The sequence below is a fragment of the Benzoatithermus flavus genome (genome assembly GCF_037908215.1).
Lineage (GTDB): Bacteria > Pseudomonadota > Alphaproteobacteria > Geminicoccales > Geminicoccaceae > Benzoatithermus > Benzoatithermus flavus.
Genome location: NZ_JBBLZC010000010.1, coordinates 1 through 56,264, shown reverse-complemented (window position 1 = coordinate 56,264; position 56,264 = coordinate 1). Strand labels below are relative to the sequence as shown.

50 protein-coding genes, 1 tRNA gene and 1 pseudogene (1 of these 52 running past the window's edge) are annotated in these 56,264 nt (G+C 69.8%); 35 read left to right on the top strand and 17 right to left on the bottom strand.

Features of this window, described 5'->3' with window-relative positions:
- From U1T56_RS11585 to rnd, 3 genes are all read right to left on the bottom strand, one after another.
- On the bottom strand, positions 1–1,602 hold the 5' portion of the coding sequence (locus U1T56_RS11585) for a VTT domain-containing protein (RefSeq protein ID WP_418159633.1). 525 nt of this gene lie to the left of the window's left edge; 1,602 of the gene's 2,127 nt are visible here — the first part of the coding sequence; the start codon lies at positions 1,600–1,602; its stop codon lies beyond the left edge, outside the window.
- 93 nt (positions 1,603–1,695) lie between these two features.
- On the bottom strand, positions 1,696–2,505 hold the full coding sequence (locus tag U1T56_RS11580; protein WP_418159632.1) for an NAD-dependent epimerase/dehydratase family protein: 810 nt from the start codon (positions 2,503–2,505) through the stop codon (positions 1,696–1,698).
- Entirely contained in the window at positions 2,502–3,659 is a 1,158-nt protein-coding gene (rnd, locus tag U1T56_RS11575) for a ribonuclease D (protein ID WP_418159631.1), read from the bottom strand. Before rnd ends, U1T56_RS11580 begins: the two co-directional genes overlap by 4 nt.
- A 115-nt stretch (positions 3,660–3,774) precedes the next feature.
- On the opposite strand from rnd, the gene aspS reads away from it, so the two are divergent.
- Positions 3,775–5,610: an aspartate--tRNA ligase gene (gene aspS / locus U1T56_RS11570; RefSeq protein ID WP_418159630.1), complete on the top strand. Its 1,836-nt coding sequence runs from the start codon at positions 3,775–3,777 to the stop codon at positions 5,608–5,610.
- A 39-nt stretch (positions 5,611–5,649) separates the two neighbouring features.
- Here the strand turns inward: aspS and U1T56_RS11565 are convergent, their stop codons facing one another.
- The gene (locus tag U1T56_RS11565; RefSeq protein WP_418159629.1) at positions 5,650–6,117 is read right to left on the bottom strand and encodes a hypothetical protein; all 468 of its coding nucleotides are present in this window, start codon (positions 6,115–6,117) and stop codon (positions 5,650–5,652) included.
- Positions 6,118–6,461: 344 nt separating this feature from the next.
- On the opposite strand from U1T56_RS11565, the gene U1T56_RS11560 reads away from it, so the two are divergent.
- On the top strand, positions 6,462–7,244 hold the full coding sequence (locus U1T56_RS11560; RefSeq protein ID WP_418159628.1) for a DUF502 domain-containing protein: 783 nt from the start codon (positions 6,462–6,464) through the stop codon (positions 7,242–7,244).
- Here the strand turns inward: U1T56_RS11560 and recG are convergent.
- Positions 7,191–9,284, bottom strand: a complete 2,094-nt coding sequence (gene recG / locus U1T56_RS11555) for an ATP-dependent DNA helicase RecG (protein WP_418159627.1) — start codon at positions 9,282–9,284, stop codon at positions 7,191–7,193. The two genes, U1T56_RS11560 and recG, sit on opposite strands and share 54 nt — an antisense overlap.
- Positions 9,285–9,378: 94 nt before the next feature.
- Between recG and U1T56_RS11550 the strand changes: the two genes are divergently transcribed.
- From U1T56_RS11550 to U1T56_RS11515, 8 genes are all read left to right on the top strand, one after another.
- On the top strand, positions 9,379–9,645 hold the full coding sequence (locus tag U1T56_RS11550; RefSeq protein ID WP_418159626.1) for a succinate dehydrogenase assembly factor 2: 267 nt from the start codon (positions 9,379–9,381) through the stop codon (positions 9,643–9,645).
- Positions 9,642–13,190 carry a transcription-repair coupling factor gene (mfd, locus tag U1T56_RS11545; protein ID WP_418159625.1) on the top strand — a complete coding sequence of 1,183 codons (3,549 nt, stop codon included), beginning with the start codon at positions 9,642–9,644 and terminating at the stop codon, positions 13,188–13,190. Before U1T56_RS11550 ends, mfd begins: the two co-directional genes overlap by 4 nt.
- Before the next feature lie 354 nt (positions 13,191–13,544).
- Positions 13,545–14,474, top strand: a complete 930-nt coding sequence (locus U1T56_RS11540; protein WP_418159624.1) for a histone deacetylase family protein — start codon at positions 13,545–13,547, stop codon at positions 14,472–14,474.
- Positions 14,475–14,480: 6 nt separating this feature from the next.
- Positions 14,481–14,756 carry an exodeoxyribonuclease VII small subunit gene (locus U1T56_RS11535; RefSeq protein WP_418159623.1) on the top strand — a complete coding sequence of 92 codons (276 nt, stop codon included), beginning with the start codon at positions 14,481–14,483 and terminating at the stop codon, positions 14,754–14,756.
- Positions 14,753–15,646: a polyprenyl synthetase family protein gene (locus tag U1T56_RS11530; RefSeq protein ID WP_418159622.1), complete on the top strand. Its 894-nt coding sequence runs from the start codon at positions 14,753–14,755 to the stop codon at positions 15,644–15,646. Before U1T56_RS11535 ends, U1T56_RS11530 begins: the two co-directional genes overlap by 4 nt.
- A 25-nt stretch (positions 15,647–15,671) precedes the next feature.
- Complete coding sequence (dxs, locus tag U1T56_RS11525; protein WP_418159621.1) at positions 15,672–17,600, top strand: 1-deoxy-D-xylulose-5-phosphate synthase; 1,929 nt, start codon at positions 15,672–15,674, stop codon at positions 17,598–17,600.
- A 1-nt stretch (position 17,601) separates the two neighbouring features.
- Positions 17,602–18,045, top strand: coding sequence for a DUF488 domain-containing protein (locus U1T56_RS11520; RefSeq protein ID WP_418159620.1), 444 nt, complete (start codon positions 17,602–17,604; stop codon positions 18,043–18,045).
- A 17-nt stretch (positions 18,046–18,062) separates the two neighbouring features.
- Complete coding sequence (locus U1T56_RS11515) at positions 18,063–18,827, top strand: TlyA family RNA methyltransferase (RefSeq protein WP_418159619.1); 765 nt, start codon at positions 18,063–18,065, stop codon at positions 18,825–18,827.
- Here U1T56_RS11515 and metC read toward each other — a convergent pair.
- On the bottom strand, positions 18,808–19,971 hold the full coding sequence (metC, locus tag U1T56_RS11510) for a cystathionine beta-lyase (RefSeq protein ID WP_418159618.1): 1,164 nt from the start codon (positions 19,969–19,971) through the stop codon (positions 18,808–18,810). The genes U1T56_RS11515 and metC overlap by 20 nt on opposite strands.
- A gap of 233 nt (positions 19,972–20,204) precedes the next feature.
- On the opposite strand from metC, the gene U1T56_RS11505 reads away from it, so the two are divergent.
- The 4 genes from U1T56_RS11505 to U1T56_RS11490 all read left to right on the top strand — a co-directional run bounded on the left by U1T56_RS11505 (position 20,205) and on the right by U1T56_RS11490 (position 24,374).
- On the top strand, positions 20,205–21,233 hold the full coding sequence (locus tag U1T56_RS11505) for an amino acid ABC transporter substrate-binding protein (protein ID WP_418159617.1): 1,029 nt from the start codon (positions 20,205–20,207) through the stop codon (positions 21,231–21,233).
- An 83-nt stretch (positions 21,234–21,316) separates the two neighbouring features.
- A complete protein-coding gene (locus U1T56_RS11500) occupies positions 21,317–22,498 on the top strand; it encodes an amino acid ABC transporter permease (RefSeq protein ID WP_418159616.1) in 1,182 nt (393 codons plus the stop codon).
- 3 nt (positions 22,499–22,501) lie between these two features.
- A complete protein-coding gene (locus U1T56_RS11495) occupies positions 22,502–23,596 on the top strand; it encodes an amino acid ABC transporter permease (RefSeq protein ID WP_418159615.1) in 1,095 nt (364 codons plus the stop codon).
- Between the two features lie 19 nt (positions 23,597–23,615).
- Positions 23,616–24,374 carry an amino acid ABC transporter ATP-binding protein gene (locus U1T56_RS11490; protein ID WP_418159614.1) on the top strand — a complete coding sequence of 253 codons (759 nt, stop codon included), beginning with the start codon at positions 23,616–23,618 and terminating at the stop codon, positions 24,372–24,374.
- 14 nt (positions 24,375–24,388) lie between these two features.
- Here the strand turns inward: U1T56_RS11490 and U1T56_RS11485 are convergent, their stop codons facing one another.
- The 4 genes from U1T56_RS11485 to otsB form a co-directional block, all read right to left on the bottom strand.
- Entirely contained in the window at positions 24,389–25,606 is a 1,218-nt protein-coding gene (locus tag U1T56_RS11485; protein WP_418159613.1) for a polysaccharide biosynthesis protein, read from the bottom strand.
- Between the two features lie 164 nt (positions 25,607–25,770).
- Positions 25,771–26,181 carry a hypothetical protein gene (locus tag U1T56_RS11480; protein WP_418159612.1) on the bottom strand — a complete coding sequence of 137 codons (411 nt, stop codon included), beginning with the start codon at positions 26,179–26,181 and terminating at the stop codon, positions 25,771–25,773.
- 218 nt (positions 26,182–26,399) lie between these two features.
- Positions 26,400–27,872 (bottom strand): alpha,alpha-trehalose-phosphate synthase (UDP-forming), encoded by a 1,473-nt coding sequence (locus U1T56_RS11475; RefSeq protein ID WP_418159611.1) that lies wholly within the window; start codon positions 27,870–27,872, stop codon positions 26,400–26,402.
- Positions 27,853–28,608, bottom strand: coding sequence for a trehalose-phosphatase (gene otsB / locus U1T56_RS11470; RefSeq protein WP_418159610.1), 756 nt, complete (start codon positions 28,606–28,608; stop codon positions 27,853–27,855). Before otsB ends, U1T56_RS11475 begins: the two co-directional genes overlap by 20 nt.
- Positions 28,609–28,668: 60 nt before the next feature.
- Here otsB and ygfZ point away from each other — a divergent pair, with 60 nt between their 5' ends.
- Positions 28,669–29,604, top strand: a complete 936-nt coding sequence (ygfZ, locus tag U1T56_RS11465; RefSeq protein WP_418159609.1) for a CAF17-like 4Fe-4S cluster assembly/insertion protein YgfZ — start codon at positions 28,669–28,671, stop codon at positions 29,602–29,604.
- A 266-nt stretch (positions 29,605–29,870) separates the two neighbouring features.
- Here ygfZ and U1T56_RS11460 read toward each other — a convergent pair.
- Together U1T56_RS11460 and U1T56_RS11455 are read right to left on the bottom strand one after the other, a co-directional pair.
- Positions 29,871–29,945: transfer RNA gene (locus U1T56_RS11460), tRNA-Met, on the bottom strand.
- 106 nt (positions 29,946–30,051) lie between these two features.
- Positions 30,052–30,876, bottom strand: coding sequence for an SDR family oxidoreductase (locus tag U1T56_RS11455; protein ID WP_418159608.1), 825 nt, complete (start codon positions 30,874–30,876; stop codon positions 30,052–30,054).
- A gap of 154 nt (positions 30,877–31,030) precedes the next feature.
- On the opposite strand from U1T56_RS11455, the gene U1T56_RS11450 reads away from it, so the two are divergent.
- Both U1T56_RS11450 and U1T56_RS11445 read left to right on the top strand, forming a co-directional pair.
- Positions 31,031–31,987, top strand: a complete 957-nt coding sequence (locus U1T56_RS11450) for a hypothetical protein (RefSeq protein WP_418159607.1) — start codon at positions 31,031–31,033, stop codon at positions 31,985–31,987.
- Between the two features lie 136 nt (positions 31,988–32,123).
- The gene (locus tag U1T56_RS11445) at positions 32,124–33,011 is read left to right on the top strand and encodes a DMT family transporter (RefSeq protein ID WP_418159606.1); all 888 of its coding nucleotides are present in this window, start codon (positions 32,124–32,126) and stop codon (positions 33,009–33,011) included.
- Positions 33,012–33,084: 73 nt separating this feature from the next.
- On the opposite strand, the gene U1T56_RS11440 is transcribed toward U1T56_RS11445, so the two are convergent.
- Positions 33,085–33,813: a UdgX family uracil-DNA binding protein gene (locus tag U1T56_RS11440; RefSeq protein ID WP_418159605.1), complete on the bottom strand. Its 729-nt coding sequence runs from the start codon at positions 33,811–33,813 to the stop codon at positions 33,085–33,087.
- A 123-nt stretch (positions 33,814–33,936) separates the two neighbouring features.
- Complete coding sequence (locus U1T56_RS11435) at positions 33,937–34,491, bottom strand: DUF1269 domain-containing protein (protein WP_418159604.1); 555 nt, start codon at positions 34,489–34,491, stop codon at positions 33,937–33,939.
- Positions 34,492–34,729: 238 nt separating this feature from the next.
- Between U1T56_RS11435 and U1T56_RS11430 the strand changes: the two genes are divergently transcribed.
- Positions 34,730–35,512, top strand: coding sequence for a 3-hydroxybutyrate dehydrogenase (locus U1T56_RS11430; RefSeq protein WP_418159603.1), 783 nt, complete (start codon positions 34,730–34,732; stop codon positions 35,510–35,512).
- A gap of 7 nt (positions 35,513–35,519) precedes the next feature.
- Positions 35,520–36,557, top strand: a complete 1,038-nt coding sequence (locus U1T56_RS11425) for a patatin-like phospholipase family protein (protein WP_418159602.1) — start codon at positions 35,520–35,522, stop codon at positions 36,555–36,557.
- A gap of 9 nt (positions 36,558–36,566) precedes the next feature.
- Here the strand turns inward: U1T56_RS11425 and U1T56_RS11420 are convergent, their stop codons facing one another.
- Positions 36,567–37,118, bottom strand: a complete 552-nt coding sequence (locus tag U1T56_RS11420; RefSeq protein WP_418159601.1) for a hypothetical protein — start codon at positions 37,116–37,118, stop codon at positions 36,567–36,569.
- 204 nt (positions 37,119–37,322) lie between these two features.
- Here U1T56_RS11420 and U1T56_RS11415 point away from each other — a divergent pair, with 204 nt between their 5' ends.
- The gene (locus U1T56_RS11415; RefSeq protein ID WP_418159600.1) at positions 37,323–37,832 is read left to right on the top strand and encodes a ferritin-like domain-containing protein; all 510 of its coding nucleotides are present in this window, start codon (positions 37,323–37,325) and stop codon (positions 37,830–37,832) included.
- Here U1T56_RS11415 and U1T56_RS11410 read toward each other — a convergent pair.
- Positions 37,790–38,248: a ribose-phosphate pyrophosphokinase gene (locus U1T56_RS11410; protein WP_418159599.1), complete on the bottom strand. Its 459-nt coding sequence runs from the start codon at positions 38,246–38,248 to the stop codon at positions 37,790–37,792. The genes U1T56_RS11415 and U1T56_RS11410 overlap by 43 nt on opposite strands.
- Entirely contained in the window at positions 38,215–38,883 is a 669-nt protein-coding gene (locus U1T56_RS11405) for a glutathione S-transferase family protein (RefSeq protein ID WP_418159598.1), read from the bottom strand. The genes U1T56_RS11410 and U1T56_RS11405 overlap by 34 nt, the downstream gene beginning before the upstream one ends.
- Positions 38,884–39,136: 253 nt before the next feature.
- Here U1T56_RS11405 and U1T56_RS11400 point away from each other — a divergent pair, with 253 nt between their 5' ends.
- The 15 genes and pseudogenes from U1T56_RS11400 to U1T56_RS11330 all read left to right on the top strand — a co-directional run.
- A complete protein-coding gene (locus U1T56_RS11400; RefSeq protein WP_418159597.1) occupies positions 39,137–39,397 on the top strand; it encodes a twin-arginine translocation signal domain-containing protein in 261 nt (86 codons plus the stop codon).
- 98 nt (positions 39,398–39,495) lie between these two features.
- Positions 39,496–40,773, top strand: coding sequence for a nucleotidyltransferase family protein (locus U1T56_RS11395; RefSeq protein ID WP_418159596.1), 1,278 nt, complete (start codon positions 39,496–39,498; stop codon positions 40,771–40,773).
- Positions 40,671–41,834 (top strand): PqqD family peptide modification chaperone, encoded by a 1,164-nt coding sequence (locus U1T56_RS11390; RefSeq protein ID WP_418159740.1) that lies wholly within the window; start codon positions 40,671–40,673, stop codon positions 41,832–41,834. Before U1T56_RS11395 ends, U1T56_RS11390 begins: the two co-directional genes overlap by 103 nt.
- Before the next feature lie 306 nt (positions 41,835–42,140).
- A complete protein-coding gene (locus U1T56_RS11385) occupies positions 42,141–43,772 on the top strand; it encodes an FAD-dependent oxidoreductase (protein WP_418159595.1) in 1,632 nt (543 codons plus the stop codon).
- A complete protein-coding gene (locus tag U1T56_RS11380) occupies positions 43,769–44,944 on the top strand; it encodes an NAD(P)/FAD-dependent oxidoreductase (protein WP_418159594.1) in 1,176 nt (391 codons plus the stop codon). The genes U1T56_RS11385 and U1T56_RS11380 overlap by 4 nt, the downstream gene beginning before the upstream one ends.
- Before the next feature lie 28 nt (positions 44,945–44,972).
- The gene (locus U1T56_RS11375) at positions 44,973–45,977 is read left to right on the top strand and encodes an ABC transporter ATP-binding protein (RefSeq protein WP_418159739.1); all 1,005 of its coding nucleotides are present in this window, start codon (positions 44,973–44,975) and stop codon (positions 45,975–45,977) included.
- The gene (locus tag U1T56_RS11370; protein ID WP_418159593.1) at positions 45,970–46,926 is read left to right on the top strand and encodes an ABC transporter ATP-binding protein; all 957 of its coding nucleotides are present in this window, start codon (positions 45,970–45,972) and stop codon (positions 46,924–46,926) included. The genes U1T56_RS11375 and U1T56_RS11370 overlap by 8 nt, the downstream gene beginning before the upstream one ends.
- Before the next feature lie 19 nt (positions 46,927–46,945).
- Positions 46,946–47,899 (top strand): ABC transporter permease, encoded by a 954-nt coding sequence (locus U1T56_RS11365; RefSeq protein ID WP_418159592.1) that lies wholly within the window; start codon positions 46,946–46,948, stop codon positions 47,897–47,899.
- Positions 47,900–47,909: 10 nt separating this feature from the next.
- A complete protein-coding gene (locus tag U1T56_RS11360) occupies positions 47,910–48,812 on the top strand; it encodes an ABC transporter permease (RefSeq protein ID WP_418159591.1) in 903 nt (300 codons plus the stop codon).
- Positions 48,813–48,852: 40 nt separating this feature from the next.
- Positions 48,853–50,499, top strand: coding sequence for a peptide ABC transporter substrate-binding protein (locus U1T56_RS11355; protein ID WP_418159590.1), 1,647 nt, complete (start codon positions 48,853–48,855; stop codon positions 50,497–50,499).
- Positions 50,496–51,176 (top strand): TetR/AcrR family transcriptional regulator, encoded by a 681-nt coding sequence (locus U1T56_RS11350; protein ID WP_418159589.1) that lies wholly within the window; start codon positions 50,496–50,498, stop codon positions 51,174–51,176. Before U1T56_RS11355 ends, U1T56_RS11350 begins: the two co-directional genes overlap by 4 nt.
- A gap of 624 nt (positions 51,177–51,800) precedes the next feature.
- A complete protein-coding gene (locus U1T56_RS11345) occupies positions 51,801–52,139 on the top strand; it encodes a P-II family nitrogen regulator (protein WP_418159588.1) in 339 nt (112 codons plus the stop codon).
- A gap of 114 nt (positions 52,140–52,253) precedes the next feature.
- Entirely contained in the window at positions 52,254–53,684 is a 1,431-nt protein-coding gene (gene glnA / locus U1T56_RS11340) for a type I glutamate--ammonia ligase (protein WP_418159587.1), read from the top strand.
- A 615-nt stretch (positions 53,685–54,299) separates the two neighbouring features.
- The gene (locus tag U1T56_RS11335) at positions 54,300–54,686 is read left to right on the top strand and encodes a hypothetical protein (protein WP_418159586.1); all 387 of its coding nucleotides are present in this window, start codon (positions 54,300–54,302) and stop codon (positions 54,684–54,686) included.
- Between the two features lie 992 nt (positions 54,687–55,678).
- Positions 55,679–56,264, top strand: a pseudogene (locus U1T56_RS11330) (transposase); the annotation flags it as partial.

Below are 56,264 nucleotides of genomic sequence, written 5' to 3'. Positions count from 1 at the left end.
CAAGGGGCTCGCCCGATAATGCTCGGCCAGCGCGAACACGGCATGGAGCCGGTCCTCGAACCCCAGCACGTCGCTGCGCGCGAGGAGCGCCAGGATCACGAGCAGCACCAGAACGGCGCCGAGGCGCAAGAGACGCTGCCGCCAGTGATGCTGCCGGCGGGGTGTGACCAGGTGCTCTGTGACCTTGGCGGCGGTGAGCGGCTCGTCGAGATCCGCGAGTCGGGCCGGCGAGGCTACGAGCCGCAGCCAGGTCGGCAGGCTGAGGCGCAGCTCGCTCAGCCGCCCGCTCCGTTGGTCGACCACCGGCACGATCCGGTCGCCCGCCGCCGCGATCGCGGCCGCGACGGCCTCGGGTGTGGTCTCGAGATGCTCGGCCAGGAGCGTGTCGCGCAGGCGCCGGATGGCGCCGCGCACCGCAGCGTCCTCGGGCTCCGCCTCGATCGCGACGTCGATCTCGGTGTCGAGCCCCATCGAGCGATTGGCGAGGTTGGCCGAGCCCAGGCACAAGAAGCGGTCGTCGACGATCAGGAGCTTCGTGTGCACGTTGACGGCTATCCGCTCGCCGTCCTCGCTCCCCACCTCGGGGTAGAGCACGCGCAGCCGCTCGCTGCCGAAGCCGCTGCGCAGGCGGCGGATGAAGCGCGCCCGGCCCACGTCCATGACCGCGGTCTCGAGCAAGCCCTCGCAGCGCGTCGGTGTGATGATCACGGCCTCGAGCCCCGGTACCTGCCGGGCACGCTCGGCCAGCGCCGCCGCGATCCGGTCCGCCGTGAGGTACTGGTTCTCGATATAGACCGTGCGCTCGGCCGCGGCGACCGCGCGCGCGTAGAGCCGCTCGATCTCGCGCACGGGCGTCCAGCCGCGGCCCGAGGGACGGGTACGGGCGATCCCCACCGCCACGTCCCGGAACCAGGGTGCGACGTGATCGGGCCAGGGCGAGGGCGCATCGGCCGGTGCTCGTGTCGGCGGCAGGTCCTCGCCGCTCGCCACCCGCCAGCGCTCACGGGCGAGCTCTTCGAGGTCGGCCGCGACCGGGCCCTCCAGCATCAGCATGAGATCGTGGAACGGGGGGCGCTCGTCGTTCGGACCGATGCCGCGCCGCGGCTCGCGCGGCCGGTGCGCCGGGGTGTCCCAGCGGCCGGCGGTGAGGTCGATGCCGCCCACGAACGCGAGCCTGCCGTCGATCACCACGAGCTTCTCGTGGTGGCAGCCACCCGCGGGATGGCAGGCATCGAGCCGGAACCGCACCCGATCGCCCGTGCGCAGATCGAAGCGCCATTGCGGCAGAAACTGGCGGTCGAGGCTGTAGAACAGGATCCAGTCCCAGATCAGAAGCCGGACCTCGAGCTCCGGCCGCTCGGCCGTGAGCCGGTCGAGCAGCCGGTCGAGCGGCTCGCCCTGGGGCGGATCGAGCACGAGGTCGGCGTTGATGTCCCAGCCCAGGACGAAGACGCTGTGCTTGGCCGCTTCCAGCGCCCGCGCGAGTGCCGCGAAATAGGCGGCACCGTCCACGAGCGGTGCCACGCGCGTGGCGAGGCTCCGCCGCCAGCAGGCAGCGGGGTCGGCGAGGATGGGCGAAGGTCGGGTTTCGGCCTCGGGCAAGGTCGGCTCGCGCGGCAGGTCGGCAGGGAGGCGCAGACGATGAGCCTAACGGAAGAGGCGCTGCCGGGGTTCCGAGGTCCGGGAGCGCTCGGGTCAGCGCCGGTAGATCTCCTGCCGCAGCCGCTGGCCGATGGCGAGCGTGTGGCGGCGCAGATCCTCGAGGCTGCAGCCTTCGCCGCCGAGCAAGGCTTTCAGGTTGCGCGTGTCGAGGACGAAGGAATCGCGCTCCTCCGGACTCTCGACGACGAGTCGGCCACGGCCGTAGCCCTCGATCAGCCATAAGGCCAGTTTGCCTGTGGGGAGCGCCACGCCCGAGCCGACGTTGAGCACACCGCCCGGCGGGCGCCGCGCGATCTCGGCGAGCCAGCGGGCGCAGAGCTCCACGGGCAGGAAGTCGCGCTGGACGAACGGGCTCATGTCGAAGCGGATCTCGTCGCGCCGCGACAGGCCGATCAGGGCCTGGGCGAGAAAGCTGTTCCGGCCCGAGATCCGCTCGTAGCCGAAGATGTTGGCGAGCCTGAGGCGCGTGAGCCGCCGGCCCAGCACCTGCGAGAGCGCGTGCTCGAGGGCGAGCTTCTGCCGGCCGTAGAGATCGACGGGACCCACCCGGTCGATCTCGTTCAAGGGATTGACGGAAGGTGCGTAGACCTTGCGCGTGCCGAGGCTCACGAAGCTCACCCGCGCTGCGGCGGCTCGGTGCGCCAGCGCCAGCTCGGCATCGTCGTCGGGCGACCAGGCTTCGGTGCCGAGCGCCGGATGACGCCCTGCGAACAGGACCGTCCGGACCCCGCGCAGCAGCGAAGGATCGTGCACGGCCTCGTGCCCGACGAGCCGGACCTCGTCGGGTCGCATCGCCTGGGCGACGGCCCGGCCGATGAACCCGCGGCCGACGATCAGGATCACGATGCAGCCGTCCCCTGCTCGAGCCGGATGACCGCCGGCCGCCGGCCGCGCACGGCGAGGGCGAGGCGGCCTGCCTTGAGCGCCAGCGCATCCTCGCCGAAGATCTCGCGCCGCCAGCCGTGCATGGCGGGCACGTCGGCCCGATCGTCCACGGCGATGGCCTCGAGGTCGGCCGTGCTCGCGACCAGGCGCTGCGCCACCTCGGCCTCCTCGCAGCGATACTTCAGGAGAACGCGCAAGAGATCGACGATGGGGCCGATGCCGCGCGGCAGCACCACGGGTTCCGGGAGCTGCGGCAGCGCCGCACGCGGCAGCGCCATGACCTCGCGGATCGCGGCCACGATGGCCGCGGCCCCCTCCTTGTCGACGCTCACCCGCTCGAGCGAGCGCAGCTCCTCGACGGTCTGCGGCCGGTTCGCCGCCACCTCGAGCAGGAGGTCGTCGCGGATGATGCGCGCGCGCGGCAGGTCGCGCCGCTGCGCCTCGCGCTCGCGCCAGGCGGCCAGCGCCTGCACGATGGCGACGAAGCGGCCGTCGCGCGAGCGGAGCTTCAGGCGCTTCCACGCCTCCTCGGGCGGGTTCTCGTAGAGCCTGGGATCGAGCAGCGCTTCGAGCTCCTCCTGGACCCAGCCCATCCGCCCGGCCTTCTCGATCCGGGCATGGAGGCTCTCGTAGATCACCCTGAGATGGGTCACGTCGCCGAGCGCGTAGCGGATCTGCGCCTCGGTCAAGGGCCGCCGTGCCCAGTCCGTGAAGCGCGAGCTCTTGTCGAGCTGGGCCTTCGCTACCTTGTTGACCAGGGTCTCGTAGGCGACCTCCTCGCCGAAGCCGCACACCATGGCCGCGACCTGGGTGTCGAAGAAGGGGTGTGGCAACTGGCCCAGACGATGGAAGATCTCGAGATCCTGGCGTGCCGCGTGCATCACCTTGAGCACGGCCGGATCGGCCATCAGCGCCAGGAGCGGGGCGAGATCGATGCCGGGGGCGAGCGCATCGATCGCCACGGCCTCCTTCTCGCCCGCGACCTGCACGAGGCAGAGCCGCGGCCAGTAGGTGCGGTCGCGCATGAACTCGGTGTCGACCGCAACGAAGCGCTCCTGGCGCATGCGGTCGCAAAATGCGGCAAGAGCTCGGGTATCCGTGATCAGCGGCATGGGGCAGATATCATCTCGGGTCTGTCACCTCGCTTGACACCACATCCGCTCTCGTGACCTTTACCCGCCGTCTCGGCCTCGGGCCGGACCACGTGGTTCAGCGACGGAAACGAGCATGCATCCTTATCGTACGCACCGCTGCGGCGATCTCAGAAAGAGCGACGTCGGGATCGAGGCGCGCCTCAGCGGCTGGGTACACCGAAAGCGCGACCACGGCCAGCTTCTCTTCATCGATCTGCGCGACCACAGCGGCCTCACGCAGCTCGTCTTCCATCCAGGGACACCCTCCTTCGCCGCGGCCGAGGGGGTGCGGCTGGAGAGCGTCGTCACCGTCACCGGCAAGGTGGTGGCGCGCACGCCCGAGACCGTCAATCCGTCGCTGCCCACGGGAGAGATCGAGCTCGTCGCGGGCGAGATGATCCTCGAGTCCGAGGCCGAGCCGCTGCCGCTCCAGGTCAACAGCGACCGCGACTACCCCGAGGAGACCCGGCTCAAGTACCGCTTCCTCGACCTCCGGCGCGAGAAGATGCACCGGAACATCATGCTGCGCTCGGCGGTCATCGCGAGCATCCGCCGGCGGATGACGGAGCAGGGCTTCACCGAGTTCCAGACGCCGATCCTCACGGCGAGCTCGCCCGAGGGGGCGCGCGACTTCCTCGTGCCCTCGCGCCTGCATCCAGGCAAGTTCTATGCCCTGCCACAAGCGCCGCAGCAGTACAAGCAGCTCTACATGATCTCCGGGTTCGATCGGTACTTCCAGATCGCCCCCTGCTTCCGGGACGAGGACGCCCGCGCCGACCGCAGCCCCGGCGAGTTCTACCAGCTCGACATCGAGATGAGCTTCGTCACGCAGGACGACGTGTTCGCCGCAGTCGAGCCCGTGATGCACGGCGTGTTCACCGAGTTCACGGACTGGCACGTCACCCCGCCGCCGTTCCCGCGGATCGCGTTCCGCGAGGCGATGCTGAAGTACGGCACCGACAAGCCCGACCTGCGCAACCCCGTCGAGATCGCCGACGTGACGGAGGTGTTCCGCGGTTCCGGCTTCAAGGTGTTCGCCGGTGCGATCGAGAACGGGGCGGTGGTGCGCGCCGTGCCGGCCCCCGATGCGGTCGGCAGGCCCAGGAGCTTCTTCGATCAGATGGTGGCCTACGCGCAGAGCCTGGGCGCGCCGGGCCTGGGCTGGGTCACGCTGGTCGAGGACGAGGCGAAGGGCCCGATCGCGAAGTTCCTCGAGCCCGCGCGGCTCCAGGCCTTGCGCGCGGCCGCCGGCCTCACGACCGGCGATGCCGTGTTCTTCGTCTGCGACAAGGCCGATGCGGCGGCCAAGCTCGCGGGCCAGATCCGCACGCGCGTCGGCGAGGAGCTCGGGATCGTCGAGAAGAACTGTTTCCGGTTCTGCTGGATCGTCGATTTCCCGATGTACGAGTGGGACGAAGAGAACAAGCAGATCGCCTTCTCCCACAACCCGTTCTCGATGCCGCAGGGCGGGATGCACGCGCTTCAGAACCAGGACCCGCTCGACATCCTGGCCTACCAGTACGACATCGTCTGCAACGGCATCGAGCTGAGCTCGGGTGCCATCCGCAACCATCGCCCCGACATCATGGCGAAGGCGTTCGAGATCGCGGGCTACGGCCGGGACGTGCTGGAAGAGAAGTTCGGCGGCATGTTCCGGGCCCTGCATTACGGCGCTCCCCCTCACGGCGGCATAGCACCCGGTGTCGACCGGATCGTCATGCTCCTCGCCGATACGCCGAACCTGCGCGAGGTCACGGCCTTCCCGCTCTCGCAGCGCGCCGAAGAGCTCCTCCTGGGTGCTCCCAGCCGCGTGAGCGAGAAGCAGCTCAAGGAGCTGCACCTCCAGCTTTCGCTGAGCGCCCGGGAGAAGCTGCGCGAGGAGGACGAGCGTGCCAAGGCTACCCTGATCGACGTCAAGCCCCACTACTAGGAAAGGGCGGTCGAGGCGCTGCCCCGGGCCTGGCCGGGCTCAGCTCGCCGCGCGCTGCTCGGCCTGCAGGAAGGCCCGAAGGTCGTCGGCGGCGCGCTCGAGGAAGGTGAGGACGCGCGCCTCGCCGTAATCGTAGAAGACGTCCGTCGGATCGGTGGCGACCTGGGCACGGAAGCGGGCGATCGCCAGGTCGAGCATGGCCTGGACTCCGTCGAGCGTGCAGGCCGGGGTGGTGAGCAGGACGTTCTCCAGCTCCTCGATCTGCCGGTCGAGCTGCTCGAGCTCGCGCTCGAGCTCGTCGAGGCCGGCCTTGCGCTCGGCTTCGGAAAGGTCGCTCATGAACTGCCGGATCTCGGCGGCGCTCATGCCGGCGAGCTGCAGCGGTGCCAAGGCCCAGTCCGGCAGGCTGCCGCGCAGCTGCTCCTGGCGCTCGGCCAGGGCGGCGCGCTTTCGCTGCAGCTCGCCGATGCGGCGGATCAGCAGTGTCGCGTTGGTGATGACCGTCATGTTCCCCTCCATCCGCTCCCGGAAGCCTCCAGCACCCTTTTCGCCCCTTGGAGATCCGAAGCGGGTTCTCGCCGGTCGGAGCGGTGATCTTGCGTGCCGTCTCGATTAATGCGTTCGGGAACATCGGTGTCAACAATTCTCATTTTCATTTACTTATTAGGGAACTTGCCTAAAAGATCGCAGGCATTTTAGATAATTTTGCCGGCTTCGGATTCGGCTCGGATGCCATCAAATGACCGTGGGCGACAGTCGGGCGCGGCCCTTCCGCTGGAGCGGGCGGTTGCCTAGCGGTTTCGCGGCGCTATGCTGCGAGCCGTCGGGATGGGCAGGTCGGAACGTTTGCGATGGCGGGAAACGGCGAGGAGACGGCAGCCAGCGGGCACGGGCGGGGGGAGGCGCACGCGGCGAGCGAGCGCAAGTCCTTTCCGCATCGCCTGAGAAATTATCTCTTCGCCGGCATCATCGTCGCGGCACCCATCGGCATCACCCTGTTCATCGTCTGGCACGTGCTGCGCTACTTCGACCAGACGGTGAGTCAGTTCATCCCGACCGCCTACAACCCCGAGACCTACCTGCCGTTCGCCGTGCCCGGCATCGGCCTCGTCGTGATCCTGGGCCTCCTCGTCCTGATCGGCTGGTTCGCGGCCGGGATCGCCGGGCGGACCATCATGCAGACCGGAGAATGGCTGCTCGACCGCACGCCGATTGTGCGCGGCATCTACGGCACGCTGAAGCAGCTCTTCGAGACCATGCTCTCGCAATCCTCGCGCAGTTTCCGCGAGGTGGTGATGATCGAATATCCACGCCCCGGCATCTGGTCCCTGGGCTTCGTCACCGGCGAGGCCACGGGCGAGATCGGGCGGCGGCACGGCGGCGACCTCCTCTCCGTGTTCGTGCCCACGACGCCGATTCCGGCCTATGGCTTCCTTCTGTTCCTGCCGCGGGACGAGGTGGTGCATCTCGACATGAGCGTCGAGGACGGCATGAAGCTGGTCATCTCCGGCGGCATCGTGATGCCGCCGGAGCGTCCCCAGCGCGAACCGGCGCGTCCGCCGCGTGACGACGAGCGTCCCTCAGCCGGCGGCGAGCAGCCGCACGGCGTCCTGACGCTCGAACAGGTGCAGTAGGAGCCGGAGCGCCCGCCCGCGCTCGCCCGAGAGCGTGGGGTCCTCCTGCAGCGCCCGGTCGGCTTCGGCCCGCGCCAGCGGCAGGAGGCCGGCATGGCGCTCGAGATCGGCGAAGCGGAACGCCGGCAACCCGCTCTGGCGTAGGCCCAGCACCTCGCCGGGGCCGCGGAGCCGCAGATCCTCCTCCGCGATGCGGAACCCGTCCTCGGTCTCCCGCAGGATCGCGAGCCGGGCGCGCGCGGCCTGGCTCAAGGGCGGATCATAGAGCAGGAGGCAGGCCGAAGGCCGCTCGCCGCGGCCGACGCGTCCGCGGAGCTGATGAAGCTGGGCGAGGCCGAAGCGCTCGGCATGCTCGATCACGATGATGCTGGCGTCCGGCACGTCCACGCCGACCTCGATCACCGTCGTGGCGACGAGGAGCCGCGCGTCGCCGCGCGCGAAGGCCTGGATTGCAGCCTCCTTGTCGCGGCTCGACAGTCGGCCGTGGACCAGACCCACGATGCCGCCGAACCGCTCGCTCAAGAGCCGGTGCCGCTCGATGGCCGCCATGGCGGCGGCGGTCTCGCTCTCCTCGACGAGCGGGCAGATCCAGTAGATCCGCTCGCCACGGGCGAGCGCGCGGGCGGTGGCCTCGATCACCTCCTCGACCCGCTCGTTCGGCACCGCCGCGGTCACGATCGGCTTGCGGCCCGGCGGCTTGGTCACGAGCTTCGCGGTGGCGAGATCGCCATAGGCCGCAAGGACGAGGCTGCGCGGAATCGGGGTCGCCGTCGTGAGCAGCACGTCGACGGCATGGCCCTTGCTCACGAGATCGAGCCTTTGGCCCACGCCGAAGCGGTGCTGCTCGTCGATCACGGCAAGGCCCAGATCGTGGAAGGTCACGGCCTCCTGGAACAGGGCGTGGGTGCCCACCACGAGCGGCAGCGAGCCGTCGGCGAGGCGCTCCAGCGTCCGGCGGCGGCGGGCCGTCGGCTCCTTGCCGGTGAGCAGCGCCACCTCGAGCCCGAGCGGGTCGGCGAGTGCCGCCAGCGTAGCGGCGTGCTGCTGCGCCAGCACCTCGGTCGGCGCCATCAGCGCCGCCTGCGCGCCGGCCTCGACCGCGCGCAGCATGGCGAACAGCGCCACCACCGTCTTACCGCTGCCGACATCGCCCTGAAGCAGGCGCAGCATCGGGCTCGGCGCGGCCATGTCCGCACCGATCTCGGCGATCGCTCGCTCCTGGCAGGACGTCAGCGGAAAGGGCAGGGAGGCCTCGAGCCGCCGCCACAGCTCGCCGCTGCCGGCGAGCGCCCGTCCCGGCAGCCGCGAGCGCGCGGTGCGGACGAGGGTAAGCGCGAGCTGGTTCGCGAGCAGCTCGTCGAAGGCGAGCCGCAGCCGCGCCGGCGAGGCCGGATCGAGATCCTCCGGCGTCGCCGGCCGCTGCGCGATGTGGAGCGCTTCGGCCCAACCGGGCCAGCCCTGCCGCCGCAGCTCGGGCGAGAGCCATTCCGGCAGCTCGGGCACGCGCGCCAGCGCCGCCCGCACGACGTTGCGCAGCCGCCCCTGCGTCAGGCCCTGGACCAGGGGATAGACCGGCAGCAATCCTTCGCCGATGCGGCGCGGGTCGAGGAGGTCGGGATGGACCATCTGCCAGCGGTCGCCGAAACGGCCGAGCTGGCCGTGGATCAGCACCTCGCTGCCGATCGCGAAGCGATTGCCGAGGAAATCGCCCTTGGTCCGGAAGAAGACGAGCTCGATCCGCTCGCCGGCGGCGCGCGCCTGGATGCGGTAAGGGGCCCGCTTGTCCGGCGGTGCGGCGCGATGTCCCTCGATCCGGGCGCGGAGAGACACCATTTTGCCGTCATCGGCCGGACCCAGCCGCTCCCGTGGCGTCGGATCGACGGCATCCGTGGGCAGATGGCCGAGGAGATCGAGGCAGCGCGGCTGACGCCGGCCCAGGAGACGTGCCAGCGCGTCCCCGACCGCCGGGCCGACGCCCGCAAGGCCGCTCACGGGCGCGAACAGGGGATCGAGCACGTGCGGGCGCAGCCCGTCGGCCATCGCGGGCTGCGGCTTGGCCGACGCCCGGCTTTGAGCTAGATCGCGGGTCTCGTCGGCAACCGGCATGGTCGAGTCAGCGGGCTGGAGTGACGACATGAGCGAGACGGCACGAGACATCCGGCGCAAACGGCTCTTGCATCGTAGCCGGTATCGGGGGGTGAAGGAGAGCGACCTCCTGTTCGGGCAGTTCGCGACGACCTGGCTGCCGCTCCTGGACGACGCCCAGCTCGATCGCTACGAGGCGCTCCTAGGCGAGCCCGACCAGGACATTCTCGCCTGGATATATGGGCGCGAGCCGGTCCCGCCCCAACACGACAACGACGTCTTTCGGATGTTGCGCAGCTTCGAGCCTTCGGTGTGAACGAGCTTTCCCCCGTGATCGCGGCCGGCGCCGAGCCGGCCGTCAGCTCCGACGAGAATCGTCCTGCCGGGCGGGTGGATGCTGTCCTCCTCGCCAACGCGCCCGAAGGCCTGGAGGCGGTCTATCTCGCCTCCCGTCTCCGGCGCGGGCGGGCGAGCACCATCCTGCACATCGCCCGCGACCGGCCGCGCATGAGCTTCATCGCGAATCTCGTGCGCTTCTTCGCGCCCGAGATCGAGATCGTCAGCTTTCCGGCTTGGGACTGCCTGCCCTACGATCGCATCTCGCCCAACACCGCCATCATGGCGGAGCGGCTGCGCGCGCTCGCCCGGCTCGCCGCGGGGCCCGGCGAGAAGCCGCGCCTCGTCCTGACCTCGGCCAACGCGATCCTGCAGAAAGTGCCCCCACCCGAGCGCGTGCGCGCCGCCCACTTCCGCCTCGAGGCGGGGGCGCGCGTGGATCGCGACGCCCTCGTCGCCTATCTCGAGCGCAACGGCTATCACCGCACGAGTGCGGTGGTGGAAGCCGGCGACTACGCCGTGCGCGGCGGCCTCGTCGACATCTACCCGAGCGGGCTCGACCAGCCCGTCCGCCTCGACTTCTTCGGGGCGGTGCTCGAATCCTTGCGTACCTTCGATCCGCTCACCCAGCGCTCGACCGGCAAGATCGCGGCCCTCGAGCTCATGCCGGTGAGCGAGGTGCTCATGGATACGGCCGCGGCCGAGCGCTTCAAGGCCGGATATTTGCGCCAGTTCGGTGCCGTCACCGGCGACCCCCTGCTCGAAGCCGTCGAGGCCGGCCGCAGCTTCCCCGGTATGGAGCACTGGCTGCCGCTGTTCCATCCCGATCTCGTCCCGCTCACCGCCTATCTCGAGGACGACTGCGAGATCGGCCTCGACCATCTCGCCATGGACGCGATCCGATCGCGGGCGGCGCTGATCGGCGAGCATTACGAGGCGCGCCTGCAGCCGCCCGCCGCCGGCACCAGCTTCGGCACCACGCCCTACCGCCCGCTGCCGCCCGAACTGCTCTATCTCGACGAGGGCGGCATCGAGCGCACGCTGGAGCCGCATACGCGCCTGCAGTTCTCGATCTTCGGCCCCCCACCGCGTCCGCCCGCCGGGATCACGGCGGTGAAGGACCTGGGCGGCCATCCCGCGCGCGACTTCGCCCGCGAGCGCGCCGACCGCTCGATCAACCTGTTCGACGCCATCGTGGCGCACCTCGAGGAGCTGATCGCGGCCGGCGAGAAGCCCTTGATCGCCGCCTACAGCGAGGGGGCGGCCGAGCGGCTGAAGCAGGTCCTCGCCGATCATGGCTTCGACCGCCTCACCCGTGTGCAGCGCTGGACCGAGGTGCCGAAGGTGGCGGGGGCGGCGATCGCGGTCCTGCCGCTCGAGCGCGGCTTCAGGACCAGGACCATCCACATCCTGGGCGAGCACGATCTTTTCGGCGACCGGCTCGCGAACGTGCCCAAGCGCAGCCGCCGCGCCGCCGACAAGTTCATCCAGGACGTGACCGCCTTGAGCGAGGGCGACATCGTCGTCCACGCCGAGCACGGCATCGGCCGCTTCGAGGGGCTGGTGACGCTCGAGATCGGCGGCGCGCCCCACGACTGCCTGAAGCTCGTCTACCAGGGCGGCGACAAGCTGTTCGTGCCGGTCGAGAACCTCGACGTGCTCTCGCGCTACGGCCACGCCGACCAGGAGGTCGTCCTCGACAAGCTGGGCGGCGTCGGCTGGCAGGCGCGGAAGGCCAAGGTCAAGGAGCGCATCAAGGAGCTGGCCGAGGAGCTGATCAAGATCGCGGCCGAGCGGGCGACGCGCAAAGGGACGGTGCTCGACCTGCCGCCCGGCATCTACGAGGAGTTCGCGGCCCGTTTTCCTTACGAAGAGACGGAGGACCAGCTCGCGGCGATCGAGGCCGTACTCACCGACATGGCCTCGGGCCGGCCGATGGACCGGCTCATCTGCGGCGATGTCGGCTTCGGCAAGACGGAAGTGGCGCTGCGCGCCGCGTTCGTGGCCGCCATGTCCGGGAAGCAGGTGGCGCTGCTGGCGCCGACGACGCTCCTCGTCCGCCAGCACTACCGGCTGTTCGCGACCCGCTTCGAGGGCCTGCCGGTCCGGGTGGCGCAGCTCTCGCGCTTCGTGAGCGCCAGGGAGGCGGCCGAGGTCAAGAAGGCCCTGGCCGAGGGTCAGGTCGACATCGTCATCGGCACGCACGCCCTTCTCGGCAAGGGGGTGAGCTTCAAGAACCTGGGCCTCGTCGTCATCGACGAGGAGCAGCATTTCGGCGTGACCCACAAGGAGAGGCTGAAGCAGCTCCGCGCCGAGGTCCACGTGCTCACCATGACGGCGACCCCGATCCCGCGCACGCTGCACATGGCCTTGGGCGGGATGAAGGATCTCTCGATCATCGCCACACCGCCCGTCGACCGGCTCGCCGTGCGCACCTTCGTCATGCCGGCCGATCCGGTCGTCCTGCGCGAGGCGATCCTGCGCGAGCATTATCGCGGCGGGCAGACCTTCTACGTCTGCCCGCGCGTGGCCGACCAGCCGAAGCTCCGGCAGGACCTCGAGAAGCTGGTACCCGAGGTCAAGATCGGCATGGCCAACGGCCAGATGGCGGCCAAGGACCTCGAGCAGGTCATGGGCGACTTCTACGACCGCAAGCTCGACCTTCTGATCGCCACCAACATCATCGAGAGCGGCCTCGACATCCCGACGGCGAACACGCTGATCGTGCACCGCGCCGATCTCTTCGGCCTCGCCCAGCTCTACCAGCTCCGCGGCCGTGTGGGCCGCTCGAAGGTACGCGGCTACGCCTACTTCACCGTGCCGGCGCAAAAAGCCCTGGCCGAGACCGCGGAGAAGCGCCTGAGCGTCATCCAGTCGCTCGACGGGCTGGGAGCGGGCTTCCAGCTCGCGAGCCACGATCTCGACATCCGGGGTGCAGGCAATCTCTTGGGCGAGGAGCAGTCCGGCCAGATCCGCGAGGTCGGCTTCGAGCTCTACAACCACATGCTCGAGGAGGCGGTGGCAGCGCTCCGCGAGCGGCAGGCCGGCGAGCCGGCCGAAGCCGAAGCGCCCTCGGAGTGGACGCCGCAGATCACGATCGATGCGGCGGCGCTCATGCCCGAGAGCTACATCGGCGACATCGACCTCAGGCTGTCGATGTACCGGCGTCTGGCTCACCTCACCACACCCGAGGAGCTCGATGCGTTCGCGGCCGAGCTCGTCGACCGCTTCGGCAAGATGCCGCCCGAGACGGAGCAGCTCCTGCAGATCGTGGCGATCAAGCAGCTCTGCCGCCGGGCCAACGTGGTGAAGCTCGACGCCGGCCCCAAGGGCATCGTGCTCGCCTTCCACGAGAACCGGTTCGCGAAGCCCGAGCGGCTCGTGCGGCTGATCGCCGAGAGCAAGGGCCAGATGAAGGTCCGGCCCGACCACAAGCTGGTCTATCTGCGCGAGACCAGGAGCCCGGCCGAGCGGCTGAAGGCGGCAAGGAAGCTGATGAGCGATCTCGCCCAGCTCGCGGCCTGAGCTCGGGACCCGGCTCGGAGCTCGTGCCAATGTCGGCCCGATCCGGTTCGGGACTACCCGATGGAAATCGGATCCATGCCCGCACTTCCAAGGTGCGAGGCGGGCTGCGCCGCCGCGGGTAAGCGAGCGCGGCCGACGGCATCTCCCAACACTTTGCCCCTACCGCCTCGCCGATCTCCCGCGCTTCGACTGGCACCCGACGAACCGCCACGGCCTCGACGAGACGGGCCGACGCGCCATCCGGCTCCGCGCGGCAGGGGGAAACCACGCCGCAGGGCGGCGCCCTTGCCTCGGCCTCCACGGGGGTCGATAACGTTCCACAGGAGCGAGGATCGCGTGGGGAGGCGTCGGGCGATGACGGTTCTGTTCTACACCCATCCGGTGGCGCAGCAGCACGATCCCGGTCCCGGCCATCCCGAAGCGCCGATCCGGCTCAAGATGATCCTGCGCTGCCTCGAGGAGGCGACGGTTCCGGGCCTCGAGCGGCGGGAAGCGCCGCTCGCGACGCTCGAGCAGATCCAGCGCGTCCACCCCGAGCTCCACACGAGCCGCATTCTCGCCGCCGTGCCGCACGAGGGCTATGTGCGGATCGACAGCGACACGGTCCTGAACCCTCATTCCGGCGAGGCGGCTCTGCGCGCCTCCGGTGCGGCCTGTGCTGCCGTCGACGCCGTGATGGCCGGCGAGGCGAAGCGGGCCTTCTGCGCCATGCGCCCGCCCGGCCATCATGCCGAGCCGATGACGGCGATGGGCTTTTGCCTCTTCAACCACGTCGCGGTCGCGGCCATGCAGGCGCGCGCGGTGCACAAGCTCTCGCGCATCGCCATCTTCGACTGGGACGTGCACCACGGCAACGGCACCCAGGACACGTTCTTCGACGACCCCGACACGCTCTACGTCTCGACCCACCAGTCGCCGCTCTATCCCGGCACCGGCCACGTCGGCGAGCGCGGCATCAAGGGCAACATCCTGAACCGGCCGCTGCCCCCCGGAACCGGCAGCCAGGCCTGGCGCAAGGTGGTCGAGCGCGACGTCCTGCCGGCGATCGACCGCTGGCGGCCCGAGCTGATCCTGATCTCGGCCGGCTTCGACGCCCACGCCGAGGACCCGCTCGCGAGCTTCGCCCTGTTCGAGGAGGACTTCGCCTGGGCGACACGTGAGCTGGTCAAGCTCGCTGAGGCCCATGCGCAAGGAAGGATCGTCTCCGTCCTCGAGGGCGGCTATGATCCGGCGGCGCTCGCACGCAGCGTCGTCGCCCACCTCAAGGCGCTTGCGGAGAACTGAGACACGATGGCGGAGCCCTTCATCGGCCCCGAGCAGGGGAACGCGGCCACGCGGCCGGTGGCGCAGATGAGCTTCGAGGAGGCCTTGGCCGAGCTGGAAGCGATCGTTCAGAAGCTCGAGCGCGGCCAGCTCGACCTCGAAAGCTCGATCCGGGCCTACGAGCGCGGCACGGCGCTGCGCCAGCATTGCGCGGAGAAGCTGCGTCAGGTGCAGCTCCGGGTAGAGAAGCTCACGCTCGAGCGCGATGGCACCCCGAAGCTGACGCCGTTCGAGGAGCAATGAGCACGGTCCTGCTCGAGGCGCGGATGGCGACCGTCGCTGCCGCCGTCGAGGTCGAACTCGCGGCCCTCCTGCCGGCGGCGGAGGGCGCTCAGGCCCGCCTCAACGAGGCCATGCGCTACGCTGCGCTCGGTGGCGGCAAGCGGCTGCGCCCGTTCCTGGTCGCGGCCACGGCCGAGCTGTTCGGCATCACCGGTGCCGCCCCCATTCGCGTGGGGGCTGCCGTCGAGCTGATCCACGCCTATTCGCTGGTCCATGACGACCTGCCGGCCATGGACGACGCGGCGCTCCGCCGCGGCCGGCCGAGCTGCCACCGCGCCTTCGACGAGGCCACCGCCATCCTCGCCGGCGATGCGCTGCAGGCACTGGCCTTCGAGGTGCTGGCGCGCGACGATTACGGTGCCGATCCCGGCCAGCGCTGCCGGCTCGTCCGAAAGCTCGCCGAGGCCTCGGGGGCGCTCGGCATGTGCGGTGGGCAGATGATCGACCTTCTGGCCGAACGGCAGGAGCTGACCGTTGCCGAGATCACGACGCTCCAGCGCCTGAAGACCGGAGCGATCATCGGCTTCTCCTGCGAGGCAGGTGCTGTCCTCGGCCGGGCTGGATCCGCCGAGACGGAAGCGCTTCGCGGCTATGCGCACGATCTCGGCCTCGCCTTCCAGATCAAGGACGATCTCCTCGATCTCGAAGGCGACAGTGCGGTCACCGGCAAGGATTCCGGTCGCGACAGCGAGGTCGGCAAAGCCACCTTCGTGCGTCGCCTGGGCGTTGCCGGCGCCAGGGCCAAGCTCGAGGAGCTGCGCCGGTCGGCATTGGGTCGCCTTGACATTTTCGGTGACAGCGCCAGGGTTCTGGGTCAACTCTTCGCCTTCGTCATCGACCGTCGATCCTAGCTTCATCGCGAGAGGCCCCCGCCATATGCCCTCGACGCCGCTCCTCGACCAGATTCACGAGCCCTGTGATCTGCGCCGCGTCTCGCGCGAGAGCCTGCAGCAGGTAGCGGACGAGCTGCGGCGGGAGACGATCGACGCGGTCTCGGTGACGGGCGGCCATCTCGGGGCGGGGCTCGGCGTGGTCGAGCTCACGGTAGCGCTGCACTACGTCTTCGATACGCCGCACGACCGGCTGATCTGGGACGTCGGCCACCAGGCCTACCCGCACAAGATCCTGACCGGCCGGCGCGACCGCATCCGCACCCTGCGTCAGCCGGGCGGCCTCAGCGGCTTCACCCGGCGGGCCGAGAGCATCTACGACCCGTTCGGGGCGGCGCACAGCTCGACCTCGATCTCGGCCGGCCTCGGGATGGCGACGGCGGCGAGGCTCGACGGCATCGAGCGCAACGTGATCGCCGTGATCGGCGACGGTGCGATGAGCGCCGGCATGGCCTACGAGGCCATGAACAATGCCGGGGCGATGAAGTCGCGGCTGATCGTCATCCTCAACGACAACGACATGTCGATCGCCCCGCCGGTGGGGGCGATGAGCGCTTATCTCTCGCGGATGATCTCGAGCCACGAGTACCGGACCTTCCGGCACATCGCGAAGCAGCTCACCAAGGCGTTCCCCAAGCGCCTGCAGCAGGCGGCGGCGCGCGCCGAGGAATATGCCCGCGGGCTCGCCACCGGCGGCACGCTGTTCGAGGAGCTGGGCTTCTACTATATCGGTCCGCTCGACGGCCACAATCTCGACCATCTGATCCCCGTCCTCGAGAACGTGCGCGACGACGCCGGCAAGGGGCCCGTCCTCATCCACGTCGTGACCCAGAAAGGGAAGGGCTACCCGCCCGCCGAGGCCGCGGCCGACAAGTATCACGGTGTGAACAAGTTCGACGTCGTCACCGGCGCGCAGCACAAGGCCAAGTCGAACGCACCCTCCTACACCTCGGTGTTCGCGAAGGCGCTCGTGAAGGAAGCCGAGATCGACGACCGGATCGTGGCGATCACGGCCGCCATGCCGTCCGGCACCGGCCTCGACCTGTTCGAGAAGGCGTTTCCCGAGCGCTGCTTCGACGTCGGCATCGCCGAGCAGCACGCCGTCACCTTCGCGGCCGGACTCGCCGCCGAGGGCTTCCGGCCGTTCTGCGCCATCTACTCGACCTTCCTGCAGCGTGCCTACGACCAGGTCGTCCACGACGTCGCGATCCAGAACCTGCCGGTACGCTTCGCGATCGACCGGGCGGGCCTCGTCGGCGCCGACGGGCCGACGCACGCCGGCAGCTTCGACGTCGCCTATCTCGGCTGCGTGCCGGGCATGGTGATCATGGCGGCAGCCGACGAGGCCGAGCTCGTTCACATGGTGGCGACTGCCGCCCGCTTCGATGCCGGCCCGATCGCCTTCCGCTACCCGCGCGGCGAGGGTGTCGGCGTCGATCTCCCGGAGCGCGGCGAGGTGCTGCCGATCGGCAAAGGTCGCATCGTCCGCGAAGGCACGCGGGTGGCGATCCTCTCCTTCGGCGCGCGCCTGCAGGAGGCGCTGAAAGCCGCCGACGAGATCACCGCCCGCGGCTATGCCACCACCGTGGCCGACGCCCGCTTCGCGAAGCCCCTGGACCGCGACCTGATCCGCCAGCTCGCCCGCCATCATCAGGTGCTGCTCACGGTCGAGGAGGGCTCGATCGGCGGCTTCGGCAGCTTCGTGCAGCAGTTCCTGCTGGACGAGGGCCTGCTCGATGCCGGCAGGCTCCGGCTGCGCAGCCTGGTCCTGCCCGACCGCTTCATCGAGCACGGCACGCCCGCCGGCATGTACGAGGAGGCCGGGCTCAACGCGTCCGGCATCGTCCGGCGCGCGCTGGAGGCGGTCGGTCACGACCGCGCCACCGTCATCCGGCCGGTTGCCACGCGCGGTTGACGTGACCACCGTCTTCACGATCGGCTACCAGGAAAGCACGCTCGATGCCGTGCGCGAGACCCTGGCCGCAGTCGGGGTGAGGCTCCTGGCCGACGTGCGGGCGGTCACGGCCTCGCGTCGGCCCGGCTTCTCCAAGCGCCAGCTCCGGGCCGGACTCGCCGCAGGCGGCATCGACTATCTGCACCTGCGCGACCTCGGCACGCCGGCCGAAGGCCGGCTCGCGGCGCGCACGGGACGCTACGAGGACCTCCGCCGCATCTACGAGGAGCATCTCGCCACCCCGGCAGCACAGGCCGAGCTGGAGGAGCTCGTCCGCCTTGCCGCCTCGGACCGGCCGATCTGCCTGCTCTGCTTCGAGCGCCGGCCCGAGCACTGTCACCGCCGCATCCTGGCCGAGCGCCTGCGCGAGCGGCTGGGGGTCGAGATCGTGGACCTCCTGCCCTGAGCGGCTCCGGCCGGACCATGCGCGAGCAGCCGGCGCCTCGTGCCGGAAAGCTCCGCCTCGACCAGCTCCTGGTCGAGCGCGGCTTGGCCGAGACGCGCAGCAAGGCTCAGGCGCTGATCCTGGCCGGGCGCGTGTTCGCGGGCGAGGAGCGGCTGGACAAGCCCGGCACCGCCGTGCCGTCCGATCTGCCGCTCACGGTGCGCGGCGGCGATACCTACGTCTCGCGCGGGGCGCACAAGCTGATCGCGGGCCTCGACGCGTTCGCGATCGACCCCGCGGGCCGCGTCTGCCTCGACGTGGGTGCCTCGACCGGCGGCTTCACCGATGTCCTGCTCCGCCGGGGTGCTGCGCGGGTCTATGCCGTCGACGTCGGCTACGGTCAGCTCGACGCGCGGCTGCGCAGCGATCCGCGCGTCGTCGTGCTGGAACGGGTCAACGCCCGCCATCTCGGTATCGGGCAGGTGCCGGAGCCCGTCGATCTCGTCGTGTGCGACGCGAGCTTCATCTCCCTGAAGCTCGTGCTCCCGGCCCCTCTGGCACTCACCCGAGCGGACGCAGCACTCGTGGCGCTGATCAAGCCGCAGTTCGAGGTCGGCAAGGGCCAGGTCGGCAAGGGCGGTGTGGTGCGCGATCCTTCGCTCCACGAGGCCGTGTGCGCCGAGATCCGGGGCTGGCTCTCGCGCCTTCCCGGCTGGGAGGTGCTGGGGATCGTGCCGAGCCCGATCCTGGGCCCGGCCGGCAACCGCGAGTTCCTGATCGGCGCTAGGCGGCAGCCCGCCTGAGTCGGTTCAGCCCGGCCTCGAGATCGGCGATCAGGTCCTTCGTGTCCTCGAGCCCGACATGAATGCGCATCGGCACGCCATCCGTGCGCCAGGGCACGGCGGTGCGGCAGGTCTCGGGATGGGTCGGGATCAAAAGGCTCTCGTAGCCGCCCCAGCTATAGCCCATGCCGAAAAGCTCCATGCCGTCCAGCATGGCGGCGAGCGCTGTCCTCGGGCACGGCTTGAGCACGAAGCCGAACAGGCCGGAAGCGCCCAGAAAATCGCGTCGCCACAGCGCGTGGCCGGGATCGCCGGGCAGGGCAGGGTGGAGGACGCCCGCTATCTCGGGCCGCCCCCGCAGCCACTCGGCGACCTCGATGGCGCTCCTCTGATGCCGCTCGAGCCGGGCCGAGAGCGTGCGCAGGCCCCGCAGCGCCAGATAGCAGTCGTCCGGAGCGGCCACGGTCGCGACCTCCATGACTCCGCGCCAGACGCGCTCGTAGGCCGCCTCGGTGCAGGTGACGATCCCCATCATCAGGTCGGAATGACCGCCGATATACTTGGTCGCCGCCTGGATCGAGATGTCGACCCCGTGCCGGAACGGCTTGAAGTAGAGCGGCGAGGCCCAGGTATTGTCCATGACGACGAGAGCGCCCCTGGCATGGGCGGCCTCGGCGATCGCCGGGATGTCCTGGACCTCGAAGGTGAGCGAACCCGGGCTCTCGGTGAACACGACCTTCGTGTTGGGCCGGATGAGCTCGGCGATGCGCCCGCCGATCAGGGGATCGTAATAGCTGGTCTCGATGCCGAAGCGGGCGAGGGTGGCCGAGCAGAAATGGCGCGTGGGCGCATAGACCGAATCGGTGACGAGGAGATGATCGCCGCTCTTCAGAAGGGAGAGCAGGGTGGCCGTGATCGCGGTCTTGCCCGAGCCCACCGCGATCGCCCGATCGCCGCCTTCGAGCCGGGCCACCGCCTCCTCGAGCGCGAAGGTCGTGGGCGTGCCGTAGCGGCCGTAATAGACCCCGCGGTCGGGCCGTGCCGCCTCGAGCGCGTCCAAGGTCGGGAACAGGATCGTGGATGCGTGATAGACGGGCGGATTGACCACGCCCGCATGGCGCTCGGGCTCGCGTCCGGCCATCGTCACCAGGGTCGCATCGTTCATTGCTCGCAGATCCTTGCTGACTGCTGATCCCTTGCGCCTCGCTGGCGCCCGATAGCACGCGCCGTCGCGAACGCAAATCCGGCACCGGCCGAGGCCCTGCCGGTCGGTTTGCCCGTTGGCAGCGGCGGGACAGTCTGTCACAGTCCGGCCACGCTTCCGGGCGGGGAGAGGCGCTCCCGCCAGGGTGGGCCGGCCGGATCGGCCCGGAAAGAACGAGGTTAAGGAGGACAGGCATGCGTCTATCGGCTCTGCTCTTGGCAGGTGTCGCTGCGGCGGGGGTGTTCGCGGCGAGCGGAGCGCAGGCGGGACAGACCTTCGAGAACGTGAAGAAGAAGGGCTTCGTGCAGTGCGGGGTGAACGTCTCGGGCCTGCCGGGCTTCGCCACCGTGGACGCGCAGAACAACTGGTCCGGCCTGGACGTCGATCTGTGCAGGGCCGTGGCAGCCGCCGTGTTCGGCGATGCCACGAAGGTCAAGTACACGCCACTCAACGCCAAGGAGCGGTTCACGGCGCTCCAGTCGGGCGAGATCGACGTGCTCTCGCGCAACACGACCTGGACCAGCTCGCGCGACAGCGCGCTCGGGCTCGATTTCCCGGCCGTCAACTACTACGACGGCCAGGGCTTCATGGCGAAGAAGTCCCTGGGCGTGAAGAGCGCCCTCGAGCTCGACGGCGCCTCGGTCTGCGTCCAGGCCGGCACCACGACCGAGCTCAACCTCGCGGACTATTTCCGCGCCAACAACATGAAATACACCCCCGTCGTGTTCGAGAACAACGACGAGGTCAACAAGGCCTACGATGCCGGCCGCTGCGACGTGCTCACCACCGACCAGTCCGGCCTCTACGCCACCCGCGTGAAGCTCGCCAACCCCGACGACCACGTCATCCTGCCCGAGATCATCTCGAAGGAGCCGCTCGGCCCCGCGGTGCGCCAGGGAGACGACGAATGGGCCGACGTGGTCCGTTGGACCTTCTTCACCATGCTCCAGGCCGAGGAGTTCGGCATCACCAGCAAGAACGTCCAGCAGGTCAAGGCCGAGACCAAGAACCCCGACATCCAGCGTTTCCTCGGCGTCATCGAGGAGAAGGGCAAGGAGCTGGGCCTGCCGAACGACTTCACGGTCAAGGTGATCGAGCAGGTCGGCAACTACGGCGAGAGCTTCGACCGGAACCTCGGGCCCAACACGCCGCTCAAGATCCAGCGCGGCCTGAATGCGCTGTGGAAGAACGGCGGCCTGATGTATAATCCGCCGTTCCGCTGAGACGGATCGGGCGGGCGGTCCTCGGGGCCGCCCGCCCGGCGAGCACCTCGGGGAGGAGAGCGATCGGAGGAGGCAGTCCGCTGATGCGGTCCGAGTTGGCGACGAGCGAAGTTCCGCGGGTCCCGTTCTACCGGGATCCCCGCATCCGTGCGTTGTTCTATCAGCTTCTGGTAGTGCTGTTCGTCGTCGGCGGCACCGCCATCCTGATCCACAACACGCTCTTGAACCTCGCCCGTCTGGGTGTCGCCAGCGGCTTCGGCTTCCTCGCCCGGCCGTCCGGCTTCGACATCGGCCAGCATCTGATCGACTACAGCGCGCAGTCGACCTTCGGCCGGGCGTTCCTGGTCGGCTTCATCAACACGATCATCGTGGCGATCCTGGGCATCGTCCTCGCCACCATCATCGGCTTTCTGATGGGCATCGCCAGGCTCTCCCACAACTGGCTCGTCTCCAGCCTCGCCACCGTCTACATCGAGGTGGTCCGCAACATCCCGCTGCTTCTGCAGCTCCTCCTCTATTACGCGATCATCGTCCACGCCCTGCCGCAGCCGCGCGAGAGCGCCACGCTGTTCGATGCCATCCTGCTCAACACGGGCGGCCTGTTCCTGCCCCGGCCGCTGCCGCAGCCAGGCTTTTGGCTCTGGGTCGCGATCGTCGTTCTGGCGCTCCTTGCGATTCCGGTCGTCATGAAGCTCTCGACCCGCCGCCGCGAGCTCACCGGACACGCGCTGCCGACGACCCCGATCGTCATCGGCCTTCTGCTCCTGATCCCGGCGGGCTATTTCCTCACTGGCCGGCCGCTCGCCTTCGACTACCCGCAGATGGGCCGGTTCCGCCCGAGCGGCGGGCTCGTCGTTCAGCCCGAGTTCGTGGCCCTGGTCGTGGGCCTCGCCATCTATACCGGCAGCTTCATCGCCGAGATCGTGCGCTCGGGCATCCTCTCGGTGAGCAAGGGCCAGTGGGAGGCGGCGCTCTCCTTGGGCCTCAGCCGCGGCCGCACGCTCCGCCTCATCGTGGTGCCGCAGGCCCTTCGGGTGATCATCCCACCCCAGACCAACCAGTACCTCAACCTCACCAAGAACAGCTCGCTCGCGGTCGCGATCGGCTATCCCGATTTCTTCAACATCGCCGGCACCATCAACAACCAGACCGGGCAGGCGGTCGAGGTGGTCGCGATCACGATGGGGGTCTATCTCGTCTTGAGCCTGCTCACTTCCGTGTTCATGAACTGGTACAACGCGCGCATGGCGCTGGTGGAGCGCTGAGCCATGGCAACCGAGTCCCTGTCCCTGGCCCCGCCGGTCGCCGAGCGTCCCGGTCCGATCGGCTGGACCCGGCGGAACCTGTTCGCCACGCCGTTCGACGTAGCGCTCACGATCCTGATCGCGCTCTTCCTGCTCTGGATCGTCCCGCCGCTCGTGCGCTGGGGCGTGGTGGACGCGAGCTTCACCGCCCCCAACCGCGACCTGTGTCCGGCCGACGGCGCCTGCTGGGGCATCGTGCGCGACCGCTTCCACCAGTACCTGTTCGGCCTTTACCCGGTCGATCAGTACTGGCGGATCTTCGCGGGCGGCCTGCTCCTGATCCTGGGCTGCGTGCCGCTCGCGGTGCGGCGCTTCCCGCACAAGGTCCTCTACGGCGTCGCCTTCATGGTGATCTATCCCTACGTCGCGTCCTGGCTGTTCGAGGGCGGCGGACCGATCCAGCCCGTGATCGACACGCCGTTGTGGGGCGGCCTGTTCCTGACCCTCATCATCTCGATCGTCGGCATCGTCGCCTCGTTTCCGATCGGCATCGCGCTGGCGCTGGGGCGGCGCTCGACCATGCCCGTGATCCGGGCGCTCTGCGTCGCCTTCATCGAGCTCGTCCGCGGCGTGCCGCTCGTCACCGTGCTGTTCATGGCCTCGGTCATGCTGCCTTTGTTCCTGCCGCCGGGCTGGAGCATCGACAAGCTGATGCGGGCCCTCGTCGGCGTGTCGCTGTTCTCCGGTGCCTACATGGCCGAGGTGATCCGCGGCGGCCTCCAGGCGCTGCCCAAGGGCCAGTACGAGGCGGCGAGCGCCCTGGGCCTCACCTACTGGCAGAGCATGCGGCTCGTCATCCTGCCGCAGGCGCTCCGGCTCGTGATCCCGGGGATCGTCAACTCCTTCATCTCCCTGTTCAAGGACACCTCGCTCGTCTTCATCATGGGCCTCTACGATCTCTTGGGCATCTCGCGGCTGATCGTCACCAGCAAGGAATGGCTCGGCCACGACATCGAGAGCTACATCTTCGCCGCCTTCGGCTTCTGGATCTTCTGCTTCGCCATGTCCCGCTACAGCCAGCGCCTCGAACGGCGGCTGCACACGGGCCATCGGCACTGAAGGCGGGGCGAGGGGAAACATGAACCAGACTCGGAACGACAGCGCACCCAGCATCGTGCTGCGCGACGTCCACAAGTGGTACGGCGAGTTCCACGTCCTCAAGAACATCAATCTCGAGGTGATGAAGGGACAGAAGGTCGTGGTGTGCGGGCCCTCGGGCTCGGGCAAGTCGACCATGATCCGCTGCATCAACCGCCTCGAGGAGCACCAGCGCGGCCACATCGTCGTGGACGGCATCGAGCTCACCAACGACGTCAAGAACATCGAAGCCATCCGCCGCGAGGTCGGGATGGTGTTCCAGCACTTCAACCTGTTCCCGCACCTCACCGTGCTCGAGAATCTGACGCTCGCGCCGATCTGGGTCCGCGGCATCCCGAAGAAGGAGGCCGAGGAGACGGCGATGTTCTATCTCGAGCGGGTCAAGATCCCCGAGCAGGCACACAAGTATCCGGGCCAGCTCTCGGGCGGGCAGCAGCAGCGCGTAGCGATCGCACGGGCGCTCTGCATGAAGCCCAAGATCATGCTGTTCGACGAGCCGACTTCCGCGCTCGATCCCGAGATGGTGAAGGAGGTGCTCGACGTCATGGTCCAGCTCGCGCGCGAGGGCATGACCATGATGTGCGTGACCCACGAGATGGGCTTCGCCAAGTCGGTCGCCGACTTCGTCGTGTTCATGGACCGCGGCGAGATCGTCGAGATGGCGCCGCCTTCCGAGTTCTTCACCAATCCCAAGTCCGATCGCACCAAGCTGTTCTTGAGCCAGATCCTCTCGCACTGACGACCACGCGGACGTCAGCGGCCGCGGAGCTGCGGGGTCACGAGGCAGAGCATCAGGCCGGCTTGGCAGAAGGCGCCTGCCGTGGTGCCGGCGACCAGGCCCGCGAGGCCCCAATGCGCGCCCATGATCCCGGCGACGACGGCGAGCCCGAGGCACGCCCAGCCGACGAAGTTACCGAGCCAGATCGTCCGCTCGCTCGCGAGCCCCTGCATCGCGGCATGGGCGAAGGCGCCGAAGAGCTTGCCGAGTCCGGCCAGGATCACGACGGCAAGGAGGAGAGGCGGGGTCGCATACTTGCCGCCCAGCACCCACGCCTCGACCCATGGGGTCGCGAACGCCAGGATCACCCCCGCGAGCAGTGCGATGCCGCCGACGAGAAGCGCTTCGTGAAGCAGGAGCCGCCGTCGTTCCGCCGCCGTCGCGGCATCGCGCAGATGCGGAACCAGGGTGCGCCCGACGCCGAACTGAAGCATCCGGAAAGGAGCGATGACGATGGCGGCGAGAACCGCGAAATGCGCGAGGTCCTGGCCTGGCAGCAGAAGCGGGATCGCGAGCCGCTCGAGGTTGAAGAACAGGATGGCGAGCCCGCTGATGCCCGTGATCGCGAGCGCTTCCCGCCAGTGGAACGGCACGGCCGTGGCGGAGGGCGGCCGGGACAGGAGATAGGCCCAGCTCCAGGCGGCAAGGCCCATGAGGCCCAGCACGAACAGCACGAGCACGGACCTGGGGTCGATGCCGCCCGCGAGCAGCGCCGAAAACGCGGCCGCCAGCAGAGGCAGGCCCGCACCCTGCGAGATCATCGTCGAGAGAAGGAACCGGCGCTCGCTCTGCAGCCGTGCCGAGGCCAGGAGCGTCAGGCTACCGGCGACCGCGCCCGGAACGATCAGCGCCACGATGCCGGGCGTCATGTCGTAGGCGAGGAGCGCCACCATAGCGAGAGCGACGGCCACCAGCACGGCGCTCGCGATGCCGCGCCGAAGAAGCGCCGGTGTCGCCGGCAGGTCGTGGCGCACCACGACCCGCTCCTGGCCGAGCGGCCCCAAGGTCTGGCCCAGCATCACCGCCGTGACCGCGAGGGTGACGTCGGCGAAATCGCTCACGGACAGGGTCCGCGCCAGCAGCAGGTTGGCCAGCGCGAACAGGCCGCCGAGCGCTGCGGAGAGCGCGCTGGCCTGCAGGCTCGCCGAGGTCATCACCCGGCGCGCCAAGGCGAAGGGGCGTCTCGCGTGCATCGGGACCGACGCCGCCCGGGCCATCAGCAGCGTCCCCGAAGGGCCGTGGTCGAGGTCATTCTCGCGCAGGGCTCCTGTGTTGAAGACGAGATGCCGGGATCATGGCGGGGCTGGCACGGGTTGCACCCCACGGAGCAGCTTGTCAATGCACGGGAGAGTGCTACTCAGCCTTTTGTCTCGGCCGTCGGCATGTCGTGGGCGGCTCCGGCCGCGAACGCGGCGTAACTCGCGAGAAGCGCATCGAGCGCCTTGAGGGAGCCCGCGAGCGGATAGGTGATCTCGGCCTGCGGCATGGCGAGCGTGATGCTCTGTCCGTTGGCGAGCGCGTGCAGGTCGCCCTCGAGCAGCGTGATCAGAACCCCGTCGTCTCGCGCCTGCGCCTGCCGCTCGATCGGCGGCTGGTCGTCCACGTGCGCTAGCACCGTGATGGCGCCCTCGGGTAGGCGCCAGGCATCGTTCTGGACCAGAAGGTAGAACTCGCCGTCCGCCAGCATGATCTTGAGCCGGCCGGCCCGGCCGGCGAGATCGTACCATGCGGTCACGGCGCACAAGGGCTGTCCTTGCTCGAGCCGCATGCATGCCGGTTCCGACCACGCCAGCGCCGGAGCAGCGGAACCGAGCAGAGCGAAGGCGGCAAAAGCGGAGCGGAGCATGCTTGCCTCACCATCTCGGGCACGGCGTGCCCGAGTGTAACCTGCAAGCGACATACGGCAAGCCGACTCCGCGCATCGGCGCGGTGGAACAGCAGGTATTTTCCATAACGTACATTATTCGATATTCGACTGCACCTCCATCAGGAAGTCTCGTGCTCCCCTTCGAGCGCCGCGAGGTATCGCCGGCGCCACGCCGCGACGTCATTGGCGCGTACCGCAGCGAGCAGCCGGCGGTGCCGTTCCTGGCGCTCCTCGAGCGTCATGGTGAGCGCACGGTCGAGCGCTTCGGCCACGGCGCCGACGTCGTACGGGTTCACGACGAGAGCGCCGTCGAGATAAGCGGCGGCACCGGCGAAGCGCGAGAGGACCAGCACACCCGGATCGTTCGGGTCCTGGGCCACGACGAACTCCTCGGCCACGAGGTTGAGGCCATCGCGCAGAGGTGTGACCAGCCCCACCCGGGCGAGCCGGTAGAAGCCTGCCAGCGTGCGACGGGAATGCGTGCGGTTGAGATAGCGCAGCGGAATCCAGTCCGCCTCGGCGTAGCGGCCGACGATGTGCCCGACCAGCCGCTCGATGGTCCGGCGCATGTCGCGATATTCCGGCAGGTCCTCCCGGCTGGGCGCCGAGATCTGCATCAGCACCACCTTGCGGCGATGCTGCGGATAGTCCGCGAGCAAGGAAAGATAGCCGCGCAGCCTTTCCACGATGCCCTTGCTGTAGTCCAGCCGGTCGACGCCGATGATGAGCGCCCGACCATCCAGGCTCGCCTGCAGCGCGTCGCGCTGCCGCCGCGCCTCGGCCGACTGGGTCAGCCGCTCCACCTCGCGCACGTCGACCCCGATCGGCACCGCCTCGACCTCGATGGTCCGACCCTCGCGCCGGAACCGGTCTTCGGCCAGGACCTCGGCCCCGAGCTCGCGCCGGGCGTAGTCGACGAAATGGTCTCGATCCGTCGGCGTCTGGAAGCCGGCCACATCGTAGGCGCACAGATCCTGGCCGAGCTCGTGATGCCAGGGCAAGGTCAGGAAGATCTGCGCGGGCGGGAACGGCACGTGCAGGAAGAAGCCGAGCCGGCCGGCAAAGCCCAGCCGCCGCAGCTCCCGGCCGAGTGGAATGAGATGAAAGTCCTGAACCCAGACCCGGTCCTCGGGCCGGAGCCGCTCCATCAGCGTCTCGGCGAACAGCCGGTTGACCGCGGCGTAGGTCCGGTACCACTCGTGCTCGCACGTGGTGAGATCGATCCGGTAATGCAGGAGCGGCCAGAGCGTGCGGTTGGCCATCCCGCCGTAATAGGCACGGTGCTCCGTCCTGGTCAGATCGATCAGCACGTAGGTGATGCCGTCCTTCTCCACCGTGCGCACCTGCCGCTCGGCCGGATCGGTGACGAGCTCGCCGCTCCAGCCGAACCAGATGCCGCCGTGATCGCGGAGTGCGGCCTGCACGCCGACCGCGAGCCCACCGGCCGAAGCGGCCTGACGACCGGTCGGGACCGAGACCCGGTTGGAGGCGACGACGAGGCGTCCGCCGCGCTCCTTCTGCCCCGACTTGCCATCGCCGGCCCGGGCCGAGCTGCCGCGAGCAACCGGCACTTTAGCGGGCGAGCGAAGCATGGAGCCATCGGCGGAGCGCGCCGATATCGGCGAGGCATCGGCGAGCTTCGGTCGGATGATCGGCTGCTCCCACGCGTACACTGATTCCCCCCCGTCGATTGACGACCAGAAAGCCGGCCTCGTCGGTCACGTCGTCGCCGACGAACACCGGGTCACGGCCGGCGAATTCGGGCAGCGCCAGCAGATCCTCGATGGCGCGTCCTTTGTCCCTGCCGGCGGGAAGCAGCTCCACGACCATCTTCCCCTGCTGCAGGCGGAGCGTCCCCCCGCTCTCCTCCGCGAGCCTGGCAGCGAGCACTGCCGCCTCCTCGGCCGCGGAAGGCGCCAGCCGGTAGTGGAGCGCCACCGTTAAACGCTTGTCTTCCAAGAGAGTTCCGGGATTGCGCGCGACGAACGAACGGAAGGCGGCACGGACCCGCTCGAGGGAATCGTCCGCAGCCGCGCATTGCACGAGGCTGCCGTCGTGACGCCGCAGCTCGAGCCCGTGCAGGCCGGCGACGGTCAGCCTGAGCGGCGCCAGGAAATGGTCGATGTCGGCTACGCGCCGGCCGCTGATGATCGCCACGGCACCATTCAGCCGGACGAGGAGATCGCGGAGGAGATCGCGCAGCTCGTCGTCGGCGCGCGCCTCGGCCGGTGTGGGGGCTATCCCGACCAGCGTGCCGTCGTAGTCGAGGAACAGGGCGCTGCGATCGAGGTCGAGCGGCGGCGGTTCGGGAAGAAGAGGCTTGTTCATCCTCGTCGTTCACCCAGATTTCGGAAGTGCCCCATCAGATGCGAAAGCGAGCCCTTCACCATGTCCGATCCACGTTGCGTCGTCCTGGCGAACCGGAGTGTCGTCCGTCTCGTCGGCGAGGACACGCGGGGCTTCCTCCAGGGCCTCGTCAGCAACGATATTAACCTCCTGGCAACGAGCCGGTCACTCTATGCAGCGCTGTTGACGCCACAGGGCAAGTATTTGTTCGATTTTCTGCTCCACGAGGCCGCGGACGGTGCTGTCCTCCTCGATGGCGAGCGCGAGCGGCTGCCGGCGCTGATCCAGCGTCTTTCCATGTACCGGCTGAGAGCCAAGGTCGCGATCGAGGACGCGAGCGCCGGGAAGGCGGTTCTGGCCGTGCTCGGCCGCGAGGCGGCAGGCATCTTCGATCTGCCGCCGCAGGCCGGTGCCGCACGGGTCGAGGGCGATGCGGTACTCGCGGTCGATCCCCGCACGGCCGAGCTCGGCGTGCGGGTCGTGCTGCCGCGCGCGGACCTGGACGGCTTCGTGGCGGCGCACGGGCTCGCCCCTGCCCCGTTCGCGGCCTACGACCACCTTCGCCTCGAGCTCGGCGTGCCGGACGGCAGTCGCGATCTGGTGGTGGAGAAATCCATTCTGCTCGAAAGTGGCTTCGAGGAGCTGCACGGCGTCAGCTTCACGAAGGGCTGCTTCGTCGGCCAGGAACTCACCGCGCGCACCAAGCATCGCGGCCTCGTCAAGAAGCGGCTCGTTCCGGTGCGGATCGAGGGCCCGGTGCCGGCGCCCGGCACGCCCGTCTTTCGCGGCGGGCGGGATGCCGGCGAGATGCGCTCGGCGCTCCAGGAGGCCGGCCCCGGTAGCGGTGCCATCGGCCTCGCCCTCCTACGGTTGGAGCAGCTCGGCCCCGATGCTGCGGCTACAGGACCGCTCGTGGCCGGCGATGCCGTGCTGATCCCTGCCCCGCCGCCATGGCTGCAGCTCGAGCTGCACGAGTAAGGCACACCCGGGCCGCAGTGGGACGCCTTCCCGGCAGCCCGTTGCGGGAACTTTCCTTCCGGACCGCTGCGCCGGTGCTCGCGCGGCGGAACGCCCGTCGGCCCGTGCCATGGCCGGGCTGAGGCTGGACAGGATGATCGGCCGTACCGTCGAAGGCCTGTGCTGCAAGCGGCTTTCTCGACTCAGGGTAGGTCAAGGGCCGCCTGGCAGCTCTCACCAGCTGAGAGCCCGAGCCGATGCTGCGTCAGAGGATGGAAGGGTCAATCTGGTAGCGGAGGAGGGATTTGAACCCCCGACCAAGGGATTATGATTCCCCTGCTCTACCGCTGAGCTACTCCGCCACGCTTCGCTCCGGCCCGGCGGGCCGGGGCGCCCGCGTGATCTAAGGTGGGGTGAGGCGGCTGTCAAGCGCCTCGCCCGCGCCGATCGATGCGGGCACTGCGGGCATCAGTCCTCGAGGCGGATCATGGGCCGCGGCGGGTCGCCCGCGCCCTGCACGGACTGGTCGAAGTCGACGAGCGCTCCGCTCATCGGCACGCTCTCGTCCGAGGCCAGGAAGGCCACGGCGCGTGCGACCTCGAGCGGCTCGAGCAGCCGGCCGAGCGGCAGTTCGGCCCCGGCGCGCTCGAGCCAGTCCGGCGGGGCGTTGTGCGCCTTCGCCTGGATCGCATGCTCGCCCGGCGTGTTCATCCAGCCGATGTTGAGACCGTTCACCCGGATGGAATCGCGCATGAGCGCGTAGGCCACGTTCTTCGTGAGGATGCCCAAGGCCCCCTTCGAGGCAGAATAGGCGGCGAGGAAATGCTGGCCGCCATAGGCCGAGGTCGAGAGGATGTTGACGATGGTACCGCCTCTGCCCTCGCGGCGCATCACCTTGGCCGCGGCCTGGATCAGGAAGAAGGGAGCGCGGACGTTGACCGCGAACATCCGGTCGAACAGCTCGGGGCTCGTGTCGAGGATGGTGCCGCGGTCGGTCAGCGCGGCGGCATTGACGAGGCAGTCCACCCGGCCGAAGGCCTCGTCGCAGCGCCGCACGATCTCGCGCACCTGGTCGAGCTCGGCCAGCTCCGCCGGCACGAACACGGTCTTCGCCCCCATCGCCTCGAGCTCGGCCTTCACCTTCTCGCCCCGCTCGCGGCTGCGTCCGGTGATGACGATCGCTTCTGCCCCGCGCGCCACGAACAGCCGGGCGATCGTCTCGCCCAAGCCTTGCGTCCCGCCGGTGACGATCGCGACCTTGCCCCTGAGCTGCTGCGGCTCCTGGCGCTCCATGAGACCTCCCCTCTTCCCGCGTTGTCCGAGGCCGGACACTAGCGGGGCACGCGGACGGTCACAATGGCGCAGGGCTCGGCTGCCGGGCTTGCCCGATCGGGCTCTCCTGTGCTGTTGACGGCGGCCGATCGATCTTCTGCGGGGAACGGGAGCGATGACGCCACAACCCAACCTGACGCCCGAGATGCTGGAGCTGCTCGAGCGGCGGCTCGCAGACAATGTCGGCGAGCGGGTCGAGCGCACGCTCAAGATGCGCTATGCCGGGATCGTGGGTGCGGTCCTGTTCGTCCTGGGCCTTGCCGGCTATAGCTGGGTCGAGAACCTGGTCGTGAAAGCGATCGGGCCGGTCTCGAAGGACGCCGAGCGGACGATCGCCCTCATGAACGTCCAGCTCGACCTCGCCAAGGACAACAAGAAGAAGCTCGATGCGCTCGTCGAGCAGATCAACAGCGACGCCGCCGAGGCGCAGCGCAAGATCGAGAGCTTCCAGGCCCGGCTCGCCAAGCAGCAGGACGAGTTCGACAAGACGCTGGAAAGCATCAACGACCAGTTCGGGACGATCGTCATGCGCCGGCGCGAGCTCGAGGCCGACCTCGCCCAGAACAGCCGCGGTGTCATGACCTCGCTCGCCGAGACCAGGGCGGCGGTGGCCGATCTCGCCAAGCTCGCCAACGACCTCACCCGGCTCGCCGCCGCCGGCCGCGAGGATGCGGCGCAGGAGGCGCAGCGGCTGCAGGCGGAAGCGCAAGCGATCCTCGAGCGCGCGCAGCGCGCGGTCACAGGGGACCATCTCGCCACCGTGTTCGTCCAGTACGGCAAGAGCGTGCCGGTCGAGCTCGCCCATGGCCTCGCCGAGAAGCTGCAGGGCAAGGGCTACATCGTACCCTCGGAGGACCGCATGCCGGTCGATGCGCGCGAGGTGCGCTTCTTCTACCCCGCCGACCGCGAGGCCGCGAACCAGCTCGCCCGCGACGCCATGGCCGAGCTCCAGGCCATGGGCTTCGCCAACATCGTGATCGACGTGCGCGACTTCACCGGCTGGGCCAAGGCCAAGCCGCGCGCCGGCACGCTCGAGCTCTGGATAGCGCTGCCGCAGGACGGCACGGGCTGAGATGGACCGCACGGGGCCGGTCGAGCGCTCCCTTCCCGTGCCGGGCCGGCTGTGTCCCGACAGCGGGCCGGATGGCGCGTTCGGCTCGGTTGCCTCACGGGCTGGCGGACCCGAACCTGAACCCGGAGCACCGCCGTTGAAGCTCGGGGATGTGCTCGCCTATCTGTTCCTGGCCGTCACCTGGGGCTTCTCCTTCCTGGTGCTGCTCGAGGTCACCCGTGCGTTCGGCTGGGTGGGCGCCGTCACCTTCCGCGCCTTCGTCGCGAGCACGACGCTCCTGGCAGTGGCGGCCGTGACCGGACGAAAGCTCGACTTCGGCGCCGGCTGGCGGCCGCTGGTCGTCGTCGGCGCCACAACGGTCGCGGGGCAGCTCATCGGCCTCTCCTTCGCCACCCCGCGCATCGGGACCGCCACGACGGCGATCCTGGTCGCGGCGATCCCCTTGTTCTCCATGATCATCGGCAAGCTGTGGGGCATCGAGTGCATCACGCCGCGAAGCCTCGTGGGTTTGGTGTTCGGCTTCGTCGGGATCGTTCTGCTCGTGGGCTTTCCGGCCGTGCCGGTCACCGGCTCCTTCGTCCTGGGATGCGTGAGCGCGCTGCTCGGTTCGTTCTCCGCCGCATTCGGCAGCAGCTACGCGAGTCGCCACCTGCGAGCCGTCGGATCCTGGGAGGTGACCATCGGCTCGTTCCTGTCGGGCGGGCTCTTGACCTTGCCGTTGCTGCTCGCGGTCCCGGTCCCGACGCCGCCCCGCCCCGTCGACTACATGCACCTGCTTCTGCTCGGCAGCGTCATGAGCGCTCTCAATTATGTGCTTTACTTCCGGCTGGTATCCACCATCGGGGCAACCAGGACGATCAGCGTCGAGTTCGCCGTGACCATCGTCGCGGTCCTCGCCGGCGCGCTCCTCCTGCGCGAGCCTCTGTCCGCCGTGCAGATCATCGGCGCCGTGATCGTCGTATCCGGCTGCACGCTGGTCCTGGGGCTCGTTCCCTGGAAAGCAAGGCCAAGGGCACGCGCTTAGCCGTCGTGGATCATCACGACCCGCCTCGGCGGCCGTAGCCCCGACGCCGTCCAGAAGAGCAGCTCGAGGACGTTCAAAACAGCGAGAACTGCCCCTCGCCGCCGGAGGCCTTGCGCCCGCCGCGGCGGGGTTTCCGCTCCGCCTCGCGTGCAGGCGCCCCCTCGGGCAAAGCCGCCACCGGCCGGGCCACCTCCGGCTTCTCGACCGGCACCGGCGGCCCTTCGGCGATCATCCGCAGCTCCTGCACGAACCGCGCATACTCCAAGGCCTTCGCCCGCTCGTCCGGCACGCGCAGGAGGAACGAGGGGTGGACCGTGACGAACAGGTGGCGGTCGGGCGGATAATGCTGGAAGCGGCCGCGCTCGCGCCCGATCGTCGCCACCCGGCCCATGAGCGCCTGGGCGGCGGTCGCGCCCATCGCCACGATGAGCCGCGGCTGGACCAGCTCGATCTCGCTGAACAGCCAGAATTTGCAGGCCTCGATCTCGCTGCGGTCCGGCTTCTGGTGGATGCGCCGCCGGCCACGGAGGATGAACTTGAAGTGCTTGACCGCGTTGGTGAGATAGATCCGGCGCCGGTCGATCCCGACCTCCTCGAGCGCCCGATCGAAGAGCTGACCCGCCGGGCCCACGAACGGCCGACCCTGGCGGTCCTCCTGATCACCCGGCGCTTCGCCCACGAACATGAGCTCGCTCGGCGCCGGCCCCTCGCCGAACACCGTCTGAGTCGCGTCGGCGAACAAGGGGCAATTCTGACAGTGCAGGGCCTGCTCGCGCAGATCGGCCAGCGCTGTGTCGGCCATGATTCCTCTCCGAGCGGACAGGGGGCGGCCTCATGCTCGGGTAGAATGGGCACCACTGCGGCAGGTTCCCCGCTCATGGGAAAAAGGCTCGGGCGGCCCACGGCGCGCTGCCTGCCTCTCGGCTCAGATCGCGGTGGCAGCCCCCGAGGCTGCTTGCTCCGTGCTGGCGTCGCTCAGCGCCTTCTTGAGCGCCGCCTCCTGCTCGTTGCTGAGCGAGGTCTGGAGCACGTGGCCGTGCACGCCCTGCTCGCGCAGACGCTGCAGCACCTTGTCGCCCGTCACCTTGCGGATCAGCAGGAACAGGGCGGAGCTGTCCGGCTTGATCGTGCTGCCCAGGCGACGGATGAAATCGTCGTCAATGCCGTAGTCGGAAAGCTGCCCGGCGAGCGCGCCGGTCGCAGCACCGATGCCGCCGCCCACCACCGCCCCGGCGAGCGGGTTCAGGAACAGGAGCCCGACCAGCGCCCCCCACAGGGCACCCGAGGAGCCGCCGCTCAGCGCTCCCATCTTCGTGAGCGGCACCATCTGCTTGAGCTGGATCTCGCCCTCGGGCGGGCGGATCACCACGCAGGCATCCTCGAGCTCGATGAGTTGCTCCTTGCTCATGGCGGTGAGCTGGTGCAGCACCTGATCGGCCATATCGGGCCGGTCGAACGCGACCACGACGAGATCGGCCATGCCTCTTGCTCCCTTGCTGCTGTGAGCGGTCCGTCCGCGGGACGGCAGAATCCCCACCCTCACGAGGACCATAAGCCGACGACGACAACAATCCAACCGCGGCCGCGGTGCCACGACAGGAGCCGGACGAGCATTCCCATCGGCTACGGGCCTGTGTAGACCGCTGCACGAGGCGAGACCGGACGCGCGACCGCGGCCGGTCCCTCTCGGGGATCGTCGAGCGCCGAGGAGGCAAGGAATGCTGAAGGGCAAGGTCGCCGTCGTCACCGGCTCCACGAGCGGCATCGGGCTCGGGATCGCGGCAGGGCTCGCGGGCCAGGGTGCGGACATCGTCCTCAACGGCTTCGGCGATCCGGCCGCGATCGCGAGCCTGCGCCAGAGCCTCGCCGAGCGGCACGGGGTGCGGGTGCTCCATCACGGCGCCGACATGACGCGGCCGGAGCAGATCGCCGACCTGATCGCCCAGGCGACCAGGGAGCTCGGCCGGGTCGACGTGCTGGTCAACAATGCCGGCATCCAGCACGTGGCGAAGGTGCAGGACTTCCCGGCCGAGAAATGGGAGGCCATCATCGCGATCAATCTCTCGGCCGCCTTCTATGCTACCAAGGCCGTGCTGCCGCAGATGCTGGAGCGCGGCTGGGGCCGGATCGTCAACATCGCCTCCGCGCACGGCCTCGTCGCCAGCGCCGAGAAGTCGGCCTATGTCGCCGCCAAGCACGGGCTCGTGGGCTTCACCAAGGTGGTGGCGCTGGAAACGGCGACGACCGGTGTGACCTGCAACGCGATCTGCCCCGGCTGGGTGCTCACCCCGCTCGTCCAGCAGCAGATCGACGACCGCGCCGCGCGGGAGGGGATCCCGGTCGAGCAGGCGAAGCGCGAGCTCCTGGCCGAGAAGCAGCCCTCGCTCGCCTTCGTCACCCCGGAGCAGATCGCCGGCATGGTCGTGTTCCTGTGCTCGCCCGCGGCCGACCAGATCCGCGGCCAGGCGCTCGCGATCGACGGCGGCTGGACGGCGCAGTAGGCGTTCCATGCGGAAGGACGGCGACACTGCTTCCAACCGGAAGCGGATCAATCTGGCGCTGCAGGGCGGCGGTGCGCACGGCGCCTTCACCTGGGGGGCGCTCGACCGCCTGCTCGAGGACGGCCGGCTCGAGATCGCGGGCATCTGCGGCACCAGCGCGGGTGCCATGAACGCGACGGCGCTCGCCTACGGGCTCGCCCGCGGCGGGCCCGAGGAGGCGCGCGCCGTCCTGAACCGGTTCTGGAGCCTCGTCGCCGAGCGGGCGCTGTTCAGTCCGTTCCAGCCGACCCCACTCGATCGCCTGGTCTCGAAGGGAGACATGGAACTCTCGCCGAGCTGGCACTTCTACGACGCGCTCTCGCGCATGGTCTCGCCTTATGTCGCGAACCCGCTCAACTACAACCCGCTCGTCGACATCCTGGACCAGGTCGTCGACTTCGCTTGGCTCAAGCGCAACCTGACGATCAGGCTGTTCGTCTGCGCCACCAACGTCAAGACCGGCAAGATCCGCGTCTTCAGCGGCGAGGAGATCTCGGCGAAAGCCGTCATGGCCTCGGCCTGCTTACCGTCTTTGTTCCAGGCGGTCGAGGTCGAGGGCGAGTATTACTGGGACGGCGGCTTCATGGGCAACCCGCCGATCTTTCCTCTGATCTACGAGACCGACTGCGAGGACATGCTGATCGTCCAGATCAACCCGATCGAGATCGAGCATGTGCCGATGACGGCGCAGACGATCGTCGACCGGATCAACGAGATCTCGTTCAACAGCTCGCTCATGCGCGAGATGCGGGCGATCGCCTTCGTGCAGAAGCTCCTCGCCGAGCACCGTATTCCGCGCGGCCGCTACAAGGACGTGAAGATCCACCTCATCGAGGCCGAGGAGGCGATGCGACCTCTGGGTTACTCCTCCAAGCTCAACGCGAGCGCCGACTTCCTGTGCTGGCTGCGCGCGCTCGGCCGCGAGCGCGCGGGCCTGTTCCTGGATGAAGCCTACGACAAGATCGGCGTCGCGAGCTCGGTCGACATCGCCGCCAAGTTCCTCTGAGCTGCCGGCTCAACCGCCGCTCGGCGTCGATCCCAGGCCGGCGCTCGGGCTCTCGCGCCGCTGCAGGAGGTAGAACAGGTTCACGGGGGTGTAGTCCGTGAGCGACAGCGACACGGTCACCGTCTCGCCGGGCCGCACCGCACCGTCTGTGAACACCACCGCGTCCAGGGGCTCGTCCTCCATCTGCACGGTCCGGAACCGGTCGGCCGTGAAATGCCGGGACGCCGCCGTCGCCTGGCCGAAGGACAGCCCGTCCTCGTAGGTGCTGGGTCTCGCGAGATCCTCGCGCAGCTCGAGCTCGAAGCTGTACCAGACCCGTGCCGTGCGGTTGGTGACGATCTTGCGCAAGGAAAAGCCCATCTGGCCCGGCCCCTGCAGCGGGCCGCCGATCCGGTCCGCGAGCCCGCGCACGACGAGGATCGCGGGCCCGTCGTCCGTGATGTCCTCGTAGAGGACGAACGGATCGGACGGCGTGCCCCGGCCGGAGCCGCCGCGCAGCACCACACCGCCCAACTCGTCGCTGAAGGTGATGCCGGCGAGCGTCACCGGCGCCGCCCGCACCGCCCCCGCCGAGGCCAGAAACGCGGCTAGGGCGATTCCGCCGAGGCTGCGGCGCCGACGGCTGCTGCCGGCGTCGTTTTCCTGGGACGATGCGGGCGGAACCGGCTCGCGTGCCGCCGGTTTAGGCGGTGCTGCGATGCCCGCCGGTGACAGCGCGGGCGGGACGAGTTCTACCGGATCGGCAGACAGACGAGGAATCCCATCATGGCGACCAGCAAGCGCGACACCCTGATCGTGGGCCTGCGCAACGCATACGGGCTCGAGGGCCAGGCTCTCTCGACCATGGAGAACGTGCACAGCCGCCTCGAGCATTATCCCGATCTCAAGGCAGCGATCGGCCAGCACATCGAGGAGACGCGTCGCCAGCAGCAGATGGTCGAGCAGCTCCTCAACCGCTTCGGCGAATCGCCCTCGACGCTGAAAGAGGCGACGATGAAGCTCGCCGCCAACATTCAGGCGATGATGCACAGCGTCGCCGGCGACGAGGTGCTCAAGAACCTGTTCACGCTCTACTCCTTCGAGCATTTCGAGCAGGCCTCCTACCGCTCGCTGATCGCGATGGCCGAGGAATGCGGCGAGACCGAGGTGGTCCAGACCTGCCGCGAGATCCTGCGCCAGGAGGAGGCGGCCGGGCAGAAGCTGGGCGGAATGATCGAATCGATCACCAAGGCCTACCTGCAGCGCGAAGCTTCGGGCACCGAGGCCGGCCGCTGAGCCTCCTCGCTCCAGGAGCGGGTGCTTGGCGCCCGCTCCGGCTCGTCCTCGGGCCATGGCAGCAGCGCCGCCCCTGCCCTCTCCGCCCAGGCGAACGCCCGCTCCTGCCGGGCGCGCAAGAAAGCCTCGGCACCGGGCCCGGTGCTCGGTCCGGTGTAGGCGCCTTCGCGGCGCAGGCTGTCGAAATAACCCTCCCCCGGCAGGGAATCGCTTTTACGGACGACGAGGCAGGCGAGATCGGGCCAGCTCTCGCCGGCCCGCCGCTCCGCTACCCGCCCGAGATCGCGGCACAGGGCCGCGACCGTGATCCGCGTCACCTTCCGCTCGAACAGGCCCAGGAGCTGCCCGTACGTGATGCTGCGCCGCGCCAGCGCTGCCCGGATCAGGACGCGCTCGAGCCGGTCCAGGTCGACCATACGCTCCTGCCCGCGGGAAAGTTCAGGGCCCAGATCCGATCGACGGCAGGGCGCGCGCGCAAACGCCGTGCATGCTCGCCCAGGCCCGGATGCCGCTCGAAGATCGCCGCCCGCGCCGGATGCCAGAGCACCAGCATGAAGAGGTAGATGTCGACGGCGGAGAAACGCTCGCCCAGGACCCAAGGCCCGGCACCCAGCAGCTCGGCCGCCATCGCCACGAGCCGATCCAGCCGCTCGTGCGCCGCCTGCTTCACGGCCGGCGCTCCCGCGGGATCGGCCGTGTAGCGCTCGGGATAGTAGTAGCGCAGGTCGGTCTCGTAGAGGCCGGTCGCGAGCCAGAACAGCCAGCGGTAGGCGACGGCGCGCTCCGTCGTGCCCGGTGCCGGCAGAAGCCCCCGCTCGGGATGCGCGTCGCACAGGTGCAGCACCATCGCGGCCGATTCGGTGATCACCGTGCCGTCGGGCAGGCGAAGGCTCGGCACCTGCTGCATCGGGTTCAGCTTCGTGTAGCCCGGCTCGCGATGACGCCCTTCCCGCGTGTCGACCACGACCCGCTCGTAAGCCTGCCCCAGCTCCTCGAGCACCGCCTGCACCGCGAACGCGCCGGTATCGGCCGACCAGTAGAGCTCGTACATCCCACCTCCCGATGATGGCCGTCTCGTCCCGCCGGCATACACCGCCGTCCGCCGCCGCACGAGAGCCCGATGCCACCACCCGGCGACGATCGGCCCGGCGATACGCCGGTGCTGCGACCCGGCTGTTCCTGCCGTCGGCGAGATACCGGAATGTTCCGGGATCGGTGTCGGAATTGAGCGGCAGTGGCGATTTCGGTCCACTGCCGAACGCCACGGCACATGGTGGCGAACAGCCTGCAGAGGAGAGGATGAAATGAAGCGGCCGAGCGAGGCGCGCCGGAAGTTCCTGAAGCGCGCGGGCACGGCAGCGGCGGCGGCACCCGTCGCGGCGAGCCTGGTCAGCATGGGCAGCAAGTCGGCGCATGCTGCCGGCCACTATGGCGGCCACGGCGGCGACTGGGGCCATGGTGGCGGCCATGGTGGCGGCCACGGGGGCGGCGGGCACGAGGACTGGTTCAAGCGCTGGAACGAGCGCTGGGGCCATCTCGGCGACAAGGGCGGCAAGTGGCGCTGAGCCCCGCTTCCGGCCGTCACCGACAGCGGTAGGAGCGGAGCCGGCGGCTCCGCCCGTCAGCGGGCCGCCGGCTCCGCTTCGCACCAGGGGAACCTTTCATGCGGACGGCGACCTCCAGGATCGCGGCCGGGCTGATCGACGGCTGCGCAGCCCGTGGCGCATGGCACGAGCTGTTTCCGCTGGCGCAGCGGCACAAGCTCGCGGGCGTCGTCGCCCACGCGCTGCGCGCGGGCCGAAGCGACGCGCCGGCGGCGATCGCGGCCGAGGCAGAGCGTGTGCTCGAGCGCGCGCGGCATCAGGCGGCGCGCCTGGTACCGGAACTCGCGGGCGTCGTCGAGGCGCTGCGCGTGGCGGGTGTGCCGGCGCTAGCGGTGAAGGGGCCGGCCCAGAGCGCTCTCCTCTATGGCGACCCCGATCTGCGCTCGAGCCTGGACCTCGACCTCCTGATCGCGAGACGCGACCTGCGATCCGCCGCGGCCTGCCTGGAGCGGCTGGGCTACGCGGCGCGCCCGCGCGCCGACGGGCTCGCGCGCGAGATCCACTTCGTCAACCCGCGGCGGGGCTTCGTCGTCGATCTGCACTGGAACATCGTCGGCGGCGACATCCCCTTTCCGCTCGATTTCGCGACGCTCTGGGCCGAGCGGCAGGCCGTCGCGCTCGGCGGCGGCACCATCGACGTGCCGGGAACGGCCTGGCTCACCGTCCTGTCCGGCCTCTATCTGGTCAAGGAATATCCCTGGGTCGACCTGACCTACCTTGCCGATCTCGAGCAGCTCGCCCGGCGCGTGACCCTGGCCGACCTCGCGTGCGTCGGCGAGATCGCGACCGCGACCGGTACCAGGCGGATCACCGCCCTCGCCTTCACCCTGCTCCGCCGCTACGGCATCGACACGCGAGCGCCGGTGGCGGGCGACGCGGCGGTGGAGCGCCTCGCCGACCGGCTGGAGCGGGCGCTGGCCGACCCGCACCACCGCCGCAAGCGGCTCTACTGGCACCGCCTCGCCACGCTTCTCAGCCATGTTGCCTTCCGCGAGCGGATCGCGGATCGCTTGCGCGTGATCGCAGCGCTTCCGGCCTTCCTGCTCCTGCCCGACATGAACGACGCCGAGCGCGCCGCGGCGGAAGGCCGGTCGCTCTGGGCCGCGCGGCTGCGGCGCCTACCGGAGGTGGCCGCGACCCTGCTCGCCGCCAGGCCCGGTGCGTGGACCGCGTGGCGAACGCCCTCGCCGATCCGCGGGCCAGGCTCGAGCCGGCGCCGGGCCTCGAGCTCTTCCTGCTCGACGATGCCGGGCTCCTGCTCGACCCGACCGGCCAGGAGCTGCTCGCCCTGTCGACGACCGCGACCTTCCTCTGGTGCGCACTCATGGAGGGCATGAGCACGGGCGAGATCGTCGCCGCCTACGCCGAAAGCTTCGCCCGCGACGAGGCGACCGCCGCGGCGGAGCTGGGTGCCGCCCTCCTCGACTGGGCGGGCCGTGGCCTTCTGGCCGCCGGAGCGCCACCGGCAAGGCGCAGCCCGCCGCCCGCACCCCGCCGCGCTTCCGCATCCTCCTCCGGCCCCACGGCGCCGGCCGCGGCACGACGGCGCTACCGCATCCTCGGGATGCTGTTCGAGGTCGGGTTCGCGAGCGAAGCAGAGGCCGACACCGTGGACGAGGTGCTGGGTCATTTCGCGGCCGATGGCAAGGACGTCGCGGCCAGAGCGGTCTGCGCCGGCGAGGCGGCCGGGACGGCGCTCTGGATCGACGGCCGCCGGCACGACGTCGCTCCCGACGTGGCCGGCCTCGCTCCCATGGTGAAGCACGCCCTCGTGGCCGAGGCGGTCAACCGATACGGCTTCGCGCTCTGCGTCCACGGCGCCATGCTCCGTCGCGGCGGCTCGGCGCTCCTGCTGCCGGCCGCACCCGGCAGCGGCAAGACCTGCCTCAGCCTGGCGCTCGCCGCCGCCGGCTTCGCCTGGCATACCGACGAGACCGTGCTGCTCGACGGCGAGCGGCTGCTGGCGCGCGGCGTTCCGGCCTGCCCGTGCGTGAAGCAACCGGCCTGGGAGCTGGTGGCGCCGTTCGCTCCGGACCTGCCGAAGCGGCGGGTCTACCGCCGCGCCGACGGCAAGCTCGTCCGCTATCCTTTGCCGCCGGCCGATCCCGCCGATCCCGCTCTGGTGCGGGCGTGGCCCGTGCGCTGGCTCGTGTTTCCGCGCTACGTCGCCGAAGCCCCGGCCGGCCTCGTCCGGCTCGACCGGGTCGAGGCGCTGCGCCGGCTCCTGGCCGAGACCCCGGCGATGCGGGTCGCGCTCGACACCGACTTCGTTCGGCGTCTGGTGGATTGGATCGGCGGCATCGACTGCTACACCCTCGCGTTCGACGCGTTCGCGCCAGCCGTGGCCGTGCTCGACCGGCTCGCCGAGCCGCGGCTCCGCTCCTCTCTGGCGGCCTGAAGCGGGTTCTCGGCGCCTCGGGAGAGGCCGTGCCGAGACCGCGTCCAAGGAACAAGGAACGCGCATGCTCTTGCACATGGCATGTCGCGATTCCTGTCGTGCCGAGGCTCGGGAGTCATGGTGCTTGCCAAGCTCTTTCCCGTTTGCCTACAGTACAGAACTGTACGCCAAGGGAGGCGATCGAGCCGGGCGGCAGCGATGCCGGAGCAGGCTCCGGACATGGCCGCGTACAGTCGACACGGGGCGGAATGCATGCCGCCCCGATCCGGCCGTCGACCGGGCTGAAGAAATCAGGGGAACCCGGGGATGACGACACGCCCCCCGCAAGATCCGCACTCGGTCGCCGGCAAGCCGTTTCCGGTCGAGCGCCACGTCCAGGTTCTGGTCGTGGGCGCCGGTCCCGCCGGGCTCGCCGCGGCGATGGAGGCGCGCGCCTCCGGCCTGACGACGCTTCTCGTCGACGAACATCCGCTCGATCCCGCCCTGTTCGGGCTCGACGTCCCGTTTCATTTCGGCGGCACGGCCGGTGCCGCCACCCGGAATCACGGGCGGATGCTGGAGCGGGTCGCCGCGAGCATGCCCGAGCTCGAGCGCGCCTTCGAGCTCGGGGTCGAGGTCGAGCTCGGGGTCACGGCCTGGGGCCTGTTCGCGCGGGCACCGGGCACATGCTGGCTGCCGCCGCTCGCGGCCGGTCTCGCCGACCGGGAGCGGAGCTGGCACGTCACCTGCGACCGCGCGATCCTGGCCCTCGGCCGCCGCGACACGGGCCTCGCCTTTCCGGGCTGGGAGCAGCCCGGTGTGGTCGGGGCGGCAGCGCTCCGCTGCCTGCTCGAGCGCTACGACGCGTTCGAGGGCGGACGTCTTCTGGTGCTGGGCTCGGACGTGGACGCGCTGCTGACGGCCCGTCTCGCGCTGGATCGCGGGCTCGAGGTGGCCGGGATCGTCGAGATCGCCCCCGCCCCGGTCGGGCCGGAGTCGCTCGTGGCCGAGCTCGCGGCGGCCGGGGTTCCGATCCTCGCCTGCACCATGGTGAAGGCCGCGACCGCCGACGGTACCGGCCGCGTCGCCAGCGCGGTCCTCACGGCCCTCGGCGCGGACGGCGGGCCCGTCTTCGGCAGCGAGCGCAGCATCGCCTGCGATACGATCGTGCTCGCGACCGGTGCCGTGCCGGTGATCGACCTCATGGGCGCCATGCACCTCGCCTTCCGGTTCGAGGGCTCCGCGGGCGGCTGGGTGCCCGTCGCCGACGAGGCGGGCCGCACCTCGCACCCGGCCGTTCACGCCGTCGGCGACTGCGCCGGGCTGAGCGAGACGAAGTCGCGAGATCCCGGCATAGCACGGGCCGAAGGGCGCATCGCGGCGCGCGCCGTGGCGCGGGCGCTCGGGGCCGCGGCGGGCGAGGACGACGCGGATCTTGCGCGCGTGCGCGCCGCCCGGGCCATGGCCGGCCCCGATCTCGCCGGGCGGCGCCGGGCCTGGCTCGAGGCCTCGCTCGCGGTCTCTGGCGCGGACACGTTCCTTTGCCTGTGCGAGGAGGTGAGCTGCCGCGAGGTCGCCGAGGTGCGGGCACCGCGCTATCTCACCCCCGACCCGGCCAGGGTCGGCGGCCCGGGCGCCCTCGCCCGGCTGAGTCCGGAGCGGGCGGCGGCCGATCCCGATCACGTCAAGCGGCTGACCCGCGCCGGCATGGGCGTGTGCCAGGGCCGGCGCTGCCGCGAGCAGGTCGCAGCCCTGCTCGCCCGCGAGGGCGGCGTCGGCCTCGAGGCGATCCCGCCCGCCATCTATCGCGCGCCCGTACGGCCGCTGCCGCTGGAGGTGCTGGCGCGGCTGCCCGAGAGCCCGGAAGTGGCGGAAGGCTGGGACGTGTGGTTCGGCATCCCGAGCCAGTGGGTTCCACCCTGGGAGCTGACACCGGCCGAGGGAGGAGCCGAACCATGAGCGATCGGAACGGTGCCGGCGTGATCGTGGTCGGCGGCGGCGTCACCGGCCTCAGCGCCGCCTGGTGGCTGGCGCGGCGGGGTGCCGACGTGCTCCTGCTCGAAAAGGGCATCGTCGGCTGGGAGGCGTCGGGACGCAACGGCGGCGGCTGCACCCACCCACAGAGCCCGCTGTTCCTCGAGGAGCAGCGGCTGTGGCCGCAGATGGACGAGCTTCTGGGCTATCCCACGGAGTGGCGGCCCTACCGGATCAGGGTGGCACTGGCGGAGGCCGATTTCGAGCGCTTCGCGCCCTGGATCGAGATGATCCGCCACAACGGCCTCAGGGCCGAGCGGCTCGATCCCAAGCAGGTGCTGGAGCTGTGTCCGCTCGCGAGCGACGCCAATCTCGGCGGCTGGTTTCATGATGGCGGCCACGCCAACCCGCAGCGCACGGCGCAGGCTTATGCCTGGGCGCTCCAGGATCTGGGTGGGCGCATCCTGCAGCACACGATGGTGACGGGCTTCACGACCAGGGGCGGGCGCGTGACCGCGGTCGAGACCAGCCGTGGCAGCTTCGCCTGCGACGAGCTCGTCATCGCCGCCGGGCCGCAGACCGGCGTGCTGACGGCGCTCCTCGGCCAGGAAATCCCGGTCACACCCGCCCGGGCGGAGATGATCGTGACCGAGCCCCTGCCGCTGCTCCGCCACGGCGGCATCGACGGCAACGGGCTCTATGGTCGGCAGACCCTGCGCGGCAACCTCGCCTATGGCGGCGGGCTGCACGAGTGGCTGGACCCGCCGGCCGAGGACATGCGGCTGCCGCCGCGCTCGAGCACGCCGGTGCTGGCGAGCCTCGCCAGGCGCCTCGTGGCGCTGTTCCCGAAGGCGGCCCACGCCAGGGTGATCCGGAGCTGGGCCGGCTTCATCGAGAACACGCCGGACGGCCGCCCGGTGATCGACCGGCTCGGCATCTACGACAACGTCGTCGCCGCCACCATGTCGAGCGTGGGCTTCGGCCTGTCGCCGGCCTCGGGCCGGGCCATCGCCGAGCTCGTCCTCGACCGGACCTGCAGCTTCGCCGACCTCTCGACACTGCGGCTCGCCCGCTTCGGCAATCTCGGCGAGCGCTGGCGCGAGGAGCGGGGCTGGGTGCCACCCGCACCTGCGTCTCTGGCCGGACCGGTGGCCTGAGATGGCGGCGTTCGGGTCCTTGCCGGCGATGCCGGCGGCGAGCCCCCGGCCCGCCACCGCGACCCCACTCCTCGCCGTCGAGGGACTCACGGTCGAGCTGACGCCGGGCGGCGGCCCCGTCCGGGTGCTCGACGGCGTCGACTTCGCGATCCGGCGCGGCGAGACCCTGGGCCTCGTCGGCGAGAGCGGCTGCGGCAAGACCGTGACCTCGCTCGCCGTCATGGGCCTGCTCCCGACCCCGCCGATGCGGGTCACGGGCGGGAGCGTGCGCTTGGGCGAGCAGGATCTCCTCACCCTGTCCGAGCCGGCGATGGAGCAGGTGCGCGGCCGGCGCGTCGCCATGATCTTCCAGGAGCCGATGACCTCGCTCAACCCGGTGCTCCGCGTGGGCACCCAGATCGAGGAGACGCTCCGCCGCCATCTCGGGCTCCGCGGCCGCGCGGCGCAAGCCCGCACGGTGGAGCTCCTGGCACGGGTCGGCATCCCGGAGCCCGCACGGATCGCGCGGGAATACCCGCACCGGCTCTCGGGCGGGATGCGCCAGCGCGTGATGATCGCGATAGCACTCGCGGGCGGGCCCGAGCTTCTGATCGCGGACGAACCCACGACCGCGCTCGACGTCACCATCCAGGCCCAGATCCTGGATCTTCTGCGCGGGTTGCAGGCGGAATTCGGCATGGGCATGCTGTTCATCACCCACGACCTCGCCGTGATCGCCGAGACCGCGCACCGGGTAGCGGTGATGTACGCCGGCCGGATCGTCGAGCAGGCGCCGGTCGACGTGCTGTTCGCGACGCCGCGCCACCCCTACACGCAAGGCCTCCTCGCCTCGATCCCGCAGATCACGCGCGCCCGCACCCCGGTGCTCTCCGAGATCGCCGGCACCGTGCCGGACCTGCTCGCACCCCGGCGCGGCTGCGCCTTCGCCGACCGCTGCCCGCACGTGATGCCACGCTGCCGGGAGCAGATCCCGCCGCCGCTGCCGACGGGCCAGGATGCGTTCGCCGCCTGCTGGAGGGCCGACCATGGCTGAACCGCTCCTGGCCGTGGAAGGCCTCGAGACGCATTTTCGCAGCTCGGCCAGAGGCCCCTTGATCCGCGCGGTCGACGGTGTCGATCTCACGCTCGCGGCGGGCGAGGTCCTGGGCCTCGTCGGCGAGAGCGGCTGCGGCAAGACCACGACCGGCAAGACCGTGTGTCGGCTGATCGAGCCCGCGGCCGGGCGGATCCGGTTCGAGGGGCAGGACATCACCCATCTCGGCCGGCGCGAGATGCTGCCCCTGCGCCGGCGCATCCAGTTCGTGTTCCAGGACCCGTTCGCGAGCCTGAACCCGCGCCTGCGCGTGGGCGCCATCCTGGCGGCACCGTTCGAGATCCACAAGATCGCCAAAGGCACCGAGCTCGAGGACCGGGTCGCAGCCCTCCTGCGCCTCGTCGGCCTCTCGCCCGATGCCGCGCGCCGCTACCCGCACGAGTTCTCGGGCGGCCAGCGCCAGCGGATCGGAATCGCCCGCGCCCTGGCGCTGGAGCCGCGCCTTCTCATCGGCGACGAGCCCGTGGCAGCACTCGACGTCTCGGTCCAGGCCCAGATCATCAACCTGCTCGACCGGCTCCGGCGCGAGCAGGGCCTCACCTACATCCTGATCTCGCACAACCTCGCCGTGGTCAATCACATCTGCGACCGGGTGGCGGTGATGTATCTCGGCCGCATCGTCGAGGAGGGGACACGCGAGAGCATTTTCTTCGACGCCAAGCACCCTTACACACAGGCCCTCCTCGATGCCGCCCCGGAGCCGCGACCGGGTGCGCGGCGCCGGCCGGAGCCGATCGGCGGCGACCCGCCCTCGCCGGCGAAGCCGCCCTCGGGCTGCCACTTCCACCCGCGCTGCCGGCACGCCATGCCCCGCTGCCGGCAGGAGGCGCCGGTCCTGCGCGATCGGGGCGGCGGCCACCGCGTCGCCTGCCATCTCCATCCGGCCTGAGGAGAGGAGGTGCCGACCGATGCTCGCCTTCGTCCTGCGCCGCCTGTTCCACGCCGTGCCGCTCCTGATCGGGGTCTCGGTGATCGGCTTCGCCATCATGCACCTCGCCCCCGGCGGGCCGCTCGCCGTCTACACGCTCAACCCCACCATCACGAGCCGGGACATCGAGCGTATCCGCGTCGTGCTCGGCCTCGACCAGCCTCTGCCGCTCCAGTACCTGAAGTGGGCCACGGGCATGCTCACCGGCAACTGGGGCAACACCTTCTTCGGCGGCCGGCCCGTGTTCGACGTCATCATCGAGCGCGTGCCCGCGACCGTGCTGCTGATGGGCTCGGCACTCGCCGTCTCGCTGCTCCTGGGCCTCCTCGTCGGCATCGTTGGTGCCGTGCGGCGCGGCTCGGTGTTCGACCACCTCGCCACCACGGGCGCTTTGCTCGCCCTGTCGTTCCCGACCTTCTGGTTCGGCCTGATGGCGATCTTCCTCTTCGCCGTGAAGCTGGGCTGGCTGCCCTCGGGCGGCATGTACGAGCTCGGCGAGGAGGGCAACCCGCTCGATCTCTTACGCCACCTCGTCCTGCCGGTGATGGTGCTGGCGCTCGTGCTCACGGCGAGCTGGAGCCGCTACGCCCGCTCGAGCTTCCTCGAGGTGATGAGCCAGGACTACATGCGCACCGCCCGCGCCAAGGGCCTGACCCGACGCGCGCAGCTCCTGCGCCACGCGCTGCCGAATGCGGTCAAGCCCCTGGTGGCGCTCTTGGGCATCGAGCTGCCGACCCTGTTCTCGGGGGCGCTCGTCACCGAGACCATCTTCGGCTGGCCCGGCATGGGCCGCCTGTTCGTCGACGCGCTCACCATGAAGGAGTACCCGATCCTGATGGGGATGCTGATGTTCACGGCGATCGTCGTCATCCTGGCCAACCTCCTGGCCGATCTCGTGATCGCGCTGATCGACCCGCGCGTGCGGATGAGCTGAGGAGCCTGCCATGTCGACCGCCGGGACCATCCGCGCCGAGACCTTGGGCGAGCCGCCCGGAACGAGCGGGCGCCGGCGCTTGTGGCGCCGCTTCGCGAGCCATCCCATGGCGCTTCTGGGGGCCGTGCTGATTGCACTCTTGGGGGCCGCCGCCCTGTTCGCCCCGGTGATCGCTCCGCACGACCCGCTCGCGATCGATACGAGCGCCCGCTTCCTCGCCCCGCTCCAGCACGCCGCCTACCCGCTCGGTACCGACGAGATCGGCCGCGACACGCTGAGCCGGCTGCTCTATGGCGGGCGGATCTCGCTCACGGTCGGCATCGTCGCCATGCTGACCACCGTGCTCACCGGCGCCCTCGTCGGCATCCTCGCCGGCTATCACGGCGGCTGGGTCGACCTCGCGCTGATGCGCTTCGTCGACACCATGCTGTGCTTCCCGCAGGTGTTCCTCCTGCTCGTGGTCGCCGCCTTCGTGCCGCCGACGCTGCTCTCGATCTCGCTCATCATCGGGCTCACCTCCTGGATGGAGGTGGCGCGCATCGTGCGCGCCGAGATCCTGGCCTTGCGCGAGCAGGACTTCGTCGCCGCCGCGCGCGTCCTGGGGGCGAGCGACGCCCGGATCATGGCGCGCGAGCTTCTGCCCAACATCGTCGCCCCCATCGTGGTGGCGGCCACGCTCAAGGTGGCGGCTGCGGTGCTCATGGAGAGCTACATCAGCTTCCTCGGCTACGGCGTCCAGCCGCCGCTCGCGAGCTGGGGCAACATGCTCACCAACGCGCAGGGCTATTTCGACACCGTGCCCTGGCTCGCGATCCTGCCGGGGCTGTGCATCACGCTCACGGTCGTGGGCTTCAACTTCCTGGGCGACGGCCTGCGCGATGCGCTCGACCCGCGCCTCAGGATCGGGCCTTGAGCCCGCGATGACGCACGAGGCGGCAAGAAGGGAGAGAGGGATGACGGGCAACACCAGATGGCGGATGTCGCGGCGCGACGTGATCGTCGGCGCCGGGGCGCTCGGTGCCGGGCTCGGGGCGGGGCCGCTGATCCTGCCGGCGCGCGCCCAGGCCAACCGTGACCGGATCATCGTCGGCATGACGCAGGAGCCGGTGCAGTTCAACCCGCTGCTCTACGTCAACAGCGGCACCGAGAACGTGCCCGAGGCCTGCCTGTTCGACGCGCTCTGGGACGTGAACGAGCAGGGTGCTTTCGTCCCCAATCTCGCCGCCGAGGTGCCGAGTCGCGAGAACGGCGGCATCTCGCCCGACGGCCTGGTCTGGAAGATCCGGCTCAAGCAGGGTGTCAAGTGGAGCGACGGCCAGCCCTTCACCGCCAGGGACGTCGCCTTCACCTACGAGACGATCATGAACCCCAAGGTCGCGATCCGTTCGCGCAGCGGGTTCGACCTGATCAAGAACTTCAAGATCGTCGACGACCAGAACATCGAGATCGAGCTCGCCCGCCCGTTCACGCCGTTCTTGTGGGCTTGGCAGAACATGCACATCGTGCCGGCCCATCTCCTCGAGGGCGAGGCCGACATCAACACCTCGGGCTTCAACAGCCAGCCCGTCGGCACCGGCCCCTTCATCCTGAAGAGCCGCACCGCCGGCAGCCACATGGTCTACGAGCGCAACCCGAACTATCACCGTGGCCCGGCCAAGGTGCGCCAGTTCATCCACAAGTTCGTGCCCGACCAGCTCGTCCTCTACGGGCAGGCCCGCACCGGCGAGGTCGACTATATGGGCCTGCAGGGTGTCCCGAACGACCGCTGGGAGGAGGCGAAGAAGCTCCCGAACCTCAACTTCGTGGCCCTGCCGCTGCCCTGGGTGCAGTTCGTCTACTACAACTGCGGCAAGCCGCAGTTCAGCGACCCCAAGGTCCGAAAGGCGCTCACGATCGCGCTCGAGATGCAGAAATCCCTGGACGACATCTACTTCGGCACCTACAAGCGCACGCTCTCTTATCTCCACACCTCGCACTGGGCCTACAACCATGCGCTCAAGGAGGACACGGCCGACCCCGAGCGGGCGGCCAGGATGCTGGACGAGGCCGGCTGGAAGATCGGCCCAGACGGCATCCGCGAGAAGGACGGCGTGAAGCTGCAGTTCACGATGTCGACCACCGCCGGCAACCAGGCGCGCCAGGGCTGCCAGGCGCTGTTCCAGCAGAACTGGAAGAGGATCGGCGTCGACATGCAGATCAAGAACATGCCGGCTTCCGTGGTCTGGGGTGAGTACACGACCAAGTCGCAGTTCGACACGCTCCTCGTCGCCTGGGAGCCTACGGTCGGCATGGACCCCGACTACACCGCCCGCGCCCATTCCAGGCAGATCCCGATCAAGGACGGTCAGGGCTCGAACTACGTCCAGTACCAGAACGAAGAGGTCGACCGGCTGCTCGAGCAGGGCATCGTCCAGACCGACCGGGAGGAGCGCAAGGCGACCTACGCCCGCATCCAGGAGATCCTGCACGAGGAGGTACCGTTCGCAGCACAGGGCGGCGTGGCGCAGGCCTCGCTCCACAAGAAGGGCCTGACCGGCATCCGGCCGAACCAGTACGTCACCGACGAGACCTGGAACGTGCAGGAGTGGGGCTGGGTGTGAGCCCGAGACGGGCGGGCCAAGATCGCGCGCCGCGGGCGGCGCGCCCGCGCGCGGAGCCCGCTCTCAGCCGCCACGACTGGACGCTCGCTGCCCGCGACGCGTTCGTTCGTGGCGGCGTCCACGCCGTCAAGGTCGACCGGCTCGCCGACAGGCTCGGCGTGACGCGCGGCAGCTTCTACCATCATTTCCGCAACCGGGCCGATCTGCTCGACGCGCTGTTCGAGCTGTGGCGGGCGCAGAACGTGGCGCCGTTCGAGGCGATCGCCCGCGCCGATCACCTCGCAGGCTGGGGTCGGCTCGAGAAGGTGGTCGAGCTGTGGCTCGAAGAGACCCTGTTCGACCCGGCGCTGGAATCGGCCGTGCGGGACTGGGCGCGGGAGGCGCGGCGCGTCGCCGACGCGATCCGCGCCGCGGATGCGGGCCGGATCGAGCTCCTGTGGCAGGCCTACCGCGAGATGGGCTTTCCCGACGACGAGGCCTTCGTCCGGGCACGCGTCACCTACTTTCACCAGGTCGGCTACTACACGCTGGCGATCCGCGAGAGCAAGGCCGAGCGTCGCCGGCTGCTGCCGCTCTACCTCGAGGTCCTGGCCCGGCGCCCCGATGCGGCTGCGAACGAAGGCGGCACCCGTCGGCTCGGCCGCGACGATCCGAGCCCGTGCGCCATCGAGAGTTGATGGAATTCGCGCTTGTGCCGGAATGCAGGGTCCGCCCCAATGTGTCGCCCGTGGTTGTCGGGACGCCGGATCCAGACCTGCGCGGCCAGGGCCGCGGGTTGCCGCTGCGGCTCGTGCATTCTGGCGGCCGGCTGGAGCCCGTGCCGCCTGATGGTGATCGGGCCGTCGTGGCTCCTGGGCCCGTGGGCCGTACGGGCCGTGCCCGGGCACCGATGCGCCAGCAGGCCGTGGGTACGCATCGGCGGCAGGATACGACGACGGGAAGTGCGGATGCCCGCGAGGCGCGGGCGCGTCCGCGCCTCGCGGTGGCCCTCGCCATGAAAACCGCTGCCAGGAGATGATGGTAGGGGCGGCGCCCCGGAACCACCGGGCGGGAAGCATGGCACGGCGCGAGGCTTCCCTCCCGGTGGTCCCATCTGTCGGCGAGACCGTGGGATGACTGCTCATCCAACGGGCATCTTGCCTAAGATTTGGGCAATATCTCTGCCGCAGGAGTGGGCAGAAAAGGGGGGCGTTCCTGCTACGGCTGGGAGACGAGCCTCTGGCACGCTCCCTGCTTCGGCGTCGGGCAAGGTGCCCTGGCTCGGGCGTCGGCCTCAGGCCTGGACTGGAGAACGAGGCGGGATGAAGAAGATCGAAGCTGTCATCAAGCCGTTCAAGCTCGACGAGGTGAAGGAAGCGCTCCAAGAGGTCGGCCTCAAGGGCATGACCGTCACCGAGGTCAAGGGCTTCGGTCGGCAGAAGGGGCACACCGAGCTCTATCGCGGTGCCGAGTACGTGGTCGACTTCCTGCCGAAGGTGAAGATCGAGCTCGTCGTCGACGATGCGGTGGTGGATCGCGCGGTCGAGGCGATCCAGCAGGCCGCCAAGACCGACCGCATCGGCGACGGCAAGATTTTCGTGACCAATGTGGAGGATGCGATCCGCATCCGCACGGGCGAGCGGGGCACGGACGCCCTCTGAGGGCAGCCGGCTCGCGCGACAGCAACGAGGCTGCGGGAAGCGTTGCCGCCAACCCGCGCCCCATGGGCCAGGGCCCCGAACGGGGCTCGGAGTGAACGAAGGGAATCGTACCCTATGACTTTGGGTTGCAAGACGTCCGCGGACGTCATGAAGGCGATCAAGGATCACGGGATCGAGATGATCGACATCCGCATGACCGACATGCCGGGCATGTGGCAGCACATCTCCTATCCCGCGCAGACCTTCAGCCAGGACAGCATCGACGAGGGCCTGGGCTTCGACGGCTCGTCGATCCGCGGCTTCAAGGTGATCAACGAGTCCGACATGCTGCTGGTGCCGGACCCCGCTACCGCCTTCATCGACCCGTTCATGGGCCACAAGACCCTGGTGATGATCGCGGACGTCAAGGACCCGGTCACCAAGGAGTTCTACAGCCGCGACCCGCGCGGTGTCGCCAAGAAGGCCGAGGCCTACCTCAAGAGCACCGGCATCGGCGACACGGCCTATTTCGGTCCCGAGGCCGAGTTCTTCGTGTTCGACAACGTGCAGTACGGCACGGGCCAGCACTACTCCAGCTACTCGGTCGATTCGGCCGAGGGCCACTGGAACACCAACCGCAACGAGGGGCCGAACCTCGGCTACAAGATCCGGCCGAAGGAAGGCTACTTCCCCTGCCCGCCCAACGACACGCTGCACGATCTGCGTGCCGAGATGGCACTGACCATGATCCAGATCGGGCTCACGGTCGAGTGCCAGCACCATGAGGTGGCGACCGCCGGCCAGTGCGAGATCGACATGAAGTTCGACGCGCTGCTCGCGATGGCCGATCATCAGATGAAGTACAAGTACGTCGTCAAGAATGTCGCCCGCAAGTACGGCAAGACGGCGACCTTCATGCCGAAGCCGCTCTACGGCGACAACGGCTCCGGCATGCACTGCCACATGTCGATCTGGAAGGACGGCAAGCCGCTGTTCGCAGATGCCACCGGCTATGCCGGGCTGTCACAGCTCTGCAAGTGGTACATCGGCGGCCTGCTGCGCCACGCCCCCGCGCTCCTGGCTTTCGCGGCGCCCACGACCAACAGCTATCGCCGCCTCGTGCCGGGCTACGAGGCCCCGGTGAACCTGGCCTGGTCGTTGCGCAACCGCTCGGCCGCCTGCCGCATCCCGATGTACAGCGACAGCCCGAAGGCCAAGCGCGTCGAGTTCCGCTGCCCCGACCCGTCCTGCAATCCCTACCTCGCCTTCGCGGCGATGCTGATGGCGGGCTTGGATGGCATCCGCAACAAGATCGACCCTGGTGAGCCGGTCGACAAGAACATCTATGATCTGCCGCCCGAGGAGGCCGCCGAGATCAAGCAGGTGCCGGGCTCGCTCGATGCCGCCCTCGCGGCGCTCGAGGCCGACCACGAGTTCCTGCTCGAGGGCGACGTGTTCACCTCGGACCTGATCCAGACCTATATCGACTACAAGCGCGCATCGGAGGTCGATCCGATCCGGCTGCGGCCGCATCCCTACGAGTTCTTCCTCTACTACGATCTCTGAACCGAGGCGGGCGGGACCCGGCCGCGGAGCTGCCGGCGGGGTTCCGCCCGTTGTCGGACGGTCGGACAGGCTGCCCGACCGCCTCCCGGCATATGGTCCCACACGAGGCCGTTTTCCTTCTCGTACCGACGGCCGTTCTCCGGCGACGCGCTAGATCCGGTTATGGCCTGCCCGAGCTGTGGTCGATGCTGGTGTGCGGGATCGGGCGCAGCTTGCTCGGCACAATTGCGGCCCGGCCCTGGGCCGGGCCGCGTGCAGCTGGAGGGCCGATGAACCCGGCATCGCCTGCCAGACGTCGGACGTCCCGTCGCCGGTGGCGAACTCGGGATCGAGCACGAGCCCGTTCGTGTCACGCCGGCCGGATCGGCTCATCGCCTTCAGCGGATCGTCTGCAACGCTCGCTCCTGGCCGCGGCGGGGCGACCACGCCATCCTTGTCCATCGGGCCTCCGGCGCGATCCCACGGAGTGAGGTCAGCAAAGCCGACAGGGCATGTCCTCCGAGGTGACCGCGTATTCCGACGATTGCGGCCGGGGATTCCGAACGAAGCTGGCCAGGGTGGTTCCGTCGTCGGCTGCTCCATAAGGCTCAGGGGGCGGCGGCCTCGGCAAGCGCGGTGCGCCTGGCGGCGATCCGGCTCTGGCCCACCCCGGGGCGGGTCGACGAGCAGCAGGTTCTGCCGGCGGTCGATCCGGCCGCCTGGCGCAGGGCCGCGAACTCGGGCCGGGTCACCAGCCGCTCGTTCTCGCGCGGTGGTCTCGTGCTCGAGCAGGAGCGCCGGGTGCTTCTCGAAGGCAAGCGCCGCGAGACCGGGCTAGTGGTGCTGCGCGGCGAACGCCTCGGCCATGGCGGTGCGGCCCGGCGCCGGCAGGCGCGCGGGGATGGGCGAGCATCGGATCGCCCTTGCTCGGTGGCCGTAGCCCTGGCTGCGGATGTTGGCGTGTCGCGGGGGCTCGGCGTCGCGCGGCCGCCTCCTCGTGGCAGGCGTCGCGCGGCTTCCTGATCCGCCTCGGCAGGATCGAGCGGCCGTGGTGCACAAGCGAGATCCTGATGGGTGCGGTTTGATGCCGGGCTCGTAACGGCAGGCGGTGGCGCCCCGGCCTCGAGATCGTCGCAGACGATGAGCCTGGGCGCGCCGCCCCGGAAAGCGAGCGGGTTGACGTGCGCGCCGATCCAGCCGGCGAGGCCTTCTGCAGCGCGCCTTGGCGCAGGTGCCGTTGGAGGCGCCCGGCACGGCGACCAAGACATGGGCCCGGCGGATCTCGCCGGCGGCGGGGTCGATCACCGGCATGGTATCGCCGGCGAAGTCGACGAACAGCTTCTCGCCGGCGGCATGGGTCTGCCGCATGGTGGCCGAGATGCCGCGGCGCCATGCGACACGGAAGCAGCAGAACCGGCCGTGGCCGTCGGGATGCTCGGCCCGATACTCCTCCCGGAGCAGCAGCAGCGTCACGCCGCACCGGCGGAGCCCGGTACGGACATGGTTCCGGTCCGGCTGCGGCCGGGTCGGTGCGACCCGCTTGCCGTGCACCCGTTGGGCTCGGATCGCGTTCCGCCACGGACTTCGGCTCGGCAGACAGAGACCGGCAGGCAACAGCCGCGGCCGGCGGCCTCGACCTGCCGATCGTGCCGCCACAGCCTTTCTGTTACCGGATAGACTGGTTGCCTCACCGGACATGCTACCCGCTGCCACGGGGCAGCGCGGGAGCGGCGGATGCGGAGGCGACTCGGCATGGCAACGCGGCGGGAGCTGATCGCAGCGCTAAAGGAGCGCTACGCGGGCGCGTCAAGGTGCGAACGGGCCAAGATCCTCGACGAGCTGGTCGCGGTCGCCGCTGCCACTGCAAGCACGCCATTTGCGCCCTCGGCAGCAAGGCCAGCAAGGGCGCTGCCGAACGACGTCGGCCGCCCCCCCCCCGGTACGACGGGCCGTGCGCGAGGCGGTGATCGCGCCGGCGGGCGGGCTTCACCGCCGCGATCCGCCGCAGCGTACCGGTGCGGACCTTCGCCGATTGGCAGGACCCGCCGCCCGGCTACCTCGAGGGCGATCTCGTGGCACGCTGCGGCGAGAGCGCCGAGGGCAGCTTCGTGCAGACCCTGGTCCTCACCGACATCGCGATCGGCTGGACCGAGTGCCTGCCGCTCGTGGCACGCGAGGGAGCGCCGGTGATCGATGTCCCGAAGCGGGCGCGCACGCTGTTCCCGTTCCCGCTCAAGGGGGGCGACTTCGACAACGACACCATGTTCATGAACGAGGCCGTGGTCGGCTGGTGCCGCAAAGTCGGGCTCGAGATCACCCGCTCGCGTGTCTACCGCAAGAACGACCAGACCTGGGTCGAGCAGAAGAACGGCGCCGCGGTGCGCCGGCTGGTCGGCTACGCGCGGTTCGAGGGCCTGGCCGCGACCGCCGAACTGGCCCGGCTCTACGCCGCCGCGCGCTGGCACAGGAACGTGTTCCAGGCCTCGTTCAAGCTCGAGGAGAAGGCCCGGGAAGGTGCACGCGTGCGCGAGCGCTACCACGCCCCGGTCGCGCCGCGGGCGCGGGTGCCGGCGCATCCGGCGGTCGATCCGGCCGCGAAGG

What these genes read in the sequence shown, in the direction of transcription:
- rnd (WP_418159631.1), bottom strand. Translation starts at nt 3,659, where the DNA reads ATGCCGCTGATCACGGATACCCGAGCTCTTGCCGCATTTTGCGACCGC.
- aspS (WP_418159630.1), top strand. Translation starts at nt 3,775, where the DNA reads ATGCATCCTTATCGTACGCACCGCTGCGGCGATCTCAGAAAGAGCGAC.
- U1T56_RS11565 (WP_418159629.1), bottom strand. Translation starts at nt 6,117, where the DNA reads ATGACGGTCATCACCAACGCGACACTGCTGATCCGCCGCATCGGCGAG.
- U1T56_RS11560 (WP_418159628.1), top strand. Translation starts at nt 6,462, where the DNA reads ATGGCGGGAAACGGCGAGGAGACGGCAGCCAGCGGGCACGGGCGGGGG.
- recG (WP_418159627.1), bottom strand. Translation starts at nt 9,284, where the DNA reads ATGGCCGACGGGCTGCGCCCGCACGTGCTCGATCCCCTGTTCGCGCCC.
- U1T56_RS11550 (WP_418159626.1), top strand. Translation starts at nt 9,379, where the DNA reads ATGAGCGAGACGGCACGAGACATCCGGCGCAAACGGCTCTTGCATCGT.
- U1T56_RS11540 (WP_418159624.1), top strand. Translation starts at nt 13,545, where the DNA reads ATGACGGTTCTGTTCTACACCCATCCGGTGGCGCAGCAGCACGATCCC.
- U1T56_RS11535 (WP_418159623.1), top strand. Translation starts at nt 14,481, where the DNA reads ATGGCGGAGCCCTTCATCGGCCCCGAGCAGGGGAACGCGGCCACGCGG.
- U1T56_RS11530 (WP_418159622.1), top strand. Translation starts at nt 14,753, where the DNA reads ATGAGCACGGTCCTGCTCGAGGCGCGGATGGCGACCGTCGCTGCCGCC.
- dxs (WP_418159621.1), top strand. Translation starts at nt 15,672, where the DNA reads ATGCCCTCGACGCCGCTCCTCGACCAGATTCACGAGCCCTGTGATCTG.
- U1T56_RS11515 (WP_418159619.1), top strand. Translation starts at nt 18,063, where the DNA reads ATGCGCGAGCAGCCGGCGCCTCGTGCCGGAAAGCTCCGCCTCGACCAG.
- metC (WP_418159618.1), bottom strand. Translation starts at nt 19,971, where the DNA reads ATGAACGATGCGACCCTGGTGACGATGGCCGGACGCGAGCCCGAGCGC.
- U1T56_RS11505 (WP_418159617.1), top strand. Translation starts at nt 20,205, where the DNA reads ATGCGTCTATCGGCTCTGCTCTTGGCAGGTGTCGCTGCGGCGGGGGTG.
- U1T56_RS11500 (WP_418159616.1), top strand. Translation starts at nt 21,317, where the DNA reads ATGCGGTCCGAGTTGGCGACGAGCGAAGTTCCGCGGGTCCCGTTCTAC.
- U1T56_RS11495 (WP_418159615.1), top strand. Translation starts at nt 22,502, where the DNA reads ATGGCAACCGAGTCCCTGTCCCTGGCCCCGCCGGTCGCCGAGCGTCCC.
- U1T56_RS11490 (WP_418159614.1), top strand. Translation starts at nt 23,616, where the DNA reads ATGAACCAGACTCGGAACGACAGCGCACCCAGCATCGTGCTGCGCGAC.
- U1T56_RS11485 (WP_418159613.1), bottom strand. Translation starts at nt 25,606, where the DNA reads ATGCACGCGAGACGCCCCTTCGCCTTGGCGCGCCGGGTGATGACCTCG.
- U1T56_RS11480 (WP_418159612.1), bottom strand. Translation starts at nt 26,181, where the DNA reads ATGCGGCTCGAGCAAGGACAGCCCTTGTGCGCCGTGACCGCATGGTAC.
- U1T56_RS11475 (WP_418159611.1), bottom strand. Translation starts at nt 27,872, where the DNA reads ATGCTTCGCTCGCCCGCTAAAGTGCCGGTTGCTCGCGGCAGCTCGGCC.
- otsB (WP_418159610.1), bottom strand. Translation starts at nt 28,608, where the DNA reads ATGAACAAGCCTCTTCTTCCCGAACCGCCGCCGCTCGACCTCGATCGC.
- ygfZ (WP_418159609.1), top strand. Translation starts at nt 28,669, where the DNA reads ATGTCCGATCCACGTTGCGTCGTCCTGGCGAACCGGAGTGTCGTCCGT.
- U1T56_RS11455 (WP_418159608.1), bottom strand. Translation starts at nt 30,876, where the DNA reads ATGGAGCGCCAGGAGCCGCAGCAGCTCAGGGGCAAGGTCGCGATCGTC.
- U1T56_RS11450 (WP_418159607.1), top strand. Translation starts at nt 31,031, where the DNA reads ATGACGCCACAACCCAACCTGACGCCCGAGATGCTGGAGCTGCTCGAG.
- U1T56_RS11440 (WP_418159605.1), bottom strand. Translation starts at nt 33,813, where the DNA reads ATGGCCGACACAGCGCTGGCCGATCTGCGCGAGCAGGCCCTGCACTGT.
- U1T56_RS11435 (WP_418159604.1), bottom strand. Translation starts at nt 34,491, where the DNA reads ATGGCCGATCTCGTCGTGGTCGCGTTCGACCGGCCCGATATGGCCGAT.
- U1T56_RS11430 (WP_418159603.1), top strand. Translation starts at nt 34,730, where the DNA reads ATGCTGAAGGGCAAGGTCGCCGTCGTCACCGGCTCCACGAGCGGCATC.
- U1T56_RS11425 (WP_418159602.1), top strand. Translation starts at nt 35,520, where the DNA reads ATGCGGAAGGACGGCGACACTGCTTCCAACCGGAAGCGGATCAATCTG.
- U1T56_RS11415 (WP_418159600.1), top strand. Translation starts at nt 37,323, where the DNA reads ATGGCGACCAGCAAGCGCGACACCCTGATCGTGGGCCTGCGCAACGCA.
- U1T56_RS11410 (WP_418159599.1), bottom strand. Translation starts at nt 38,248, where the DNA reads ATGGTCGACCTGGACCGGCTCGAGCGCGTCCTGATCCGGGCAGCGCTG.
- U1T56_RS11405 (WP_418159598.1), bottom strand. Translation starts at nt 38,883, where the DNA reads ATGTACGAGCTCTACTGGTCGGCCGATACCGGCGCGTTCGCGGTGCAG.
- U1T56_RS11400 (WP_418159597.1), top strand. Translation starts at nt 39,137, where the DNA reads ATGAAGCGGCCGAGCGAGGCGCGCCGGAAGTTCCTGAAGCGCGCGGGC.
- U1T56_RS11395 (WP_418159596.1), top strand. Translation starts at nt 39,496, where the DNA reads ATGCGGACGGCGACCTCCAGGATCGCGGCCGGGCTGATCGACGGCTGC.
- U1T56_RS11385 (WP_418159595.1), top strand. Translation starts at nt 42,141, where the DNA reads ATGACGACACGCCCCCCGCAAGATCCGCACTCGGTCGCCGGCAAGCCG.
- U1T56_RS11380 (WP_418159594.1), top strand. Translation starts at nt 43,769, where the DNA reads ATGAGCGATCGGAACGGTGCCGGCGTGATCGTGGTCGGCGGCGGCGTC.
- U1T56_RS11375 (WP_418159739.1), top strand. Translation starts at nt 44,973, where the DNA reads ATGCCGGCGGCGAGCCCCCGGCCCGCCACCGCGACCCCACTCCTCGCC.
- U1T56_RS11370 (WP_418159593.1), top strand. Translation starts at nt 45,970, where the DNA reads ATGGCTGAACCGCTCCTGGCCGTGGAAGGCCTCGAGACGCATTTTCGC.
- U1T56_RS11365 (WP_418159592.1), top strand. Translation starts at nt 46,946, where the DNA reads ATGCTCGCCTTCGTCCTGCGCCGCCTGTTCCACGCCGTGCCGCTCCTG.
- U1T56_RS11360 (WP_418159591.1), top strand. Translation starts at nt 47,910, where the DNA reads ATGTCGACCGCCGGGACCATCCGCGCCGAGACCTTGGGCGAGCCGCCC.
- U1T56_RS11355 (WP_418159590.1), top strand. Translation starts at nt 48,853, where the DNA reads ATGACGGGCAACACCAGATGGCGGATGTCGCGGCGCGACGTGATCGTC.
- U1T56_RS11345 (WP_418159588.1), top strand. Translation starts at nt 51,801, where the DNA reads ATGAAGAAGATCGAAGCTGTCATCAAGCCGTTCAAGCTCGACGAGGTG.
- glnA (WP_418159587.1), top strand. Translation starts at nt 52,254, where the DNA reads ATGACTTTGGGTTGCAAGACGTCCGCGGACGTCATGAAGGCGATCAAG.